The following is a 56,124-nucleotide window of genomic DNA, read 5'->3' as shown; positions in this document are numbered from 1 at the left end:
GCCAGGAACTGGGTCACCGCCTCCTCGTTGAGACTGAGCAACCGCCGCCCATAGCCGAGCAGCAGCTCGCCTTCCGGCGTGAGGCGTACCCGGCGCGCCTCGCGAACGAACAGCGACTGCCCCAGGGTCTCCTCGAGGCGCTTGATCTGCATGCTCAGCGCCGAGGGGGTGCGAAACACCTGCCGAGCGGCTCGGGTGAAACTGCCGCTCTCGGCGATCGCCACGAAGGTGCGCAGTACGTCGGTATCGAGCAACGGCAGGGGCGCTCGTCCCTCGGCCGGCATAGGGTTCATGGCCAAACCTTTCAGATAAATTTAACGATCAATGTAGTGCTTTTCGTTGGATTGATCAATTCGCCCACACCATGCTGTTTCCCAGAGAAGGCGACATCGCCTCTCGCGCCGACTCGGCGCTCCTCAACCACCGAGGGACGGGCCGATCGGCGTCACGACAGGGCCGGAGGGAAAGGGACGTAGGGAAAAGGCCAGAGGGAAAGGCAGCAAGGCCCTGAGTCACGACGCCAAGACATTGCCCCGGCCAGCCATCAGCGCAGCACGATGGCGCACGCGACGGCTCGAACGAGTCCGCTGGTGCCATTCCTGCCAAGGGAGTGAGAGATGAGTCAGTACCAACCGCTTCATCGCCTGGAAGAGACGACCGATCGGCCGGCTCCGGAGACATGGCCGCCACTGTACATGCCGGCCATGCCGCCGCTGGGCGCGATCCGCGCACTCGAAGCCTGGTGGCAGGCCCGGCGCCGGCGTCGGCACTTGCGCCAGAACCTGCACCGCCTGCTGGCCTGCGACGATGCCACCCTCGAGGATATCGGCTACCGCCGCGGGGATATCCACCGGGCGCTGCGCCTGCCGCGCACCCAGGATGCCCTGGACGCCCTGCACCGCGGCGCGGCACGCCATCATCAGGAAAAGACGCTATCCTGACCCGCGAGAGCCGGTCCCGGGTGCCGCGAGACGCCAACGCCCGGGACCGGCCGCACCGATGCCGCCGGGGCTATTCGACGCGGGCGGAGGCCTGGCGTTCGTCCGCCTCGTCTTCGCATTCGAGTCCCAGGAAGCCGCCGGACTGGCGCCGCCACAGCGCCGCATACAGGCCGTCGCGGGCCAGCAGCTCGCGGTGGCTGCCGACTTCGACGATGCGCCCCTCGTCGACCACCACCAGCCGGTCCAGCATGGCGATGGTCGACAGCCGGTGGGCGATGGCGATCACCGTCTTGCCCTCCATCAGCGCGTAGAGCTGCTCCTGGATGGCGGCCTCGACCTCGGAGTCGAGCGCCGAGGTGGCCTCATCGAGCACCAGGATCGGTGCGTTCTTGAGCAGCACCCGGGCGATGGCGATGCGCTGGCGCTGGCCGCCGGAGAGCTTCACGCCGCGCTCGCCGACGTGGGCGTCCAGGCCGCGCCGGCCCTGGGGGTCCACCAGCTCGTCGAGGAAGCTGTCGGCATGGGCCTGGCGCACCACCCGCATGATCGCCTCGTCGTCGGCGTCCGGGCTGCCATAGCGAATGTTGTCGCGCACCGAGCGGTGCAGCAGCGAAGTGTCCTGGGTGACCATGCCGATGTGGCGGCGCAGCGACTCCTGGGTGACCCCGGCGATGTCCTGGCCGTCGATGATGATGCGTCCGCCCTGCAGGTCGTAGAAACGCAGCAGCAGGTTGGCCAGCGTCGACTTGCCGGCCCCGGAGCGCCCGATCAGCCCGACCTTCTCGCCCGGGGCGATGGTCAGGTCGAAGTCGTCGAAGACCGGCCGCGCGGGCGCCGCCTGGGGCCGCTCGTAGCAAAAGCGCAATGCCTCGAAGCGGATCTCGCCGCGCGGCACCTCGAGCTCGCGGGCATCCGGGGCATCCTGCACCGCCGGCTCCCGGGCGATGGTATTGATGCCGTCCTGCACGGTGCCGATGTTCTCGAACAGGCTCGCCACCTCCCACAGGATCCAGTCGGACATGAAGCGGATGCGCATCACCAGGGCGATGGCCACCGCGATCACCCCCAGCGACACCAGCTCGAAGTACCAGGCGCCGATGGCCAGGGTCGCCACCGAGGCCAGCAGCAGCGAGTTGAGCACCGTCAGCGACACCGACAGCCAGGTGGCCAGGCGCATCTGGCGGTGCACCGTGGCCATGAAGCCCTCCATGGCGTCGCGGGCGTAGGCCTGCTCGCGGTGGCGATCGGCGAACAGCTTGATGGTCTGGATGTTGCTGTAGCTGTCGACGATGCGTCCGGTCATGCGTGCCCGGGCGTCGGCCTGGGCCATGGAGACCGCCCGCAGCCGCGGCACGAAGATCCGCATCAGCCCGACGTAGCCGACCAGCCACAGCACCAGCGGCGCCACCAGCCAGGGCTCGGCGCTGCCCAGCAGCCACATCGCGCCGACCAGGTAGACGACCACGTAGACCAGCAGGTCCATCAGCTTCATGACCGTTTCGCGGATCGCCAGCGCCGTCTGCATCACCTTCTGCGAGACCCGCCCGGCAAACTCGTCCTGGAAGAACGCCATGCTCTGGGCCAGCATCTGGCGATGCGACAGCCAGCGGCCGAGCATCGGGTAGTTGCCGAAGATGCCCTGGTGGGTCAGCAACGAACGCAGCAGCACCAGCAGCGGCAGGCCCACCAGCACCAGCGCCGCCAGCCCCGCCAGGCGCCAGCCGTGGACGGCGAAGAAGCTCTCCCGGTCGGCGACGGTCAGCCAGTCGACCAGCTGCCCCATGCTGTGGAAGAACACCAGCTCCACCGCCGAGACCATCCCCGAGACCAGCGACATGGCCACCAGCAGCCCCGCCACCGGCTGCGAGTAGAAGCGGATGAACGGCAGCAATCCACGCGGCGGCACCCCCAGCTCGCGCTCGGGATAGGGGTCGACCAGGGTCTCGAAGAAGCGGAACATCGGCTACCTCCCTTGCAGCGCGAATCGGCCAAGGCCCTCAGCATGCGCGCGCCGCCGACACCCGGCAAGGGCGCGGCGGCGCGCTTGGTCACCCGCTCATGAAGGCGGGGCGGTCACCAGGTCAGGCAGATCTTGCCGAAGTGGCGGCCGGCCTCCTGGTGGCGGAAGGCCTCGGCGATCTCCTCCAGCGCAAACTCGCGGTCGATCACCGGCCGGAGGTCGCTCGCCTCGATGGCACGGATCATCTCCATCTGATGACGCCGGCTGCCGACGATCAGCCCCTGGAGGCGCGCCTGCTTGGCCATCAGCTTGGCGGTGGGCACCTCGCCGCCGCGACCGGTCAGCACGCCGATCAGCGAGATGTGCCCGCCGATGCGAACCGCCTCGATGGACTGCGGCAGGGTGCCAGGGCCGCCCACCTCGATCACGTGGTCGACGCCGGCGCCGCCGGTCAGCTCCTTCACCTTGCGCCCCCACTCGGGCTCGTCGCGGTAGTGGATGACGTGCTCGGCGCCCAGCTCGCGTAGCGTCTCGAGCTTGGCGTCGGACGACGAGGTGGCGATCACCCGGGCGCCCATCATGCGCGCGAACTGCAGGGCGAAGATCGACACCCCGCCGGTGCCCAGCACCAGCACCGTGTCGCCGGCCTTGAGGCCGCCGTCGACCACCAGCGCCCGCCAGGCGGTCAGCCCCGCGGTGGTCAAGGTGGCCGACTGTGCGTGGGACCAGCCCTCGGGCTGGCGAGTGAACCAGTGGGCGGGGCGCACCACCCGCTCGCGGGCATAGCCATCGACGCCATCCCCCGGCACGCTGGTGAAGTCGCCGATGCGGGCCGGCCCCTCCAGCCAGCTTGGAAAGAAGGTGGAGACCACGGCATCGCCGACGGCGAAGTCATCGACGCCCTCGCCCACCGCCTCCACCACACCGGCACCGTCCGACATCGGCACGCGGCCGTCCTCGGTGGGCATCTTGCCGGCCACCACGCCGTAGTCGTGGAAGTTGAGCGAACTGGCGTGCAGGCGCACGCGGATCTCGCCGGGGCCGGGCTCGCCTGGTGCCTCGCCCTCCTGGACTTCGAGGCGATCGAGCCCGCCGGGGGCCTGGAGTGTCACGACCTTCATGCTGTCTCCTTCGCGGATATTGATAGCCGACTAACAGGATAGTCGATGGGGATCGAGCCCGACGACTTCAAGCCCGCTCGTGCAGTTGCCAGTCGTTATCGGTGAGCGGCTCGCCGCCGTTCGGAGTGACGCGTACGGTGTCGCTGATGCCGATGCCGAAGCGCCCCGGCAGCCGCGGGCACAGCGGCAGGTGGAAGACCATGTCGGTCTCGAAGGCCCGCGCCTGGCCGCGGGCGATGAAGCCGGTGCCCTCGACCCAGCTGGGCGGGAACTGGGCGCCCACCGAATAGCCGAAGACGCCGGAAAAGAACGCCCGATCGGCCACGGGCGCCAGCGCCGCCTCCCCGGCCCGGGCCGCGTCGTCGAAGGTATTGCCCGGCCGCATGGCCGCACACAGCGCCTCGAAGGTGGCCCGGCAGGCATCGCGCAGCTCGTGCATCTCGGCGCTGGCCCGGCCGGCCACCGCGGTGCTCATCATCGGGGCGGTGTAGCGCTCCCAGGACGAGCCGAACTCCAGGAACACCGGCTCGTCCTCCCCGATCACCCGCCGCTTGTGGTTGACGTGGATGGTGCCCGAGCGCGGTCCGACGGTGACGATGGGCTGCAGGCTCATGAACTCGCTGCCCGCCGCCAACATCGCCCGGGCGCCCTCGGCCGCCACCGCACCGTCGGTCACCCCGGGGGCGATCACCTCACGGGCGGCGCGTATGCCGAGCCCGGTGATGCGCGCGCTCTCGCGCAGGCAGTCGAGCTCCAGCGGGCTCTTAACCAGGCGCAGCGCATCGACCAGGGCCCCGCCATCGTCGCGGAAGCGCTCCGCTCCCAGCCGCGCCTGCAGCGGCGCCAGCACCCCGTGGCGCAGCCCGGCGCTCATCGGGTCGAGGCCGATGGTGCGGTGCGGTGCCAAGGCGTCGGCCAGCGGCTCGATCACCTCCTCAAGGTTTTCCCAGCGATAGCCGAGCACCTCGTCCACCCGGGCGGTGACCACCGCCGGGCCGGTCTCGATGGACGGCACCTGCAGCACCAAACGCCGCGCGTCGACCACCAGGCAGGCGTGCACCGAGACCTCGAAGGTGTGGTAGCCGGTGAGGTAGTAGAGGTCGGCGGGATCGGTGAGCAGCAGCGCCTCGAGGCCGGCCTTGGCCATGGCCTCGCGCAGCCGCCGGCAGCGGCCGTCGAGCTCGGCCTCGGGAACGGGAAGTTCGCTGCCGGCAAGGCGCTCGGCGAGGGCACGACGATAGGCATGATGGTCCATGTGCAGACTCCACGGGTTGGCCTGAGGCCAGTGTAGTCGGGCCCTGGGTGAGCGCCGGCGGGGAAAATCAGGGCTGTCACCGGAGCCCGCTGTCTCGTAGAATCCAGAGCCGAGAATAGTCGCAACAGGACAACACAATGGGCAGGGCCTTCCAGAACCGCAAGGAATCCATGGCCAAGACGGCCGCCGCCAAGACCAAGGTCTACAGCAAGTACGGTCGCGAGATCTACGTCTGCGCCAAGCAGGGCGGCGTCGACCCCAACGGCAACCTGTCGCTGCGCGGGCTCATCGAGCGCGCCAAGAAGGACCAGGTGCCGTCCCACGTGATCGACAAGGCGCTGGACAAGGCCAGCGGCGCCGGCGGCGAAGACTTCGAGCCGGCGCGTTACGAGGGCTTCGGCCCGGGCAACGCCATGGTCATCGTCGAGTGCCTGACCGACAACCCGAACCGCACCATCGGCGACGTGCGCACCTGCTTCAACAAGTCCAAGGGCAAGCTGGGCACGCCGGGCAGCGTCAGCCACATGTTCGACCACTGCGCCATCCTCGCCTTCGAGGGAAGCGATGAAGAAGCGGTGCTCGAGGGGCTGATGGAAGCCGACGTCGATGTTACCGACATCGAGAACGAGGACGGTCATATCACCGTCTTCGCCCCGCACACCGAGTACGCCAAGGCCAAGCAGGCGCTGATCGACGCCTTCGGCGAGCTGGACTTCGAGGTCGACGAGATCCAGTTCCTGCCCCAGGCCACCACGCCGGTGGAAGGCGACGACGTGGCACAGTTCGAGAAGCTGCTGGACATGCTCAACGACGTGGACGACGTCCAGAACGTCTACCACAGCGCCGAGCTGCCCTGAGTCCGTCGGCGCGCGACGCCGCACTCCAAGGCGCTATGGGCGAGAAAAGAAGGTGCATCGCCAATCGGCGTGAAGCCATTGCCGAGCCCGGTTTGGCATGGAGGGAACCACTGCCCAGCCCAGTACGGCATGGTGAGAGTGCTTTTCGTGGGAGCGCTGCTCCGCAGCGCAGCGGCGGCGCTAGCGGCACCGCTGCAGGATCTCCCCCGGGCGCCTATCGGCGCCTTTCGCCCAATGAATTGGACTCCCACGAAGACCTGCTCGGTGGCGCTGATCCGCTGAAGGGGCTTCAAAGGAGATTCTCTGTTGCCCGTCAAGCCTTGATGGGACCTGGAGCGCCGGACCGAGTGCCCCACAACGGTATTCACGCCAAACACAAAGAAAGCGGCCGGCTCCTCGGGGGGCCGGCCGCCTGTCGTTGAGCGTAGTGTCAGGTCAGTGCCGCCCCCTGAACGCGTAGAGAGCCGCCAGCACCTCGCCGGCGGCCTCTCGCGACCTCAGGTCAGGTGACGCACCTCGAACCGTGCCATCACCTCGCCGTCGGCATCCAAGAGTTCGAGCCGGTCGGCGCGCAGCCGATAGCCGGCCACCTGCTCTAGCATGGCCAGAAAGCGAGGCTCGAGATCGTTGCCCGGCATGCAGGCCATGCGCGTGGCCGCCACGCGGCCGATGCTCAGCGCCTCGCCCTCGCGCTGATAGCCGCCGATCAGCCGGTTGCAGCCGCCGAAGCCAGCCAGACGCTGCTGCTCGCCGTGGAAGACCAGGTGCGGCTCGCGCACACCCTCGGCCACCTCGACCGCCTCGCCGTCCAGTTCGATCAGCTTCCAGTAGCTGTCCTCCAGGGTCTCGGTGACGAACGCCGAGGTACGCTGCAGCCGATAGTTCAGCGTGGAGTCGATCTCGTGGCCCTCGAGGTCGAGCATTTCCAGGCTGCCGCCCTGAGCCTCGATCCGCCACTGGCGCGGCCCCTGGTCGCCGCCGTTCAACGTCAGGACTTCGCCGCTGGCGTCCAGCGCCCAATCGCCCTGCTCATGGAAGCGCCGACCCTCGCCGGCCCCCAGATAGGCCGTCTTCAGGGTATAGACCCCATCGGGGAACAGCGAGAGATGGTAGCGGATGCCGGCACAGTCGGCGCAGGGCAACTCGCCGCGGTAGCTGGCGGGCAGCTCGCCGAGCGCCGCTTCGGCGTCCGGCGAGCGCTCCAGGGCGGCGCAGCCCGCCAGCCACAGCGCCAACACCAGGAAATAAGAGAACTGAAAGAGTCGTTTCATGGGTCATCATCCTGTTTGATGAGTCAAAAATCATGCATTCGACCAGCGTAATCCCCTAACGTTCGCCGTCAGACCGTCAACCGCTAATGCGTCGGGCGCGGAAGGTGCGCCCCTTCAGGCGGCCGCCGTTCAGCTGCGCCAGAGCGGACTCGGCCAGCTCGCGCTCGACGGCAACGTAGGTGCTGCGGGCAAGCACCTTGATCTTGCCGATTCGCGCCCCGTCGAGGCCGCCCTCGCCGGTGAGGGCCCCGAGGATGTCGCCGGGGCGGATCTTCTGCTGCTTGCCGGCGCCGATCTGCAGGGTCTCCATCGGCGCACGCAGCGGCATCGACTCGCCCCGCAGGCGCGGCAACGCCTCGGTCTCGAGGGTCTGGCCGAGGAAGGCCTCGAGCCGTTCCAGTCGATGCGCCTCGTTCTCGCCGACCAGCGTGAAGGCCTCGCCCTGGTGGCCGGCCCGGCCGGTACGCCCGACCCGGTGCACGTGCACCTCGAGCTCCCGGGCGATACGGTAGTTGAACACCGCGTCGAGCTGGGCGATGTCCAGCCCCCGGGCCGCCACGTCGGTGGCCACCAGCACCGAGGCACTGCGGTTGGCGAACAGCACCAGCAGCCGGTCGCGGTCCTTCTGCTCCAGGTCGCCGTGCAGCGCCAGCGCACTGATGCCCGCGTCGTCCAGGGCGGCGGCGAGCTCGCGGGTCTCCTGCTTGGTGTTGCAGAACACCACGCTGGAAGTCGGGCGCCGGTGCAGCAGCAGCAGGCGCAGGGCCTCGAAGCGCGCCGCGTCGTCCGCCACCCGATAGAAATGTTCGCGGATGGTGTCCTCGTCGTGGGGCTCCTCGATCGAGATCGAGATCGGGTCGCGGGTCCGCTCCTCGGCCAGCGGGCGCACGCTGTCGTCGTAGGTGGCGCTGAACAGCCAGGTCCGGCGGCTCTCGGGGGTCGCGGCGATGATCGCCTCCAGGGTCGCCTGGAAGCCCATGTCGAGCATGCGGTCGGCCTCGTCCAGCACCAGGGTATCGAGGTCCGACAGCGCCAGGCTGCCCTTGCGCAGGTGATCCTCCACCCGGCCCGGAGTGCCGACAACGAGATGGGCGCCATGGGCCAGCGAGGCCAGCTGCGGCCCCAGGGGCGCGCCGCCGCACAGCGTCAGCACCTTGATGTTGGGCAGCCCGCGCGCCAGCCGGCGCAGCTCCTCGGCGACCTGGTCGGCGAGCTCGCGGGTCGGACACAACACCAGCCCCTGCACCCGGAAACTCGTCGGCGCGAGCCGCGACAGCAGGCCCAACCCGAAGGCCGCGGTCTTGCCCGAACCGGTCCTGGCCTGGGCGATCACGTCGCGCCCGTCGAGCATCGCCGGCAGGCTCGCGGCCTGGATCGGCGTCATCTGCCGGTAGCCCAGCGAGTCGAGGTTGGCGAGCAGCTCGGCGGAGAGAGGCAAGCGGGAGAAAGCGCTGGCAGAGGCGGCTTCAGAGGAGTGGGCATCAGTCACGGGATGGACCTGTCTTAAACGGCTTGAAAGCGGGAGAGCGACGCTACCCAGTTGCCGCCTTCGGGGCAAGTGGAAAAGTGGCCGTCCCCAAGGCAAGCGGAAGAAGCGTCGCGTGCGCCATCGCCGCCGCCTACTCCACGTGAATGGTGATGGGATCGGAGGCTACCGTCGGCTCAAAGCTCAGATGACGATAGTCCAGGAACAACAGCTGCAGGGTGTGATCGCCGGGCGGCAGTTCCAGGGTGGTCTGGGTCTGGCCGCCGCCGAAGTGGCGTGTCTGCTCGGTGGCGGGCAGCGGCGCCGATAGATCCACCTCGTCCAGGGGCGTGTCGATCAGCAGGTGATGGTGGCCGGTGTTCTCCGCCTCGGTGCCGGCCGGGGCCACCCCCATGCCTTCGAGCCCCATGCGCACGGTGACGGGCCCGCTGACGGTCGCGCCGTCCTCGGGGGTGATGAAATAGACCGAAGCCCCCTCGGGAGCCGCTACGGGTTCCATCTGGGCCTGGGCGGCGGATGCCAGCAGAGCACCGCCGAGCAGCAGCCCCGACAGACCAAACATGACGCGACGCATGATGATACCTCCTGTATCGGTGACATGATCGAAGCGCCCCGTCCGCCCGACAAGGCGACGGCGGGCACGCCACCGCCAGTGTAGCAGTGGCGCGGCGATCTCAGGGGGCCTGGCCGTCGTCCGGCGCCGCGGACTCGCGATCCAGACACGCCTCCAGCAGCTCGTGGATGGCCTCGGCTTCCAGGGTCTCGCGCTCGGCCAGCGCTTCGGCCAGGCGTTCGAGCGACTGACGATGCCGTTCGAGCAGCTCGCGGCCCCGCGCCTCGACCTCACCGAGCAGCCGCCGAATCTCCGCATCCACCAGGCTGGCGGTCTCCTCGCTATGCTCCCGGGCCTGGGCCATCTCCTTGCCGAGGAAGACGTGCTCCCGACTCTGGGCGAACACCACCGGGCCGATGCGCTCGCTCATGCCCCAGTTGGCTACCATCCGCCGCGCCAGCCGGGTGGCCTGCTCGAGATCGTCCTGGGCCCCGCTGCTGACCTCGCCGAAGACGATGGCCTCGGCCAGGCGACCGCCGTACATCACGGTGAGGCGATCGCGCAGGTAGGCCTCGCCAAAGGTGAAGCGATCCTCGGCCGGCATCTGGGCGGTCACACCCAGGGCCTGACCCCGCGGCAGCACGGTCACCTTTTCCAGCGGATCGGCATGGGGCAGCAGGTAGGCAAGCAGCGCGTGTCCCGCCTCGTGATAGGCGACCCGACGGCGCTCCTCCGCGGAGAGGGCGACGTCCTTGGCTTCGCCCAGCAGCACCCGGTCACGAGCCTCCGACACGCAGGCCCAGTCGACGATCGACTGGCCGCGCCGCCCTGCCAGCAGCGCCGCCTCGTTGGCGAGGTTGGCGAGGTCGGCGCCGGAAAAGCCGGTGGTGATGGCCGCCAGCCGCGCCAGGTCGACATCGTCGCCCAGCGGCATGTCGCGGGTATGCACCGCGAGAATCGCCTCGCGGGCCTGGCGATGGGGCAATTCCATCACGATCTTGCGATCGAAGCGTCCCGGCCGCAGCAGGGCCGGATCCAGCACGTCGGGCCGATTGGTGGCCGACAGTACCACCACCGCATGATGCGGCTCGAAGCCATCCATCTCGGAGAGGATCTGGTTCAGGGTCTGCTCGCGCTCGTCGTGCCCACCGCCCATGCCGGTGCCGCGCGCCCGGCCAATGGAATCCAGCTCGTCGATGAAGATCACCGAGGGTGCCTGGTCCTTGGCCTGCTTGAACAGGTCGCGCACCCGGGCGGCCCCCACCCCCACGAACATCTCGATGAACTCCGAGCCGCCGATATTGAAGAAGGGCACCCCGGCCTCTCCCGCTACCGCCCGGGCCAGCAGCGTCTTGCCGGTCCCCGGTGGCCCCATCATCAGGATGCCGTGCGGCACCTTGGCGCCCAGGGCCCGATAGCGATCGGGCCGCTTGAGAAACTCGACCACCTCCATGACATCACGCTTGGCATTTTCGGAGCCGGCGACATCCGCCATGCGCACACCGCTCTCCTCGGCGCGAATCTGGCGAGCCCGGGACTGGCCGAGGCCGAAGGGCCCGCCCCCCGACATCAGGCGCTGCTGCATGCGATTCCAGAACCAGAACAGGAAACCGAGCAGCAGGATCCAGGGCACCACCAGCATCAGCATGCGCTGCCACCAGGGCAGCTCCTCCGGACGGGCGACGATCGTCACCCCCTGGGCCTGCAGGCGATCGAGCAGCGCCCGCCCCTCCAGGGTCGGGCGAGTGGTCTGGAAACCCTGTCCTGCGCTCAGGCCGCGCGCGGCGCTTGCCTGGTCGGTGAAGGTGCCGGTCACCGACTGGCCGCGCAGGGTGACCGTCGCGACCCGGCCCTGGTCCACCTCGTCGAGGAATTCGGAGTAGTTGAGCTCGACGCGATCCGGCTGCTGAGATGTCTCGACCAGATTGACGATTACCAGCACCGCGATGGCCATCCACAGCAACGCCAGCCATTGCGGCGGCTTGCGCGGGCCTCGCCCGTTACCATTGGGCGGACGGTCGCTATCGGGAGCCTGGTTGCGGTCCGCTGTCGCCATACGCGCCTCGCGCAGGAAAGGCGCTTCATCTGCGCCATCGTGGCCGGGTCAGATGCCGGCCACGCTCTCCCCCAACATAGCCCATGACGCGCTCATATCCGCGATCCCGACACGCCACTGACGCGTCGCAGCGTCGCCAACAGCTGCTCAGGCGACTGAGGGTGACCCAGCAGGAACCCCTGAAGCTCGTCGCAGCCGCGTTCCGCGAGGAAGCGCCGCTGGCGTTCGGTCTCGACACCTTCGGCCAGCACCCGGAACCCCAGGTTGTGCGCCATGTTGATGATGGCCGCGAGCAGGGTCTCGTCATCGGCGTCACCGGGCACATCGGCCAGGAAGCTGCGATCGATCTTGAGCAGCTCGACCGGCAGGCGCTTGAGATACGCCAGCGACGAGTAGCCGGTCCCGAAATCGTCGATGGCCAGCCCCACCCCCATGGCACGGATCTGATGGAGCACCGGCAGCACCCGATCGATGTTGTCCATCACATGGGTCTCGGTCAGTTCCAACTCCAGCATCCGTGGTGGCAGCCCGGCCTGGCGGATCGCCGCATGAATATCCCGGATCAGGTCAGCGGCGTGCAGCTGCCGCGGCGACAGGTTGACCGACACCGGGATGGCGCACCCCGCCGCGGCCCAGGTGGCGGCCTGCCGACAGGCCTCGCCGAGCACGAAGCGACCGAGCTCGACGATCAGCCCGGAGTGCTCGGCCAGGGGAATGAAGGTGCTCGGCGGTACCAGGCCGCGCGTTGGGCTCTGCCAGCGCAGCAGCGCCTCGGCACCCACCACACGATGGCCGGAGATGTCGAAGCGGGGCTGGAAGCACACGAACAACTCGTCACCGGCGGCCAGGGCCTGGTGCAGCCCCGCCTCCATGCGCAGGCGGACCTGATGACGCTCGTCGATGGCAGGCTCGAACAGCATCGCTCGCTGTCTGCCCTGAGCCTTGGCCTCGTACATGGCCTGGTCGGCGTAGCGGATCAGCGTCTCCGCGGACGCCTCCTGCGAGGGGGCCAGGGCGATGCCCAGGCTGGCGGTGGAGAAGCAGCGAGCCACGCCCAGTTCATAGGGCTCGCTGAGTGCGTCGAGGATGCGCTGGGCAATGGCCACGGCCGGCGCCTCCTGGCCGACGCCCTGCAGCAGCACGGCGAACCCGTCACCGCCGAAGCGCGCCACGGTGTCGCGCGCCTGGGTACAGGTCCGCAGGCGATCCGCCACCTGGCGCAGCAGCTCGTCACCCAACGGATGGCCATAGCGGTCGTTGATGTCCTTGAATCGGTCCAGGTCGATGAACAGCACCGACAGCGAGGCCTCTCCCTGCAACGCCTCGTCAAGGCGCAGCATGAACAGGCTGCGGTTGGCCAACCCCGTCAGGCTGTCGTACCAGGCCAGGCGCTCCAGGCGCTGCTCGGCGACTTTCAGCGATGAGATATCGCTGAACAGCAGCATGTGCCGCGGGCATTCACCCTCCGACGGCAGCGAGGCGGCCGAGACCAGCACCGGCAGTCTCTCACCCTCCCCCGTCATGAACTCGCACTGGCCCTGCCAGCGTCGCCCGTCGACCAGGGCTCGGGCAAGCTCGGGATGATGCAGCAGGAAATCGCGTATCACGCCGGTGGCATGCGCGTCCGATCGACCGCTCATCTCTACAAAGGCCCGGTTGGTCAGCAGCGCGCGTTGGCGCGCGTCGAGCACGATGATCGCCTCGGCGGTCTCGGCGAACACCTGCTGGGCGAGCTGCAGCTGCTCCTGGGTCTGACGCAGGTCAGTGACATCGGTCGCCACCCCGCCGATCAGGTAGGCCTCCCCGCGGTCGTCGAGAATCGGAAACTTGGTGATCAGGTAATGCCGCGTACCGTCGGGGGTCGGCAGGCTGGCATGGTACTGGAGCGGGGCGCCGCCCTCGAGCAGCCGCCGATCCGTGGCCTGAGCCTGGGTCATCTGCTCCCCCTCCAGCCAATCCGCCGCGGAGGTGTCGACGAGAGATGCGGGGGTTCCATGCACTGCCCAGGCATAGCGATCGTTGACCAGCCGATAGCGCTCCTCCCGGTCCTTGACGAAGATCAGGTCCGGGGTGTGCTGGATGATGCCCTCGAGGTACTTGTCGCGCTCCCGAATGCGCTGCAGCATGGTCTCGAAGGCCCGCCCCACGCGGTTGAACTCCTGGAAGCGCCCGCCACGAAACGGCTTGGCCGTGCCGCTTTCGGGCACCGCCTCGGCGTAGCGCACCAGGTCATCCAGGGAGCGAGCGGCCAGACGCCGCAGGAGCAACATGGCCCCTACCCCGACCGCCACCACCAGCAGGGCGGCGTACACCAGGCTGCCGAGGTAGGTATCGCGCAGCGCCAGGAAATCGTCATCGGGCAATAGCAGGGCAGCCCGGTAGGTGTCGCTGTCACCGATCTGCAGGGGGTAGCCGTGCAGGATGCCCTCGGACATGAAGGTGATCGGATCGTCGCGATCGACGAGTGCCGCGGGCGTCACGGCAACCTCAGCGGAAAGACGCGCATCGACGGGCCGCCCGTCGACACCCAGGGCGACAGCCCGAGCACCGAACAGTCTCTGCAATTCATGGGGGAGCCAGAAGCCGTCGTCGAGCACCACGAAGGTATGTAAACGGCCGACCACCCGCCCCAGGGAAGGCTCGACGATCGGTAGGATCAAGCGCAGCAGGCTGTAAGGATCATCCCGCCAGCGGACATTCAGGGTGGTCCAGCGTTCCAGGGGCGCCGGCGTCCAGCTCAGCGCTTCCAAGGGCAGTGACGGGACCAGCAGACCGGCGCTGACGACACGCTGCCGCTGGTCGCCGCGTTCCACTACCAGGGCATCAATATGCGAGGCCTGGCCGTCATCCAGCAGGCCCTCGAGGAGCGCATCCACCCGCTGCGGCGAATTCTCGCTCAACGCCGAGACCAGTTCGGCCCGCTCGGCGATGCTCTGGCTGTATCGTCGTATGTCAGCAAAGCGGGTCGCCACGACCTGTTCGAGGATGCGCCGATACTGGGCATGATCCTGCTGCGTGCGTTCCAGCAGCGCCTGGCGAGACCCCAGGTAGGCGGTGGATAACAGGGTCGCGGCTACCACGGCCAGCAGCACCAGCAGCAATGCCAGCATCAGCCGCGAGAAGCGCCAGGCCCGCACGTCAGTCCGCCTCCCCATCACCGCTCAACCGAAAGGCCATGCGCTCGAGGCGTTCGATCTCCTCGGGCGGCGTATCCCGGGTGATCAAGGCGATGTCGCCAGCGAAGATGTCCGGTACTCGCATTACCTGCCCGATCAGCGCCATGTGGATCGCCTCGGCCATGGCAATGCCGTTCTCGTCGTTCATGCGCATGGCAGTAACGTCCAGCCCCCCATCTTCCAGGGCTTCGAGCTCCGACGCTCCGCCGCCCCAACCGTTGAGCAGCACGTCCATGCGATCGGTCTCGCGCAGTGCCCGCAAGGCGCCCAGTGCCACATCGGTGGAGTTGGCGAAGATCATCTTCAGATCGGGATGTTCCTGCAGGGTCTTCAACGTGGCGCGGTAAGCCTTGTCCGGATCCCCGTCGGTGTAATAGGCATCCACCTCCTCCACCTTCGGATAGCGAGCGGCCTCGTCGGCAAAGGTGCCGCCACGCATGCGGCTGATATAACCGGGCGAGAAGTACAGCATCAGGTACTTGCCCTGATGTCCGGCCTGCTCGAGCATCCAGTCGGCGATCAAACGGGTACCCTGCACATGGTCGAAACCGACATACATGAAGGGAGGGTCGGCTTCCCAGTCGGCCAGCGGGGTAGTGATGTTCTGCAGGATCAAGCGCGGACTGCCCAGCGCCAGGACCCGCTCGATCATGCGCAGATGGGGCACCGCATTCAGGGTGAACACCAGGTAGTCCGGCCGCCACTGCAGGGCCGTAGCCAGCTGCCGCGCCTGCAGGTCGACGTCCACCGACGGCCGGGACATGAACGTCTTGAGATCGTAGGGGATACGCAGTTGCTCGAGTCGCGCCTCGAAGGAGGACAAGCTGCGTCGCCAGTAGTCAGAGGACTGCAGGCTGGGGTAGATGACCGCAATGCGCAGCGTGCGCCGGGGCGATGCGGACAGCGGCATGGCCGGCGACTGAACACGGGTGGAAAAATCCGCCATCAGCGCCTGCTGCTCAGGATGCCGCGCAAGATAGTCGTCGATGGGCACATAGTGACTCGACGCCCTTGCGGCCTCCCCCGGCAGGGCGCCCATCAGGATGGCGGCCGTCAGCACGGCGCACCGTAAAATCGGTGGGCATCCAGCCATCGAATGGTCCTTCCGTCTCGGGTCTCCTCCACCACGGTTATCCCGATGGTGCCAGGCGACCACTGTACCGCATGCCTCCGACGGATGCCGATGTGCTTGTCAATGACGCCCCCCGCCCGAGTGAGTGGCTCAAGAAGTACCAGTAGTTAAGTTAAAACGAATGGAAAACGCAACGTTCGGTCGCGGCGAAACTCAGGCCAGTTCGCCCAGGCTGCCACCCGCCAGCTGTAGGGCGATACCCGCCATCATCATGCCGATGGCGCCGTCGATCAGCCGCCAGGCCCGCGGCCGCGAGAGCCACGGCGAGAGCAGTGCCCCACCCCAGGCCAGCAGACTGAACCACAGCACGGAGGCGCTGCCGGCCCCGGCCACGAAGGCCACGGCGCTGTCCTGCTGGGCCCCGACCGAGGGGATCAGCAGCAGGGTATCAAGATAGACCTGCGGATTGAGCACGGTGACCGCCAGGGTCGCCAGCAGCACCCGGGTGACGCTGCGCTCGCCGTCGGCCATTCCTGCCAGCCCCTGGCGGCCGACGCAGGCCCGGTACAGCGCCTGCACGGCCAGCCAGCCGAGGAAGGCCACGCCCAACCAGCGCAGTACATCGAGCGCCCCGGGAACCGCCAGCAGCAAGGCGCTCATGCCGAACATTCCCGCCGCCACCAGCAGCAGATCGGTACCCATGCATAGCCCGGCGGACCACCAATGATGCTGACGGCGAACGGCGAGCCCCAGCACGTAGGCGTTCTGGGCGCCGATGGCGACGATGATGCCGCCGCTTATCACCAGCCCGGTCAGATAACTCTCCAGCATCGATATGCCTCCATGAAATGAGGAGGTCAGCCTAGCGCCACGACGATATACTGAAAAATCATCTTCCTAATGCTGTATCAATTTTTCTTATGATCGATTACAAGCTGCTCGAGGCCCTCGCCACGGTCATCGAATGCAATGGTTTCGAGCGTGCCGGCGAGGCGCTCGGCCTCTCTCAATCGGCCGTCTCCCAGCGCCTCAAGACCCTGGAAGTACGGCTCGGCCAGCCGGTACTGATCCGCCATCCACACCTGGAGCCCACCCCTGCGGGACGGCGGCTGCTCAACCACTATCAGCAGGTCCAACTGCTGGAACGCGACCTGCGCAGCGCCCTGCCGACCCTGGAGACCGCCTCACCGCGACTGCGCATCGCCATCAACGCCGACAGCCTCGCCACCTGGTGGGCCGACGCCGTGGGGCACTTGTGTCGCGATGAGGGGCTGCTGCTCGACCTGGTGATCGAGGACCAGGACGTAGGACTCCGACGACTGCGCGACGGCGAGGTGGCGGCCTGCCTGTGCGCCAGCGACCAGCCCATCGCCGGGGCGCGCTGCGTCCCGCTGGGCACCATGGTCTACCATCCCTATGCCACCCCGGCCTACATTGCCCGATATTTTCCCCGGGGCCCCAGCGAGGCGGCCTTTCGCCATGCCCCAGCGATCGTCTACGGCCCCCACGACCAGCTGCAACATCGGTTCCTGGCCCAATGCGGCTACCACGGCGCCTTTCCCTACCACCTGTGCCCCTCATCGGAGGGATTCGTGCGACTCGCCGCCGCCGGCATCGGCTACGGCATGATGCCGCATCGCCAGGTGGCCGACCTGGTGGACGCTGGCCAGCTCTCCAGCCTTGCCCCGGACCGACGCCTCGAGGTGCCGCTGTACTGGCATTTCTGGCGCCACAGCGGCGCCCTGCTCGAGCGACTGACGGGCATGCTGGACGAGGTGCAACTAACCTGAGCAGACGGTGTCATCACTCAGAACCACTTGCACCCGGCTTCCCGGCCGGGCCCACTCACCCACCGACGGAGCCTGCCGCACGACCGATCATTCATTCCAAGCCGATAAGGAGGTTCGCATGAAGGTATACAAGCCCGAATGGCGCTGCATCCTGAGCGTGACCGAAGGCGCGGAATCCTCGACCCGTTGGCTGGCACGTATCGCCTGGCAATTGCGCCGGCTGGCCGACCGCCTGGATGGCGGTGGAAGAACGATCAAGCTCGACTGCCGGGTAACGCCCGAACTTCGCCGCGAGGACGTCGATGACTGCCTCGGCAAGGGGTTCATGGTGGCCCAGGGCCTGCTCACCGAACTCGCTCAGCAGGCCGCCTGTGAAGACGTCATGCGCGACGCCAAGGCGGAGCTCTTCGAGGAGGCAACCGCCAGCGAACCGAAGCGCTGAAGATAGTGCGTCAGCCCGGCCGCGCTTCCTGTGCATTACCAGCGGAAGCGCGGCTGGAATGAAGGTACAAGACCGTCACGGAATCATCATGCTGCATCGCAGCAAAGCAAGCTATACTCGAAGTGTCCCATCCCAAGGAGGACACCGAGATGCCGTATGCCACGACGATCTTCGACGCCTATGTCCTGAAATGCTGGGCGGAATTCGCCCGTCAGCAGACGCTTGCCCTGGAGGCCATCGCGGCCTACCTCGACTGACGCCCTGGCCGCAGCCCCTCGTCGCCCCCCAGTAAGCGCTTACCCACCCGCTGTCACGCCCATGCCAACCGGCCTATGCCGCAGCAGTGGCCGGGGCGAGGTCGACGGCGGTACCGCTTACCTCGATGCCCCCGGTGGCCGGAATCGCCACGTCGAGGCGGCTCGGGCGCCCCATGGCCTCGCCCTGCAGAATGGTCAGGCGAGCCGGCGCCGCGAGCAGTCCGGCATCGCGCAGATAGCCGCCCAGCGCCGCCGCCGCGGCGCCGGTGGCCGGGTCCTCCACCACGCCTCCCACCGGAAACGGATCGCGGGCGTGATAGAGCGTCGGGCTCTCCCGCCACACCAGCTGTAGCGTCGCGAGTCTTCGCTCCTGCATCAGCGCCTGAAGGGCGGGGAAATCGTAGTCGAGCCGATCGAGGCGCGACGGCTCTGCCGCCGCCAGCACCAGATGCCAGACCCCGGCATAGGCCAGCATCGGCGGCAGCGTGACATCCAGCTCCGCGGCGTCCCAGCCGAGGCAGTCGAGAACCTCGTTCACCAGGGCCGGTTCCGCGGGACGCTGCTCGGGCGTCACCGACATCAAGGCAGCGTGCCACTCACCGTCTTCTTGCGACACCGTGACCGGCACCTCGCCGACCGCCGTCTCCAGCGTGTAAGTGCCCGCACCGCCCAGGCGCCCCAGCATGACGCCGGTGGCGATGGTGGCGTGGCCGCAGAAGTCGATCTCGACCTGCGGGCTGTAGTAGCGCACGGTGCGACGCGCTCCGGTCAGCGGCGCGACGAAGGCCGTTTCGGAATAGCCGACCTCGGCGGCGATGCGCTGCATGGTGGCCGGATCGGGCAGCGACTCACCCAGCCAGACACCGGCGGGATTGCCGCCGTGTGGATCGGTCGTGAAGGCGGAAAGGCGATAGAGGGTGCCGGTCATGGAACATCATCTCCTGTGAAAGCCGTCCTCGCATTTTGCGCTCAGCTGGAGTAATAACAAGCGAGCATTTTTCCGCCATAGACTTAGCTGGAGTATGCCTTTGATGCCCGCTTCTCGACTCCCCCTTGCCACCCTGCGCGCCTTCGAAGCGGCGGCACGCCTGAGAAGCTTCAGCGCCGCGGCCATGGAGCTGCACGTCACCCCCGCCGCCGTCAGCCATCGCATCAAGGCGCTCGAGGAGGAGACCGGCGTGATGCTGTTCGAGCGCAGGGCCCGAGGCGTGATCCTCACCGAGGCCGGCGACCGCTATCGGGCGAGGATCGCCGAGGCCTTCGGCCTCATCGAGGCGGCCACCCGCGAGCTCGGCGAGCCGGGCATCGACGGCCCCTTGCGCGTCTCGGCACCCCACGCCTTCCTGCGCCACACCCTGTTACCGCGACTGGATGACCTGGCGCGGCGGCACCCGGGGCTGACCCTGGACCTGGTGGGAGACAACCGGCTCGCCAACCTCCACACCGGCGAGGCCGATATCGCCCTGCGCTTCGGTACCGGCCACTATCCCGGCCTGAGCGCCGAACCGCTGATGGACGACGCCATCACCGTGCTGGCCCCCGCAGGGGAGACGACGAACGACGACTGGCGACGCGCCGGCTTCATCGAGGACAGCAGCGCCACGGATGTCGAACCCTGGAGCGGGTGGGCGCCATGGTGGCGAGAGGCCGGCCTGCACGAACCCGGCATGCTGCGCCGCTTCACCGTCTCCGACAGCGGCCTGGCGCTCGATGCCTGCCGCCAGGGGCTGGGCCTGTGCCTGGCCCGCCTCTCGGTGGCCCGGGAAGCGCTTCGCCGCGGCGAGGTGGTGACACGGCGGCCCTGGCGGCGCACCGAGTTCAGCCACTATCTGGTCACTCTGCCCGGCAGCGTAAACGCGCCCCGCGTGCGTGCCTTCGCCGACTGGCTGCATCTCGCCCTGGAGGAACTGGCCGACGAGATCCGCACCGCGGTAGACCCGCGGTGCAAACCACCAGCCTGACAGTGCCGGGCGTCGGCCGCCCGCCCCGTTGGCCGCACCGCCACCGGCACCATCCGGTGTTTGCAACATGCCTCACTGCCTTCTCAGTCACGCCGAACGCGGCCCCAGGCTCCATCTGATCCCAAGTCGGCTGAGGCATGAGCGGGGTTCTCGGCCCAGCCACCAAGGCCGCTCATCCGGAAGGTTCGAGCGCGCGGACGACACGACAGGGATTGCCCACTGCGACGACGTCGGCGGGGACATCGCGCGTGACCACGCTACCGGCACCGATCACCGCCCGGTCGCCGATGGTCACTCCCGGCATCACCGACACGTTGCCGCCCAGCCAGACATCGTCACCGATGCCGATCGGCGCGGCATGCTCGGTCTCGCGACGCGCCCTTGCCTCCAGAGGATGGGTCGCCGTGGAAAGCAGCACATGGGGACCGAACATCACTCGCCGGCCGATGGTCACCGCACAGGGGTCGAGGATGGTGAGGTGATGATTGGCATAGAAACCGTCGCCCAGGCGGATATTGTAGCCGTAGTCGCAGTAGAAGCTCGGCTCGATATGCGCCTCGCCCTCGAAGTGGAGCAGCTCGGCGAGCACCGCCATGCGCGCCGCGGAATCTCCGGGGTCCATCAGGTTGAAGCGGTGGCAGACCGTCTTGGCGTGGCGCGACTCGGCCTGCAGGGCAGCGTCGGAAGATAGATAGGGCAATCCGGCGAGCATCTTGTCCTTCTCGGTCATGGCGGGTCCCGGCGTGAGAAACGTAACGCCCTAGCCTCTCCTCCTCGACCGTCCTCCGCAAGATCGATCGCTCCGCCCCACTATCACCCCACATGGCAAGGCACGGGCCGTGACAGCCGCTCGCATCCCGTCGACAATGCCCACCAGCCCTTTTCGCTCATCGAGGATTCGCCATCATGTCGCTTGCCGTCAGCCTCATCGCCCCCTCCTCCTTCACCGCCCCCGAGGCCGTGGCCGCCGGCATCCGCGGGCTGGAGGCGCTGGGCGTCGAGGCACGCTGCGACGCGACGCTGCAGGCCCCGGAACGCTACCTGGCCGGTAGCCGCGCGCACCGCCTGGCCCAGCTGCATGCCGCCTTCGAGGATCCCGACACCGACGCGGTGTGGGCGGTGCGCGGCGGTTACGGGGCCGCGCAACTGGTCGACGGCATCGACTGGGCACGCCTGGCACGCCGGCCCAAGCCACTGATCGGCTATTCCGACGTTACGGTGCTGCTCGACCACTGCCACCGCCACGGTCTGCCGGCCATCCACGGCCCGGTGGCCAAGGCCGCCGGCGGTCTGCACGACGGCGACGCCGAATCGCGAGAGATCGTCCGCGGCCAGCTCGAGGAGACCCTGGCGCTGATCGCCGGGCCAACGCCGCTCGACTACCCGTTGACGGCGCACGGTCCGGCCCCGGCGGCGCTCGAGGGCCCGGTGGTCGGCGGCAACCTGGCCACCATCGCCAGCCTGGTGGGCACCCCGGCGGGACTCCGCGCCCCGCCCGGCGCGCTGGTGATCCTCGAGGACGTCGGCGAACCCTACTACCGCCTGGAGCGCGCCCTGTGGCAGCTGGTGCACGGCGGCACCCTGGAGCACGCCGCCGCGGTGTGCCTGGGCACCTTCGAGGGCTGCACGCCCTACGGCGAGACGCCGTTGGAGGCAATCATCGCCGAGACCCTGGCACCGCTCGGGCTGCCATTGTTCTCCGGCCTGCCAATCGGCCACGGCCTGCACAACCGCCCCTGGCGCTACGGCGCCACCGGGCGCATCGCCGACGGACACCTGGCGATAACGGGATAGCGGGCCGCGCCAGCAGACTCTCGCCAGGTGGAGCGTATCAGCGCGGTGCCCACGGCAGCGCGCTCATGGCATAGACTGGGTAGCGGACCCGCGCCTGGGGAGCAACAAGCGTGGCAACACTCGCATGCACAGCCTGATCACGACCGCCGCACGGGCACTCGCCCAGGGCGACCCGCTCGGCGCCCTCGACCGGGTCGCCCTGTGCGACGACGCCCCAGCGCTGGCCCTGCGCGGCATCGCCATGGCGCAGCTGGGCGACTTCGCCCGCGCCCGGACGCTGCTGCAACGCGCCGCCCGAGCCTTCGGTCCCCGGGCGGAGGCGGCCCGGGCCCGCTGTGTCCTGGCCGAGGCCGAGATCGCGCTGGTCGCCCGCGAGCTCGGCTGGTCGGGCCAGGCCCTGGCCGCGGCCCGCGCCACCCTCGAGGCGCACGGCGACCGGGTGAATGCCGCCCATGCGCGCTACCTCGAGGCCCGGCGCCTGCTGCTGATCGGCCGCCTGGATGCGGCCGACGAGCGCATCGCCGGCATCTCCCCTCACGACCTGAGCCCCGCCTCCCTGGCATCCTGCGAGCTGGTGAAGGCCGGCATCGCCCTGCGCCGGCTGCAGACGGCGCCGGCCCGCGCGGCCCTCGACCGGGCGGATCGGGCCGCACGTGACGCTAGAGTCCCGGCGCTGATGATCGAGGTCGAGCTGGCCTCGAAGGCGCTAACCCGCCCCACGGCAATGTTGATCGCCGCCGGCGAGACGCGCCCGCTGCTGCTCGAGGAGGTCGAGGCACTGTTGGCCACGCCGACGCTGGTGGTGGACGCCTGCCGGCACCTGGTGCGCGCCGACCGTGCGCTGCTTCCCCTCGGCCGGCGCCCGGTGCTGTTCACCCTCGCTCGCCTGCTGGGCGAGGCCTGGCCCGACGACGTGCCACGTCAGTCGCTCATCGCTCGAGCCTTCCGGCAGCGCCATCCCGAGGCCTCCCACCGGGCGCGGCTGCGGGTCGAGATCGGCCGACTGCGCCGGGCCCTCGGCCCGCTGGCCGGCGTGGTCGCAACGCCGGGCGGCTACCGGCTGGCCCCCGCCGAGGGCCACGGCGTGGCGGTGCTGGCGCCGCTCGTGGAGGGCCGGCACGCGCGGCTGCTGGCCCTGCTTGCCGACGGCGAGGCCTGGTCAAGCTCGGCGCTCGCCCTGGCCCTCGACACCAGCCAGCGCTCGGTACAGCGGGCGCTGGACGCCCTCTCGGCGGACGGCAAGGTAGAAGCCATGGGACGCGGCCGGTCGCGCCGCTGGCTCGCCCCGCCCGTGCCGGGATTCCCGACAACCTTGTTACTCCCCGCTGCGCTGCCAAACACCTAGGCTGGAGACAGCCATCCACCACAGCGGGAGTCCATCATGAAAGGTTCCACCGCCGAGATCATCGCCGAATACGGCCCCTTCCCCGACATTACCGGCATCCACGGGGTCACCTACGACGGCCAGCGGGTATGGTTCGCCAGCGACGGGCGGCTCACCGCCCTGGACCCTGACAGCGGCGAGATTCAGCGCACACTGGAGGTCGCCGCCGACGCCGGCACGGCCTTCGACGGCCGCCATCTGTTCCAGATGGCCGGCGACCGCATCCAGCGCATCGACCCCGACAGCGGCCGGGTGCTGACCACCATCCCCGCGCCTCCAGGGGACTGCAACTCGGGCCTCGCCTGGGCGGAGGGCTCGCTGTGGGTAGGCCAGTATCGCGACCGGCGGATCCAGCAGGTCGATCCCGACACCGGCGAGCTGCTGCGCAGCATCGCCACCGACCGCTTCGTCACCGGGGTCAGTTGGGTCGACGGCGAGCTCTGGCACGGCACCTGGCAGGACGACGAGAGCGATGTGAGGCGACTCGACCCACGCACCGGCGAGGTGCTGGAACGCCTTGAGATGCCCGCGGGCACGGGCGTCTCGGGGCTCGAGTCCGACGGTGCCGGGCGCCTGTTCTGCGGCGGCGGCGATGGCGGCACGCTCCGCATCCTGCGCCGGCCCACACGCGCCCTCACCGACGACGCTAAGGCAGCAGCCGACGCCTCCTCGCCCTGAGTGGAGTGGCCCAGGCCCGCGACCCTCTCTGCCCGACCCGCCGCCGCGCCACGGCACGGGTCAGGCATGGCCCAGCACGCCGCCCGCCCAGCCATAGGCGATGCCGATCGACAGCCCGAATACCACATGGGCCACCAGCATCGACAGCGGCGCGATCAGCCCGAAGCCCAGGCCGAACAGCCCGGAGCCCGCCAGCGGAAAGACCGTGACCATCACCACCAGCCAGGCGGCCAGGCTGAATTCCAGGCCGCGTCGCATGTCGGTGCGGCCCGGCAGGTAGGGCGACAGCAGTCCGAACAGCAGCCCCCAGATCAGGGTGCCCACCACGAAGTGGATGGCCCAGGCCACCATCCGGCTGTCCGGCGTACCAAGCAGGTCGTGAGCGGCCAGGTTCATGATCTCGATGGGGTCGTACCAGGGCATGATGCCCGCCGCCAGGCGCAGCACCAGGATCATCGAGATGACGAAGGTGGCCACGAAGCCGGCCAGCATACCCCTCACCAGGCGAGCGCCCATGACGCACCTCCCGGTTGATGACGTGGGCTTTCAGTATAGGCCTGACGACGCCCGAGGGCCGGCCTCTCAGAGCGCCACCATCGCCGCCAGCACGCCGGCCAGTAGGGCGAGATAGGCCTTGGCGTGAACCCCGTCGGAGAGCCGCCCGATCCAGGGCGACGCCAGTCGAATGCCGATCCAGGAACCGGCCGCCAGCGCCGCAAAGGCACGAAGGTCCACGTAGCCGGCCTGCCAGGGCCCCAGCAGCGCAGCCTGGTCTCGCGCCAGCAGCACATAGGCGGCAGTGCCGGCCAGCGCCATCGGCAGCGACAGAGGGGTCGCCATGGCGGTGGCGCGGGTCATCGGCAGGCCGCGACGACGCATCAGCGGCACCGTCATCACGCTGCCGCCGACCCCGAGCAAGGCCGCGACCATGCCGATGCCAAGACCGAGAACGGCACTCGCGCCAGCCGACGTCACCCGTGGAGGTGCCGCCGTTCTCGCCAGGAATCCCGGGCGCAGTAGCGCGTCAACGATGGTGATCGCCAGATAGGCGACGAAGGCCCAGCGCACCCAGTCGCCGCGCATCGCCATCGCGGCTGCGGCCCCGGCGACCGCCCCCAGGGCGATGTACCCCGCCAGCGGGCGAATCCATCGCCAGTCCAGCGTGCCGGCCCGATGATGACGCCGCGTGGCCAGCCCCGCACCGACGATCATCACCCCGGTCGAGGTGGCCACGGCAATATGCATGGCGGCCTGGCCCACGAGGCTGTCCGCCCCGTGGGTGGCCAGCAGCACCGTGTGCAGCAGCGGCACCATGAAGAAGCCGCCGCCGAAGCCGAACAGCACCGTGGTGATGCCGGCCAGACCGCCGCACGCCAGCAGCAGAAGATACATGACAGCGCTCCATCGAGAGGATAAGCGCGCAGCGTACGCCGCCGCGGAGTGGCCGACATTCGACGGCTGGTCAATAATGCTCGTGCATAGGCCAATCGAGATCCCGCATGCGCAACGTTTCCCTGGAGGACGTGGACGACATCGCCCGGGAGGTGCTGGCGATCGGCACCGATTACCCACCCGGCATCCTGCTCGACACCCACCGCCATCGGCGCGCCCAGTTCCTCTATGGCATGACGGGGCTGATGGAAGTGGGCACCGAGGATGGCGCCTGGGTGGTGCCACCCTATGCCGGGGTCTGGATTCCCGCCGGCAAACCGCACCGGGTGAAGATGCTCGGGGTCAGCACTCGCAGCCTGTACATCGAACCGGCGGCCGCGCCGCGGCCCGGCGAGCTGTGCGAGGTGCTGCTCGTCACCCCACTGCTGCACCAGCTATTGCTCGCCTCGGCCGAGATTCCCGCCTGCTACGACGAGGCGGGCCGCGACGGCACCCTGCTGCGGCTGACGCTTCACGAACTGCGCCAGTGCGCGCCGCTGCCGCTCTACGCCCCGCTGCCCCGCGACCCAGCGCTGGCGCGACTGTGCACCGCCTTCCTGCAATGCCCGGACCTGCGCACCTCACCTGCTCAGTGGGCCCGGCGCTTGAATCGCAGCCATCGCACCTTTACCCGCTTCTTCAAGCGGCAGACCGGCCTGTCGTTCAGCGCCTGGCGCCAGCAGGCCTGCCTGCTGGCCGCCCTGCCGCAGCTCTCGGCCGGGGTGTCGGTGACCCGCGTCGCCCTGTCGCTGGGTTACGCCAGCCCCAGCGCCTTCGCCACCATGTTTCGCAGGACGCTGGGCGAATCGCCCTCAAGCTTTGCCGACCGCACCGGGGCCGCCGGCGACCAAGGCTCCCTCAGCGGGCCGCCAGCGGATAGGTGAACAGGGTGAAATGGACGAGGTTCACCCCCCAGTGAACCAGCACCGCCCAGGCCAGCCGGCCGGTCCAGCGATATACCAGGCCGTAGAGCAGACCGGCGCCGGCGGCGACCGCCACGAAACCAGCCCCGCCGGGAAAGTGGGCCAGGCCGAACAGCGCGGCAGCGGCCGTCAGGCCGAGCGCCCCGCCGAGGCGCGCGACCAGCCAGCGCTGCAGCACGCCGCGAAACAGCAGCTCCTCGGCCACACAGGTATTGAGCAGGTTGGCCACCGCAAAGGCCGCGAACCAGGGCGTGAGCCCCGGCTGCCAGGCCACCAGCTCGAGCGCCACGGCCAGCCCCATCAGCGACAGTACCCCGGCGACGGCCAGCAGCGGCATCGTCCACCATGGCCGCGGCGCCCCCGCCGGTAGCGCACTCTGGCCGAACAGCGGCAGCCAGCCGAGCAGCGACCAGGCCACCAGCACCTTGTCAGGATGAAATACCAGGTCGAAGGGCACGCTGCCCGGCTTGAGCGCCGATTCCTCGACCAGCGCCACTCCCAGGTCACCGGGCCAGGCGTGAACGACCAGCACGGCGCTCGCCGCCAGCCAGGCCGCAACACGTCCCCAATCCCGCCAAGGCGACAGGCGCCGCTCGCGCATCCAGGCGCTCAGCGCCACATAGCCGAGCGCCGCCCCCACGAACCCTCCACTGGCGTGGCCCATCGCCCCGGCGGCCAGCAGCCACGCCACCGCACCGCCGTAGCGCAGCCGCGGATCGGCGCTCAGGCCGCACAGGATCAGACCGAGGGAGTAGAGCATCGCGAAGGGCAGCATGGGGCATCCTTGCCGAACGGGAAGAGACGCCGTTCAGACTATCAGGGCCCACCGCCGACGCCGACCGACGGGACGGCAGCGCATCAATAGAGGCATCGCGGATCGGTATGAGGCCGTATCGCGTCATGGTGAGCCGCGTGCGGCATGAGTCATCGACGCCCAGGACATCCCCGTAATGCCCAACGGCACCGCTGAGCGATTCTTGGCGTCGGCCTCTCATGAGCATGGAGTGGGAGACTGCCCGCAGGGTGCGATGATCGAGAAATAGAACGAAAGTCTTTGACCCCCGCGCCCTAGCGTGTCACCGTAGCGCCAGTTGGTTAGCAAGCAGCATGGTTCCAGCAGCATTCGAATCTTTTCGATCGCCTGTAATTGTATTTCTTGTTGTACCCGCTACTCGTCTGGGTGACACCAGAAATTTTTGCAAGGCGCTAAGCGCAAAGGATTTTCACATGGCTACTGGTACCGTCAAGTGGTTCAACGATTCCAAAGGTTTCGGCTTCATTTCTCCTGCCGATGGCGGCGATGATCTGTTCGCCCACTTCTCCGAAATTCAGTCTGAAGGCTTCAAGTCCCTCCAGGATGGTCAAAACGTCTCCTTCGACGTGACCCAGGGCAAGAAGGGCCTCCAGGCCTCTAACATCAAGGCTCTCGACTGATCTAACCGATCACGAGAACTTGCGAACCTCTCCGGTTCGCTGATCAGGGCCCGCTTTGCGGGCCCTGATTCGTTGTGTCTCCTGTTTGTGTTGCGTATGCCCCTGCGGGCACGACTCCGGGGCTCCGAGCGGGGCGAGTGGCGTTCGGGAAATGGTCGCCCAGGTATGACGGACCCAATGGACGACCGCCGGCCCGCTCAGGCGCGGGATCCCTCGGCAGAAGCGTCTTCATCGACCCCCTCGGCGATGCGCTCGCCTTCGCTGCGCCCGATCACGGCGCTGCCGACCAGGTCGCCGGTGACGTTGAGCGCCGTACAGCCCATGCCCACCAGGGCGTCGATGGCGGTGAGCAGCGCCACGGCCTCAATGGGCAGGCCGACCTGGGAGAACACCGTGGCGATCATCACGATGCCGGCGCCGGGCACCCCGGCGGTACCCACCGAGATCAGGGTGCCGACCACCACGATCTGCGCCATGCTGGCCAGGTCCAGCGGTGCACCCGCCACGTTGGCGGCGAACACCGCCGAGATGGCGATGCGGATCGCCGCGCCGTCCATGTTCAGGGTCGCGCCCAGCGGCAGGCTGAAGCCGTAGAGGCCGCGGGGCAGGCCCAGGCGGCGGGCGGCGTCCAGGGTTAGCGGCAGGGTGCCGGAGCTGCTCTGGGTGGCGAAGGCGGTGGCCATGGGCGTACGTGCCTCGCGGAAGAAAGCCCGCGCCGGCACGCCGAAGCCCTTGAGCAGGCCCAGATAGACCAGCATCTGCACGCCCAGCGCCACGTAGAGCACCACCACCATGTCGCCGAGCGACAGCAGGGTATTGAGACCCTGCTCGGCCACGGTGCCGGCGACGATGGCGAACACGCCCACCGGCACCACGTGCAGGATGCCGCCCATCACCTTGAGGGTCACGGCGTTGAGCGCCTCGATCAGCCCGGCCAGGCGCTCGCCCAGCTCGCCGTGGGTCTCGGAGCGACGCAGCTGGGCCACGGCGAGGCCGAACACCAGGGCGGTGAAGATGATGCCGAGCAGATCCTGGCCGGCGAAGGCCTCGACGATGTTGGTCGGCACGATGCCGAGCACCACCGAGAGGATGCCCGGGTTCTCGGGCACCGACACCGAAGCCGCGCCCTCGAGCGACATGCCCTCCCCCGGCGACAGCAGGCTCGCCACTGCCAGGCCGACGACGATCGCCAGCGCCGAGGTCACCAAGTAGTAGAGGAACACCTTGCGTCCGATGCGCCCCAGGCTGCCGGCCCGGCCCTGGTTGATGCCGGCCATCAGGGTGAACAGCACGATGGGCAGGATGATGAACTTCAACAGCCGCATCAGCAGCTCGCCCAGTGGCGCCAGCGCCTCGCCGACGGCCGGGCCGCCAACCAGGCCGACCGCGGCGCCCAGCACCAGGGCAACGGCGACCCGCAGGATCAGCGAAGCATCGCGATAGCCGCGCCACAGGGATGTCAGGGGAGTGGACATGATGACCTCTTGAAAACGATAAGCGCCGCGGACACTAGGCCCGCGGCGCTCGATGTGCAAAGACCGGAGAGTTAGGTACTTATAACGTCCTGGGTCCTGTGCTCGAAGTCGCTGGCATCGTGGCGCTCGTGCAGCTGCGTCTCCGGCTCGCCGAAGGTGCGATTAACCATGCGGCCGCGCTGCACCGCCGGGCGTGCATCGATCTCCTTGGCCCAGCGCAGCACGTGCTCGTACTCGTGCACGCTCAGGAACTCGGCGGCATCGTAGAGCCGGCCCAGCACCAGCTGGCCATACCAGGGCCAGGCGGCCATGTCGGCGATGGTGTAGTCGTCGCCGGCCAGGTAACGCGTCTCGGCCAGGCGGCGATTCAGCACGTCCAACTGGCGCTTGGTCTCCATGGCGTAGCGGTCGATCGGGTACTCCAGCTTCTCCGGGGCGTAGGCGTAGAAGTGGCCGAAGCCGCCGCCGACGAAGGGCGCGCTGCCCATCTGCCAGAACAGCCAGTTCATGGTCTCGGTGCGTCCCTTGAGGTCGCCCGGCAGGAACTCGCCGAAGCGCTCGGCCAGGTAGAGCAGGATCGAGCCGGACTCGAAGACCCGGATCGGCTCGTCGGGGCCATGGTCGACCAGCGCCGGAATCTTGGAGTTGGGGTTGGCCTCCACGAAGCCGCTGCCGAACTGGTCGCCATCGCCGATGCGGATCAGCCAGGCGTCATACTCGGCATCCTGGTAGCCCAGCTCGAGCAGCTCCTCGAACAGCACCGTGACTTTCACGCCATTCGGCGTGCCCATGGAGTAGAGCTGGAACGGATGCTTGCCGACCGGCAGTGCCTTGTCGTGGGTCGGCCCAGCGATGGGGCGATTGACGCTGGCGAAGGTGCCGCCGCTGGCTTTCTCCCAGCTCCAGACCTTCGGTGGGGTGTAGTCGTTGCCTTGGCTCATGCGAACTCCTCGAGGGCGATGGGCGTTGCTCACTTGGTCATGTGGGGGCACGTTAGCGAGCTATCAACCTGCAACAGACCTTAGCCGATCGGGCCCTTCCCTGCGAGGAAACGGACAGCCATCGAGGCGATAGCCAGGTCCTATCGTCTCGCCAGAGACATCCCGAAGCTTCGCCGACGTCACCCGGCCTCGCCGCGTCAGCGGGCCGCTCGCTGCCAGGCGCGGCGCGCCTCGCGGCCGAGGCCCCGGGGCAGCACGAGGCGCGTGGCACCGAGGTAGCCGAGAAACGCCCGGGCGGCCGGCTCCAGCGCCTCAGCCAGGCCCTCGGACAGCCGGGCCGGCGTGATGTCGGACTCCCAGTGCCAGGAGAGGATCGTCAGGGTGCCCTGCTGGCACCTGGCATCGAAGCGGGCCACGAAACGTTCGCCCCACAGCACCGGCACCACGTAGTAGCCCCAGCGGCGCTGGGCCTCGGGCTTGTAGACCTCCCAGACGTAGTCGAAGGCGAACAGCCGGGCGACGCCGCCGCGGTCCCACATCAGCGGGTCCAGCGGAGCGAGAAAGCGCACCTCCCGCGACGGCGACGCCAGCGGCTTGGCGGCGTCCTCCAGCGCCGCGAGGGCCTCGGGCGTCGTCCAGTAGGTCGTGCCGTCGACGTCGAGTTCGATCAGGGCGCCACTGGCGATGGCCCGGGCGGCGATGCGATCGCGCTCCGCGCGCGGGCATGGCAGCGACCAGACGGCTCCGTCGGCCGCAGGACGCAGCAGCCCGGCGGCCTGCACGCGCCGCACCACCAGCCTCTGCAGGGCCTCGTCGTCGCTGGCCTCCTCCATGCTCGCCCCCTGGGGCAGCACCCGCTCGGGCAGGTCGTAGGCATGGCGGCCGCCGACGCGATGGTGAGTCATCAGGTGGCCCGAATCCCACAGCGCCTTGAGCAGGTGCCGCGAGCGCTTGGGACCATACCAGCTGCCGCGCAGGGCGGGATCGGCTCGCTGGTCGCCGAGCTCGAGGCTGGTCGAGGGGCCATGGCGCTCGACCTGCTCGACCAGGGCACGGGCCTCCGGGGCCTCGACGTCCACGCCCCGGTGCTGCCAGCGCCGGGCGAACCAGCGATGGAACGGCGCTTGGGCCCACCACTCCGCGGGCTGGATCAGGCTCGCCTGCTTGTCCCAGCCGTCGACCAGCCACCGCTGCTCGTAGGCCGCCTGCTGCCAGTCGCCCTGGCGATAGCCGGGCACCCGAGCCTGCAGCACCAGGTCGGGGTTGGTGCCGACCGGCGCCAGGGGGTCGAACTGGATGGTGCCCAGGCGGCGAATGACGCTCGCCAGCGGCGCCGGGCGGAAGTGATAGTGCACCAGCAGCCGGCGGGCGTCGGCAGGTGTCAGCGTAAGTCGTTGGGGAGCGGTCATCGGCGGTCCATGTCCCGACATCGTTTCGAACGTTCGCCCATCCTAGGCGAAAGCGTGGTGTTTGGCCCGACACGCCCCTGCCGGGCCGGCATCCACCCTGTTCAGGGCGCTTGTGTCGTGTCTCGGTTGTTATAGCCTACTGGAACCCAACGATAGCCTTGCTCCAAGGCCTGAATATGGCCTACGCCAGGGAAAGGAAGGTGCGGAGCAGCGACCAAGTCGTGCTGTTGTGCCAAGCTCGAAAACTGCGTCGCGCGAGCCTCGGCCGCCATCTCGGGATCGACGTCATAGACGATCGTGATCGATGGGTCCGGGAACTGGACCGGCGCCACGTGGACCATGTCACCGATGAACGTCAGCGTTTGCCCCCGGCTCTCCAACGTATAGAAGGCGCTCCCCGGCGTGTGGCCAGGGTGAAGGCTTGCCGTCAGCCCAGGCAGCACCTCGGTCTCCTGCCCGAAGGTATCGACCCTTCCGGCGTCGACATAGGGTTTCAGCGTTGTGATGGCCTCATCGAAGTACTTGATGTCATAGCCTGAACGCGCCGCATTCTCGCGATCCAGGAAAAATTCGACGTCCGGTTCCCCGACATGAACAGTGGCATTAGGAAAGACGATTTGGCCATGCCTGGTGAGTCCACCGGAATGATCAGCGTGGACATGAGTGATCAAGATATCGGTTATCTTCTCAGGTTGGAAACCTGCCGCACGAAGGCTGTCGAGCAACTTGCCACCGTAGCCAGGCCCGAAGAGATCGCCGGATCCCGTGTCGACAAGAACGAGCCGGTCCGCCAACTCAAACAGGAATACATTGATCGACACCTCGACCGGATTGGTACGATAGGCTTGCGCGAGCAGGGCATCAGTCTTTTCGTTCGTCGTTCCACGCAAGAGCTCATGCAGGTCCTGAGGCACGGTACCATCCGTGAGAGACATGACCCTCACGTCTCCCACTTTCAAGGCATAGAAATCCGCTCCCTGATGGACGATACCGGGAGGATCGAACGCCATTGATGGCGACGCGACAAGCGCGGAACTTACACTGATCGTACCCAGCATAACGGCGGAAATGGCGATGGAGCGTGCAGACATGAATATTCCTCTCGTGTTCTTCCGAATGTCGCACTCAATATATTGACGGGAGCGCCTTTTTAGAAAGCAACGCGAGTTATAGCTTCCATCACTACCATTGATAGCATCCACATTGACGTCCCAGGACCCGGAACCCACCATGCCCGATCGCTTGAACAACATTGACATCGGCCTGCTCACTGCCTTTGAAGCTCTGCTACTGACGCGCAATGTAAGTCGTGCTGCCGAACGGCTGGGAATCACGCAGCCGGCCCTCTCGAGTCGCCTTACGCGGCTGCGGGCATTATTCGGCGACCAGCTCTTCGTCCCCGTTGCCGGACGTGGAATGACGCCGACTCCGCGTGCCGAAGAGCTAGGTGCCATGCTACCCAGCCTGCTCGACCATCTTCGTGATTTCGTGGGGCCGCCCCCCTCTTTCGATCCCATCGCAAGCGACCGCGTCTTCGTCGTGGCAGCCCATGACAATCCCGCCGCCATACTGGGACCCGACCTCGTGCCTGCCTTGAAAAAAGTGGCGCCTAATATCCGGGTCGCATTCGTGTTGCCCGATGCCGATAGCTTGGCGCCGTCACTCGAGCATGGCGAGATCGATATGTTCGTGGGCGTACCCAGAACGGAAGATGAGGGGCTCATCGGCCGCATGCTTCTCTCGGATAGTTTCCTGACGGCTCAACGACGAGGGCACCCACGAGGATCCCACGCGATCACGATGGAAGAGTTCTGTGCCGCCGATCATCTTTTGATCTCTGCCGAGGGCGGAGAATTCAAGGGCCAAGTGGACCGCGTTCTCGACGAACTCGGCCATGAGCGTCGGGTCAACGTCTCGATACAGAGCTACGCGCTAGCACCCACCATTCTCGCGAACAGTGACAACCTCTGTACCTTGCCCAGCCGTTTTCTCCGGCGCTTTGATGCCATGCTGGACCTGTTCCCTCCTCCCCTCGATGTGGGACGCTTCCAGCTACAAGCCATGTGGCATCCACGCATGAAGGATGACCCTGCTCATCGATGGTTTCGCAAGCAGGTTTTCGCGACGGCCCAGGCACAGTGAATCGAGAGGAAACGTGGGCTTTGGCGCGACACACGACCAGAACGGCCGGCCCCATGGCCCTCGGGCATCAGGGCGTGTCGACGCAGGCCTGAAAGGCGGCGCTCGCATGCACGAAAAGCGCGTTTCGCTACCGATTCGCGGGCGGCTGCTCATATCCGCCGAGCCATATCGGATATGCCGGTCGCTGCGCTCCTCCGTCGCCGGCACCATTCCTCTGCGTTCATGCGATACAGGCGCACCGGACGATTATGGTATTCCAGCAGGCGGAAATCGCCGAAGCCGACCTTTTCCGCGACGCGAATGGATGCCTGATGGTCGGGTTCGATAAGCGCCACCACCGAGGAAAAGTGACCCTCGAGCAGGGTGTCATCCAGCACGGCTCGAGCGGCCTCCACTGCCAGCCCGCGATGCCAGAAGGGCCTGGCCAGCCGATAGCCCAGGGTGGCCTCGGTGTCGCCATCGACGCGATCCAGCCCCACCCCGCAGAATCCAGCGAGCTCCCCGGAGGCCTTGTCGACCACCGCCAGCGGTGCGGTGCCATGGCGGCGGTAACACGCCTGGCAGGTCTCGATGAACGCCCTCACTGCCTCGCGGTCGAGTACACCCCGAATGGAGTGCTGCATCACCGCCGGATCGCCGAGGATCTCGGACAGTGCATCGACATCATCCAGTGACAATGGCCGCAATCGCAGCCGCGCCGTCTCGGCGCTCAGCGTTGGGGTCGCCCCTTGTGTCTGCATGTGACCTCCTTGCCTATGCGGCGAACGTCAGGATAACGCCCACCATGTTGGATACCCGCCTGAACCTTGAGCCGAACATTCACGCCAACACGAATAACGATCTGCAACGTCAACAGGATGAGGAGCGGTCGTCGCGATAGCCCTCTCCGCTGAATTCGATCAGGCAGAACCCATGGCCGAAGGGGTCGGAGAACGTGATACACCTCGAGCCTCGCCAGTGGACGCATTCGCTCTCCTGGACCGCGCCACAGCCAAGCACCCGTGCGGTGGCCTGGTCGATCTCGTCCACCACGACATCGAAGTGCACAGGCGTCCAGTGCCTCGCGTAATCCCGGTGCTGCCCGCTGCCCTTCGCGCAGGGTGAGCCACTGTCGTGCCTGAGCAGGTAGATCCTCGTGTCTGCCCCCGTCAGTTCGGCGACATCGTCATCGAGCTCGCGATTGAGCACCAAACCGAAAGCAGTGCAGTAAAAGGCAATGGCCGGTGCCAGTTCGGGCACGTCGATGTTGATCAATATCTTCATCGCGCTGGTCTCCGCTTCGCCTCATCGACGTCTAGCGCTGAAGATAGCCACCGCCCTTGGAACCTGCCCCTTAGTCCTCTGTGTGAGGCACGGACCGACCGCCCTCGGTCCTGAGGAATCAGGGCGTGTCGACGCAGGCCTGAAAGGCGGCAGTCGCATGCATGACGGACGAATTCAGGTATCGAATGCCGTTGGCGAGAAAGCCCGGTTCGCCGTTGTGTTCGGGAAATGCCAGGGGTAGCTCGGTGCAACCGAGGCACACGGCCAGGCCAGCGAGCTCCCGTTCGGGGACGGCGGCCCTGACGACCCGCTCGATAGCCTCGCCGGCACCCTCGACTTCGTTGCGATACAGCTTGCCGATGATGCCGGCGACGTCATCCTTGAGCGCCTGGCCCGTGGGAGACACGGCATCGACCCCGAACGGCGCCATCCCCGCGCGAAAGGCGGGAGAGGTCATCGTTGGCAGGGTGCCAAGAACAAGCAGCTTCTCGATACCCTGGGCGACGCACTGCCTGCCGATGGCCTCATAGACGCTGAGCACCGGCACCTCGATGCCGTGGGATATTTCCTTCAGCCGCGCATGGGGCGTCACGCTCGCGATGACAATCAGCTCTGCGCCGCTCGCCTCCAGGCGCCGCAGCGCACGATGAAAATACGCATCCCAGACATCCCAAGAGCCGGGCTCCGACGATCCCCGGTTGTTGATGGTGAAGTTCATGTCGAGGGATTCGATGACGATTTCCGGCATCGGCGTCGGGCCGGAGAACTCACGGCCGCGGTGATACGCCAGGCTCGCCTCGCAGACCAAGCGATAATATTCGATGGTGGACGGCCAGCCGACGCCGCCCAGGATTCCCATCTTTTTCACGGGCAACTCCTTTTGTCCTCATGCGTTCAAGGCGTTCGCTCACCGTTGCCATGGATGGCAGAACGCTCTCGCTATTCCACCTGTCAGCGTCGCGCCTCCGTCGCCATGCGGTATGCCAGGCCACCCAGCACGCCCGCCATCAGCCAGCGCTGGATCGCTAACCACACCGGGCGCCCGGCGAGACAACCGGCGATGGCACCGGCCATGACTACGATCAGGGCATTCACGCCGAGGCTGACGATGATCTGAAGGCTCCCGAGCGCCAAGGACTGCGCCAGCACGCTACCGTGCTGCGGCTCGATGAACTGCGGCAGCAGGGAGAGATACATGACGGCGATCTTGGGATTCAGCAGGTTGGTGACAAACCCCATCAGGAACAGCCGTGAGCGACTGTCTTTGGGCAATTCCCTGACCTGGAAGGGCGACCTTCCCCCAGGCTTGATGGTCTGCCATGCCAGCCACAGCAGATACAGGGCGCCCCCGATCCGCAGGGCATCGTAGGCATAGGGAACCGCCAGCACGATCGCCGTGATGCCGAAAGCGGCGCAGAGCATGTAGAAGACGAAGCCTATCGCCACGCCGCAAAGCGAGATCAACCCCGCCATCCGGCCCTGACAGATCGAGCGTGATATCAGATAGATCATGTTGGGGCCGGGCGTCAGCACCATCCCCAGCGCCACGAGGGAAAAACCGATCAGACTCGTCCCGTCCGGCATGCCCGCCTCCTGCATCAAGGATCACTCGGTCCTGTTATACACGATCGGGAACGTGGTGGCCCACGAGGTCGGGCATGCCGCTACGACAGGGCCTTGTGGCGTTATTTCCCCGCCAGCCACTCCGCGACCTGCCTGGTGTAGTAGCTGACGATCAGGTCGGCCCCGGCGCGCTTGAAGCCTACCAGGGTCTCGAAGACCACCTCGCGCTCGTCCAGCGCGCCGGCCATGGCGGCGTACTTGATGCCCGCGTATTCGCCGCCGACCTGATAGGAGGCCAGCGGCAGGTCGCTGCGCCGGCGCAGGTTGGCCAGCACGTCGAGGTAGGGCGTGCCCGGCTTGACCATCAGGATGTCGGCGCCCTCTTCCTCGTCCAGCAGGCATTCGACCAGCGCCTGGCGGCCGTTGGCGATGTCCATCTGGTAGCCCTTGCGGTCGCCCTCGAGCTCGCTGTCCACCGCGGTGCGGAAGGGGCCGTAGAACGACGAGGAGAACTTCGCCGAGTGCGCGAGGATGCCCACCTGCTCGAAGCCGGCGGCGTCCAGGCCCTCGCGGATGGCGCGCACCTGGCCGTCCATCATCGCCGAGGGCGCGAGCATGTCGGCGCCGGCCTCGGCCGCGGTGATGCACTGCTTCACCAGGTTCTCTACCGTGGCGTCGTTGCAGACGTGGCCGTCCTCGACCACGCCGCAGTGGCCGTGGCTGGTGTATTCGCAGAAGCAGATATCCGGGATGACGACCATTTCCGGGCAGGCCCGCTTGATGGTGCGGATCATGCGCGCCAGCAGGCCCTCGCCGTTCCAGGTGTCGCTGCCCAGCGCGTCCTTGTGGCGCGAGATGCCGAACGGCATCACGTAGCGCACGCCCAGCTCGGCGAGCTCGCGGATCTCCTGCTCGACCATGGCCTCCGGGTAGCGGACGATGCCCGGCATGGCGGACACGTCCTTGGGCTCATCGATGCCTTCCTCGATGAAGATCGGGTGAATCAGGTCGTTCAGGGAGACGTCATGCTCCCGGACCAGGTCACGAATGGCCGGCGACTGGCGCAGCCGACGGGGACGACGCAGGGGCTTGTTCGTTGCGGGTTGGCGCATCTTCGATGTCCGCTTGGCGGCCCCGCCAGGGGAGACACGACGAGGGCCGGAGATGAGTGGGTGCCGCATACGCTAGCATGAAAATCCATTAGCGCCCTATCAACTGCGACCCTTCGACTCACCCCCGGGCGCCTAGCGGCGCCTTTCGCCCAATGAATTGAGCTCCCACGAAGGTCAAGGACAACCCCCTCATTCGCGCACCAGCCGTGTCAGCCGCACGTCCACGGTGAGGACGAGCGAGGTCAGCGCCGCGGCCTTCTCGCGGCCTTCGGCGCTGGCGCGGTGCAGGTGCGGCGTCATCGCCAGCAGGTCGGCGATGGGCTCGGCGCCCTCGAGCTCGATGGCATAGCGCAGCGTCTCGCCAGAGTGCCGTGTGAAGCCTTCCGGCGCGGCCTCGTCGTCTTCGCGGGGCGGCTTCACGCTCGGATAGATGATCTCGCGAAGCTCGCGCAGGTGATCCGGCCCGGCCTCGACCATCAGCAGCTCGCCGCCCGGCTTCAGCACGCGGGCGAACTCCGGGTAGACGGGGAAGCCGAACAGGCACAGCACGCGGTCCAGGCTTTCCGCCTGCACCGGCAGGTGGGCGTTGGTGCCTACCACCCAGGTGGTGGCCTTCTCGTGCTTGGCGGCGGCCAGCACCGCCCATTTGGAGATATCCACGCCCAGCAGCGACAGCGTGGCCGCCTCGGCCTGCGCTTCCGCCATTCTGGAAAGCTCGCGTAGATAAAAGCCCTCGCCGCAGCCGGCATCCAGGCAGCTAAGCGTGCCGCCGGCGGAAGCCCCTTCCAGCACAGTGCGGCTCACCGCCTCGGCGATGGGCCGATAGTGGCCGGCCTCGAGAAAGCGCCGCCGCGCCGCCACCATCGCCTTGCTGTCGCCGGGATCGCGGGAGCGCTTGTTCTGCACCGGCAGCAGGTGCACGTAGCCCTGGCGGGCGATATCGAAGCTGTGCCCGGCCGGGCAGCGCCAGGCGCCGTCGCGACGCTGAAGCGGGTCGCCGTCCAGCGGGCAGGCCAGCGCCTCGAATGATGTGGTGCTCATGGGGCGGCCATCCCCTTCCGTTCCTGCATTCGTTCCGCGATTCATGACGCTCTCATGCCGCTGCTGTGTTCACGGTCGCGCCATCGAGCCATGCCCGATGGCGCGCTATGGAGCGACATTATACGCGGGCGGCCGTCATCGTCCCGAGGACATGGCTGCGTGAGAGGCTCGGCCACCGACTCATCGACAGTGCTGCATTCGGAAACGGCATCCGCTCTTATAAGAAAGCCCGCCTGATAGACGGGCTCAAAAGTTACATTAAAGAATGTAAAAGCAACATCACTCACATTAGATGGAAAACATTCCAAACGTATCATTCATGTCAACCAACCTGTATTCTCCAATATTAAATTGTCATAATAAACAACAAGCGCATTATATTCTTAAAAACATGACACCATGTTTAACTGACGCCTGGATAGTGCGACAGAGGGCTAGTTAACCGGCTCAGCGGAGGGGAACGACCAACTGCCATCCAGAACCTCCGGGCGTGGACGATACAAGCGAACCATGTAATTCCAGCCTTCTGTCACGGGCAGACAGTTTGGCGTCTCCGCCGTGCAACTGCCAAACTGTATCGTAATGGATCCGTCCTCGCCTTTGTCACCCGTGATGCTATTGACCGAGTAGGCGTTGAGATCATTGGGGGCAAAGTATCCCTCGGCGGTGTAAGCGGTGACAGACCAGAACCCATCAACCGGCACATCTTTTACCCTGAGCTGATACGGGACCGTACCATCGTTATTCTGCGGAAACACATTCAGGTAGATCGCATCCTTATCGGGATTCAACCCCCAGCCTGAGGCCGCTGCAGCAATGCGACGAACTGGATCCACTGCATCCTTGTCTGACCCGGCCGCGTAGCGCAGATCCGGGATAGTGTTGGATAGGGCAATCAACGCATCACGAACTTTCCCCTGGCTGACCGGATCCCACTCAGGGATCTCGAACACGCCAGGACCGCCCGGTTGAGTAACGCCAATGGCATCTTGCAGTGCATTTGCCGCTCTCATGTCCTCTGGATCATTGGGATCAGCCAAGATGCGCACGGCCACCATGACATAACGAGTGCCTACTTCTTCTTTTGTGAGCGTATGGGTGCCGGCGCCATAGAACACCTGCGGGTTATAGTGGTCTTGATTGATAAGCAGCACCGATAGGAATCGATCCCCCGGATCAGGCAAGTCTAACGTAACCGGACCAGCATCCAAATCAAACACACCTGAAGAATAGATCGTGTCGCGATTGAGCCGAACGATTAGCTGCTTATCCACAGGGGCGGGGGATCGAGTGTGCTTGATCTGACCAAACGCTCCATCCTCGACCTGCCCGGCCATATAGATATCGGATTCAGCACGGATAAAATTATCGGGCGTGACGATAACTTTACCGTCGGAGTTTTTCATCCAGCGTTCCGGACTCCCCAAATCAGGCACAGTCGAAGGCGTCGCTGCCACCGTCTGATAAGAGACACCGCCCATCAAAACAGCTAGCAAAGCGCAGATATATATCTTGAAAAAAATTTGCTTTTTCATCATATTACACCTCAATCTAGATAAACTACTGGGGTGGTAAGGATGTCGTTGTACGGACTAAATCCGGAGTTTTCCAACTACCATCAAGCGCTTCTGGCTGTGGCCAGTACTCACGCAAGACCATAAAGAATGGGCCCGCAGGTGCAGGCAACCAGTTAGCCTCCCTCTCCGTACCTGGCGAGTCGTTCTGGATATACAGTGTGATACCACCGTCTGACCCTTTGACAAGGTCAGGCACCATAGAGGAATTAATCAAATAACGGTTGATCGGATTTTCCGTCAAGAGGCTGGCCGGCAGCTCGTACATAGTCAGCGACCAAAACGAATTCACCGGAGGCAACTTGTCAGCTTCAAAGTGAAGCGTATAACGATTGGATGAACCATCCAGCGGCTTGCCCTCAGAGTCGGTAAAGTAAGCTGGGTAGTTCGCCTCCTCCTTGGAATTACCATATATTCCGAGCACCGCTGACGACATGCGGAGAAGATAGTCATTGCCGAGGAATTCGCGCGACCCAAATCCATCGGCACTACTAATCTTACCAGTATCGATCACCTCGGCCTTGTACCTCGCAAAAGTCTCCCATGCATCGGACATTCCTTCCCTGACCGCCTGGCGCTCAGCGGGTGATAGTGCAGCAAAGTCTAACGACTTGCCTGCGCCGATGCCAACCTTGGCGAAGCGATCCAGCAATTCCCTCTCACTGGGGTGAGGAGGGGCAAACTGCAAGAGAAATCCAAGAACGTCGAAAAACTCTGGTGAGGTTTTTTGCTCCTCAACTGACAGAGGCTGGACAAATTCCACAGTCGGCACCACAGGCGGCTCCTCTCCCTTGAAATGTGAAAGGGGTTGAACAGTGTATTGTGCCTGAACTTCCTGAACTTCCATCAGATCGTCGTTATTGAATAACTGGGTACGAAAAAGAATGAACGCCAGTTCCGTTTCCGAGTGGATCACCGAAGTAATCCCTTCGGGCACGACACCCTGCCAACGGGGACCGGCGAGCAGGTAGTTGCCCGCATTGGTGCCGGTCGAACGACTGCCGACATAAGCAAAATTGTGGGTATACATGTCAATAAACTGTAGTGAGTAATAGCGATCTTTAATCTCTGGCACACTGATCACCAGCGGTTCGGCACGCAGGTCAGCGCCAAGAAAGCTATACGGCGTGTCGGAATTGGGGGTCTGGATTGCTTTATCCTGTGGCGTAAACACGCGAGACATGTTATGGATCTCGTTCCACGCCCCCTTGTATTCCGGATTATCCTGATCGACGAAGTACGAATATTGAATCCGGTAGCTATCCACCATCGGAAAACCATATATATAAGCTTCCTTTATGATCTCACGCAGCTCATCCGGCGATGTCCTGACGGTCATTGTCTGGGACTCCGCACCCTCGGCCAAAGCAGTGGTGTGACAGGTTGATAGCGTCAATATCAACATGGCAAAAAGAAGCAAATCCACGAAGCTTTCTAGTGTTTTCTTTATCAAACCTCCCCCCTCCCTCAAGCAACAAAACTAGAATCTATAGCCAACGCCAAACAAAACGCCCGCCATTTCAAAATCAAACTCTCCACCATCATCTTTTCGGTCAATATAAAGGTGTCGATAACCTCCACGCAGCCGCCAGCTTTCAGCGAGTTGATAAGCAACCAATGCAACTCCTTGCCAAGTAGAATCAGAAGCATTGGTAGCGCCGAAGCCACCGGCATCTACAGTCAAGGAAGCACTCCATTTTTCACTTAACTGACCTGAGAGACGAGCCGCCAATACCGGATCGACCCAATCATCACTTATATTCTCGCTATCCGAAGGCAACTTACCCGAATTTAAAGTTATTTCAACATCAGAATCCACGGCCCGCGCTCCAGCGCCGAGATCAATACCAAAGTTTGAGCGATGATAGACCTGATAAAGTGCATAACCGCTAAAAACAGCCAAAGTAGTCTCGGACTCAATGCTGCTATAGAGCGCCCCGAAAGGGGTGTCTTCTTCAGCTTCCAAATTCAAATAAAAAACGTCACCCACGAAGCTCCATTTATCTCGCCGGGCAACACCAGTCAACATTACTCCAACATCCAACTGGTCCAAAGCGTCACTGACACTCAACACACTATCCACTGTTCCAGCTTCAGTTGTGATGCCAGTGGTTGACTCGGGGAGCCATATATATGAAGAAACTTCAAAATCCCATGAGGCTGGCTGTGCCAAGGCGGGAAAAGGACAAACCAGACAGAGAAATAAAAGAAAAGCAGAAACTATTTTGCTGAGACTACAGCCAAAAAACCATTGGCAGAAAAATGAAAGAAAACGCTTTCCCTTACATAGGCATAGCATAAACCCAACCCCCCGCGCAATATTTTTAGCGAAATATTTATAGCATATTTTATTCACAAGTCGATCATAAAGAACGATAAAAAAGTAGACCACACCTCTGTGTAGATCAAGTATTACCTGACGCCGCCTCCTTCCGGACTGAGAGCCTCAGCGGCGATTAGGTGCTGTACGAAAAATCAGCTCGTATGCAGCAGCTTATGCAAGCGTGAAAACTGCAGGACAGCCTGTCATCGCGCGTACTGTCTCGTCGTAGCTCCTTGAACCAGCTAAAGGTGCTTTTTACCGCATTGTGCTCCCGATACTTGGGCTATCGAACTCACGGGGGAATGCAGGACGAGGGGCTCGGTGAATCTTGCGCTGACCGATGATTGGCTTCATCCGATGCCGGTCGCAGTAATGGCGTATTTCATCGCTGTCGTAGTCCTTGTCTGCCACGACGTAATTGCAACGCTTCCGGGACCGACCTACACGCCCCGGCAGACGAATCGCTTCCACCGAGGTAATGAAGTAGCGAGTGTCGGCTTCCTGGCCCGGGGAGAGTGTGAAGGTCTGTGGCCATCCATTTCGGTCGCAGACCAGGTGGAGCTTTGTGGTCAAGCCGCTCCGGCTGCGACTCAGTGCATGATCTACCGCTTCGTCTACTACCCTATTCTGCCGCCTCCCGATGCGACACGGGTGGCGCGAACGGATGTGGAATCGATCATCCAGGTGTCCAGATCCATCAGGCCATCCTCTCGCAGTTTGAGCTGGAGGCATGCCAGCGCTGCATCGAAAATGCCATCATCGCACCACTGATGGAATCGGACATAAACCGTGGTCCTGGGACCATAGCGTTCCGGCAAGCCGCGCCATTTGGCCCCGAGCACAGCCCCAGAAGATGCCATTCAATACTCGGCAGTCATCTCACCGTGGCCGGCCCACCTCCTTGGGTGGTGAGACGATGTCATTGATCATCGACCAGCTAACTGTGCTCGGAAAGTCCGTCGCACACTGCCATGCCTCACCTATGCTGCTGTGGCATAGAAAGAATTAGCAGAAACTACTTGCCGCACAAACCTAAATTGGCGGCAGGGACGACTTCACAAAGCAGCACTGCCGCGACATCACAACGGGCAGGACAGCGCCTCTAGCTTGGTGGCACACCAAAAAACACCATTACACGCGGGCGGCCAGCCTCCCGACGGCAGCGATGGTCTCGTCGCGCTGCGTCTTGGTGGCGCTGGGCATCTTGGTATAGGCGACGGCGATTACCGCGCCGCGATCGCCCGGCCAGCCGATGCCAATGTCGCTGGCGTTGCCCACGCCGTTGGTGCCGGTCTTCTCGCCGACCAGCCACGACGATGGCATGCCGGCGCGCAACCGAGCGTCGCCGACCTTGCCCTCGATCATCCAGGACGCGAGCTGGTGCCGCGACGACGGCGTCAGGGCATCGCCCAGCAGTAGGGTGCGCAGGGTCGCCATCATCGCCAGCGGGGTGGTGGTATCGCGCTCGTCGCCCTCGTGATCGTGGGTGTTCAGGCCGGGCTCAATGCGGTCCAGCCGGGTGGTCTCGTCGCCGATGGAACGCAGATAGGCGGTAACCGCCTCGGGCCCGCCAACGCTCTCGATCAGCGCATTCGCCGCCGCGTTGTCGCTCCAGGCCACCGCCGCCTGGCACAGCTCGGCGACGGTCAGGCCGGGCTCGCCCAGGCGCTTCTCGGTGATCGGCGTCCAGCCAACGAGATCGCCCTCCTCGATCACGATACGGCGGTCCAGCGTCTCGCTTCCCTCGTCCACCTGGGCCAGCACCGTCGCGGCAATGAAGAACTTGCCGGTGCTGTTGAACAGGAACCGCTCGTCGCCGCGATGGCTCGCCACCGCGCCGGTGGCGACGTTCATCAGCGCCACGCCCACGCGGTCGTCCTCCGCGCGCTCCAGTTCCGCCAGCCGCTGGTCGAGATCGGAGGTGGCGGCGGAGGTGGTTGAGGTGGACGTGGCGGCGAACGCCGGCTGGCCCGCGGCGAGCATGGCACCGGCGGCGGTCATGGTCCCGAGGACCTGGCGGCGTGAGAGGGTCGGCATGGTGGGGCTCCTGAGCAAGATCAGCAGAATCGGATTGAGCAGAGTAGCCGGACGATCAGGCGCGAGGCAAACAAGAATCCACCGTCACCCGGCCCCGTCGCGCACCGTCTCAGGGCAGCTTCGCGATCGCCTTGATCTCGAACGCGAAGCCGGACAGCCAGGTCACGCCGACGCCGGTCAGCGCCGGATGGGGAGCATCACCCCAGTACTCCGGCACGACGCTCCAGATCGTTTCGAGATTGGTTTCCGGGTCGATGACGAAGACGGTAACGTCGATCACGTGGTCGAAGGTGCATCCCGCCTCGGCCAGGATGGCATTGAGATTGTCGAAGGCCGCCCTGACCTGAGTTCGCAGGTCGGGTTCGGGCGAGCCGTCGGCTCGGCTGCCCACCTGCCCCGAGACGAACAGAAACCCATTGGCGCGAACGGCCGGCGAATAACGGTTCTTGTCATAGAGCGCCCGGCGCTCGGGGGGAAAGACGACATCACGCTTTGACATGGATAACTCCTGAATTCATCTGACGGCCAGCGATCACGCCGGCGGCGACATCCTGACCATGGCGCCGAAGGAAGCGTGTGGCGCCCTCCCATTCTCGACATCACGACGCTAGGCTTTCCGATCTGCCATCATTGCCGCACCCACCGCGACAGGGACCGGCCACATTGAACCAACTTCTCGCCATGCGGGCCTTCGTGCGCGTCGTCGAAACGGGCTCCTTCAGCCAGGCCGCGAATCACCTGGCGATGCCGCGCTCGACGGCGAGCAAGCTGGTCTCCGACCTGGAGCGCCATCTCGGCCTCAAGCTGCTCAATCGCACCACCCGCGCGGTCGCCGCGACGGCGGACGGGCTGGCCTACTACCCGCACGCCGCACGGCTGATCCGCGAACTGGATGCGCTGGATGGCGACATGCGGGGCAGCCAGGGCAAGCCCAGCGGCCAGCTGCGCATCGATGCCCCTTCCACCTTCGCGACCAGCCTGTTGATACCGGCCCTGCCCGCCTTCCAGCGCGAGTACCCCGACATCAGCGTAGCGCTGGGCATCAGCGACCGGGCGGTGAACATCGTCGGCGAAGGCGTGGACTGCGTGATTCGCGCCGGCCGGCTCGACGAGATGTCGATGGTCGGGCGCCATCTCCTCGAGCTGGAGTACGTGACCTGCGCGGCGCCGGGCTACCTGGAACGGCGGGGAACGCCGACGCATCCCAGCGCGCTCGCCACCGACCACACGCGGCTCGGCTACTTCATCGCCGCCACGGGCAGGCCGATCCCGCTGGAGTTCGCGCGGGGAGACGAGCGCTTCACGATGAGCGAGAGCGATTACGCCGCCAACGACGGCAACGGTCTGATGGCGATGCTGCTCGCCGGGCTCGGCGTCGGGCAGCACTTCCGGCGCTGCGTGCAGCCGCACCTCGATGCCGGCGAGCTGGTGCCGGTACTGGCGGAATGGCAACGTTCGCGCATGCCGTTCCACCTCCTCTACCCACCCAACCGCCACCAGACCGCCCGGCTGAGGGTGTTCATCGAGTGGCTGCTGGCGACCTTCGGTGAGGCGCCGCCCGCCGGGTGAATCTGCCGTGCGGAGCCGGGGGTCACGAAAAACTCGGGCTTGCTCATCGGTTCGGCCTCTTGCGTCGTTGATGGCCACCGATGCTAGAGGACCGCCACCGCGGGCAGAAGACGCGAAACCTGCCACGACTGTCCATAGGGATGGACAATCTCTTCCCCCCGGCGTGAGGCGTTGCCCGTAAAGTGAGTGACTCGAGACGCGAAGCCAGACTGGCGTTGATCACCTCGAGAATTCGCGGAGTCAGCGCATCGCCTGGCTGTCATGGATGGCGTCCTTCAGCGCTTCATCGGCAAGGGCATAACCACTAACCACTGCTGGAGTAGACCCGCTGCATTCGCTCCAGGCCAGTCAGCGGACGTCCCCGCTTGCCCTGCGCATTCGGGAAATAGGCTGGCGACATCTCATTGAAACGACGGACTTCTACAGATTCGAGCAGTGCTACTGTAAGCGAGTCAGCCTGAGCAAGTCCTTCCGGACAACCACTCATCTAGAACCGGCTCCAGCTGCGGTGACAAGGCCGCGTCGCCAAACAGATGGAGTTTGGCCAGAAACAGAAGGCCGGGGCTCTGGGTGTTGAAGTAATGGCTTTTGAGCAGCGAATGGGTCGCATCGGGGAGCACCTCGGTGCGAATATTGGCGTGGTTCGGAGCCAGTGACGCCAGCCTGTCCCGGGTGTCGGCTATATCCACGTTCAGGTCGTCCTCGCCCAGTAGCATCAATAGAGGTTTACGCAGCTTCCGGTAGTCCTCCATCGCGTCGGCCCGGAAGTTTTTCAGCACAAAGCCGAAACGGTCGCGGGACATGCCTTCTTCGTTATCCCCCAGCCAGGCCAGATAAGCCTCATAGGACGGTAACGTGGCCAAAAATGCCATATCGGAAACATACTGCGCCCTGGCTTCCTCGATCTCAGATTCGCTGGCGCCCTGTGCCTGCATGCGGGCCAGCGTCAGGTACCAGCCCTGCTCTATCCAATTGATGGCAAAGCCCACGCCGATCGCAAAATCCACGGAGGGGCTCTGGCTCGCCACCGCGGGCACCACCCAGCCGGCCTGACTAAAGCCCAACAGGCCGATTGACACCGGTTGCGGCTCGAACCGCTGTTTAACATAGTCGATTGCTGCCAACACTTCGCGCTGACGATCTTCCATGCTCTGGTGCAGCCAGTTGCCGGTGGAATCACCAATTCCCGGTTTGTCCCAGGAAAGCACGGCGTAGCCCCGGGCCCGCAATAGTTCCCAGATCAGCGGATAGTAGCCAAAGGCTTCCCGGTCCAGCGGCCCGTCACCGTGTACGGTCAGTATCACACCGCAGTGCTCTACACTCGCCAGGGAGGGTAGGTAGGCCCCCGCGAGCCGTTTTCCAGCACTGTGAAAGGCGACCTCCTCAGCACCCCGGCTGCAGGCGCAAAGCAGCACCAGCAGTGCCATCGCGACGATGCGCGGCTTCATTTCTCGCTCCCCGTACCGGCGCCATCGTCGGCCGTCACCGACTGCGAGCGCAAACGCAACTCGAAACTACCGCTGACGGTAGACTGGTGCAGCATCGAATAATGCGCACGCCCGCTCTCTCCCATGTCCAGGCAGAATCTGAGGCTATTCAGCTCATCAGAGTCCAGGCGATAGCAGCTACCTGCATGATCGAGATCCTCAATGGCAGCCACGTTCGCGCGCCAGACTCGTTGCCGGGCCACATCGAGGATATTGACCTGATCCGGCAAGGTTTCGCTGGCCAGTTGCCAATAGTCAGGCAAAAAATGCAGGGTCGTATCGTAATCGCTGTCCGGAATACGGATATTACCCGTGGCGTTGTCGCCATCGCCCAGCAGGATGCTGGAATAAGACAACACCTGCCCCACCAGCGGAACGGCGTCCGCAACAGCCGCGAAGGCAAAGCCGACAAACTGCGCCTCTTCCTTCTCGGACAAGCTTTCCACGGGCGAGCTGATGGCCCAGAGTTCACCGCTGACCGATTCGATGCGCGACCAGTAGGCGGCTTCTCCCCGGTGCTGCTTGGTATCCGCCAGCTGTAGACGACCCGAAAGATCGTAGCGCTCGCTGCGCACAATGCTCACTTCGACACCCTCAACTAAACCGGGCTCCCTGTACACCACCGATTCCCGCACCTCGCTTCCGCTATCCCATTTGTCGACCTGCCGGGACACCGTGCCGACGATGTCGCCATCGAGATAGAAATCGTATTCATAGCGCCACTGCGCTGCCGACGCTGCCGCTGCCGCTGCGAATACAGCAAGCGGCACGAGCAGAAGTGGAACGATCAGCGAAGGCCCCATACCGACCTTCGAGCGCTTTCTGTTCTTGTCACTGCACATGCCTTGCATTCCTTGCTGGTGTTTCGCCACTACGGCCCACTTCGGTCAATCTACAATTGTGCGGGCACCGTATCAAGCATATACTTGATAAAAATACTTGTCAGGTTCTCCCATGAACAATCAGGCAAAATCTTCCCGAGCAAACGAGCCCGCTCGCAGCGCTTTTGTCGATCTTCAATCAATACGCACTTGCTACGATCAGTTTGGTCGCGATACCGACCCGGCAGTGCTTCTGGTACATGGCCTCGGCGCCCAGCGTATCGCCTGGCCGGACGGTTTCTGCGCGCAACTCGCGGGCCTGGGCTACCGGGTAATCCGTTTTGACAATCGCGACATTGGCCAGGCGAGCCACCTGGACCACCTCGGTCGGCCCAACCTGCTGTGGATCCTGCTAGCCAGAAAAATGGGGTTGCGGTGCCGCGCGCCCTACAGCCTGCGCGACATGGCGCAGGATGGCCTCGACCTACTGGACACCCTGGGCATTGATAGCTGTTTCCTGATGGGGGCCTCCATGGGAGGCATGATTGCTCAGCATTTAGCCGACCTTGCCCCAGGGCGTATTTCCAAGCTGGTTTCCATCATGTCCAGCTCCGGTCGGCGCGGCCTTCCCGGGCCCGAGAAAGCCGTGCGCAGACTGCTGCTGTCCGCTCCCACAGCGCCAGATAAAGCAGCGAGAATGGCTCACGACTTCGCATTCTGGAATCTGATCGCCAGCAAGCGACACCCACCCAACCCGAATGAGCTTCGCGATTTTATAGCGACCAGTGTCGAGCGCGACCATCCCAACAATCACGGTTTTGAACGGCAGTTCTGCGCCATTCTCGCGGACGGCTCCCGGAGCAAAATGCTCGCCGACCTACGGCTGCCCTGCCTGATCATACACGGTGACGAAGACCCCCTCGTACCGCCGGCCTGCGGCCGGGACACGGCCAACAGCATTCCCGGCTCGCGGTATTTACTGGTCACAGGCATGGGGCATGACCTTCCCAAAGCGCTACACCGGAACCTTGTGACTCACATACACGCTTTTTTCGAACAAGCCTAGGCCGCTCAGTTGGGGACTTCGGCGAACAGGCCTTCCAGCCACTCGAACAGCATGGCGAGCCCGGTCACAAAACACGGGGGCGCAGCATAATAACGAAGGTCATGATTCATCCGGAAATATAAGCGCTGTTGCAGCGCTTGAGCGTTCCCTGCTTACAACCTGACGGGCAGCATCCACGACAGCAAGAATATGCACTGGCGCGTTTCGCGCATACAGCCCAAAAACAGTTGGCGGATATGAATGAGGCTGTCCCCATCAATGAACGCAAGCGACGCAACCGCCAGCATGATAGTGGAATGCTCCACGCCTACAGGGGACGATAGGTCTGTCGCGTATGCCTTAGCACACACTCGACATAATTGCTTTTATCAAAGCCCTTCTCGATATGCATGTGCTCGGCCAGCCGCAGGAAGAAGTCATCGGGATCGACGCAAGCTTCGGGGGCCATGACACCACGCCGTTGAATCTTTCCGCCCAGCATCATCCCCAAAATGATTGCCGTGGGTATGCAGGTTGCATGGGCCATATCGTCAACCCGGTGCCTGCCCCGCAAGTGTACCCCTACCAGGCTCGCCTTACCGTACCTCCCCGCCCCCCTGGCGACCGCGCCGAGTGATGGTAGAAAACTGCGGATGGTATCCTTCGCGCCGTGGGCGAGATACTGGGCAATATCCCAAAGCCCTTGTCCGTTATCCGACAACATCCGCGTCAGTTCGACACTCGCATCGTAGATCGATTTTTGATCTCCCTTCACTACCATTGCCGCCGCTTTTTTCAGGGCATAGACAACGTATCCCGGCATATTCATCAGGTTATAGGATTGTTTGATATCGGGGTAAGTCCGCGGGAGCGTGATGGGTTCCGGGTGGCCGAGGATATGGCAGCGATCTGCTGCCCTTCCTGGAAATTCCAGCTTAATCGCTTGCAAGGGCTCTATCTCGCAGACGTCGCCATTCCGGTACACCTTGACTCGACCCGATATCTGCTGGGCCCAGTGCAGCGTTGCCGCGGCCGGCCCGGCAGCGCTAGTCCCGAGCTCAGCCCCTTCATCGTCGCCCAGGGGGCCGCCTGTCCCCCAGAAAGTGTAGATCTCGGTCGCCTTGGGCAATAACTTCATGGCCTTGGCCGCCAACAGGTTGGAAGTCCCCGGGCTCGCCCCGGCACCGATAATCGCGGTGATACCCGCCGCCCTGGCGCGATCATCCAGGGCCAGCGTATCCAGTGTCGGCTCCGGGTCGTCACAGATGTCGATATAGTGCACGCCGGCGTTAATCGCGGCGGACAGCACACGGGGGCCAAATAGATAGTAGGGACCCACCGTTGACACCACGATGTCGCAAGCTTGCAAGGCCGAGGCCAGCGATTGATCGCTGCGCACATCAACCTCCATGGCCCTGGCCTTCGAACCCAACGAATCCGCGAATCGGGTCGCCTTGCTGCCATCGATATCAGCAATCACCACCTCCGATACCGTCGGGTTGCCGATGATTTCCCGCACCGCAACCCTGCCCATGTCACCGCAACCGCCTAAAGCCAGAATTTTCATGGATAGCCTGTCCTCACGTTGGAGTGGCACGCATATTAGGGCCGCCAGGACACTTTATCAAGCTTTTACTTGATAAAGCAAAAGTGCGGCGACTATCCTAGCGCACAGTCCAAAGAGGAACGACCAGCATGACACGACCATCCCAGTACTTTGACGTACTCATTGTGGGTGCCGGCATCTCCGGCATCGGTGCCGCTTGTCACCTGCGGCGTCAGTGTCCAAACATGACCTTCGCCATTCTGGAAATGCGCGACGACCTCGGCGGAACCTGGGACCTCTTCCGCTATCCTGGTATCCGCTCGGACTCCGACATGTACACGCTCGGCTATTCGTTCAGGCCCTGGCCCAAGCCAAAGGCGATCGCCGATGGCGGGGATATCAAGCGATACATTCGCGATACCGCCAGAGAAGCGGGTGTGGAACAGCATATTCGCTATCGGCACAAGGTGCTGTCGGCCAACTGGAGCAGCGAGCAGTGCCTGTGGCAGGTGAGCGTCGAAACCGATGGCAACAAAACCACGACCCTCGAGGCACGATTCCTCTTCTCGTGTTCGGGTTACTACGACTACGACAGTGGCTACAAACCGGATTTTGGCAACGAAGCGGATTTTTCCGGCCCGGTAATTCATCCACAGGACTGGAACCCTGCACTGGACTATCGCGATAAACGCATCGTGGTTATCGGTTCCGGGGCCACGGCCATTACCCTGGTACCCGCTTTGGCCAAGGAAGCAAAGAATGTGGTCATGCTGCAGCGATCACCGGGTTACGTGGCAACTACCGCCTCAAGGGACCCTTGGGTGACACCGCTATCAAGAGTTCTGCCGGAATCGCTGGTATATCGCATACTGCGGTGGAAGCATATATCGCTGTCGATCCTCCTCTACCAACTGGCCAAAGCTTTTCCCAAGCAGGCCGCGACAACATTGATCAATGGTGTGCGCGATGCCCTCTCAGGGCACTGCGATGTCGACCGGCATTTCAGGCCTCGCTACAAGCCCTGGGACCAACGGGTCTGCGTGGTGCCTGAGGGCGACTTTTTCCAGGCGATCAGGGAGCAAAGGGCATCGGTGGTAACCGGCCATATCGAGCACTTCACCAGCAATGGCATCCTACTGAAATCCGGCGAAAGCCTGGATGCCGATATCATCGTGGCCGCCACCGGTCTTAAATTGAAGGCTCTGGGTGGCGTAGCCCTGCAGGTAGACGGGCAAGACATTGCCGTGCCGGACTGCACGACCTACAAGGGCATGATGCTCTCCGGCATCCCAAATTTTTTCCTGTTCATGGGCTACAGCAATGCCAGTTGGACCCTAAAAACCGATCTTACCGCGCGTTACGCCTGCCGATTGATCAACCGCCTGCACAGAAAGGGTTATGATTACGCAGCACCCAAACAACCGGAACCGGCTGTTATCGAGCAGGATATTATGCCGCTGTCTTCGGGATACATTCTCCGGGGCAAGCACCTGCTGCCCCGGCAGGGCAATATGCGCCCGTGGAAGATTTACCAGAACTACTTACTGGATCGGCTCAGCCTCGAACTGTCCCCGGTCATCAGTGATGAATTGACTCTGGGGCAATGCCCACAGAAACCGAGTAACAGCTCATACAATATACGCTAGGCGACATCTCCCCTGGGGTGAAACCTAACTCAGCAGCGAGTTGATCTACTCCTCCATTGGAGGAGTCCTGGGAAATCGAGGCGACCATTGAGGAGCGAGTAATCGACAACATTCGATGACTGGGTGAAATCACTGACGAATGAGAGCGACCATCATCTCCGCGCAGTGCTCGGCAATGGCCGGGTATTCTGTCTCGCCCATATCTGCCGCGATGCTGATCGCGCCCCAAATACTGACCAACATAAAAGCGGACGGTATCGGCAGATGGGACTCTTCCTTCTCGGGCCTATGTGCAAGAATATCCTCGGCATAGGCGGTGATGGATCGCTCGACAATGTCGTTATCCAGGGCCAGGAGATTCTTTCGAGTTTTAATCGCGCGTTCCAATTCCACTGCGGCGCGGGGCGGGAAGCCATCGATGCGCAACAGGTCCAGCACATAGTTTTTATAGGCCGTCTTTAGCTTGTCCGCCTTATGGCGGCTCTCGCGGTGCTTCTCAGCCACGGCGCTTAGTCGGTCGAACCACCGCGTATACAGGGCGTGCAGTATCGAATCCTTGTTAGGGAAATAGTGGTACAGGGTCGAGATGTTAATACCACAGTCAGCCGCGATGCGATTGGTGTTCAGCGCCTCAACCCCTTCCTTGGCTATGACGTCCAGGGAAATTTCCAGAATCCGGTTGAAGGTATTCAGCGCCCGCCCCTTCTCCGGTTGGTAATAATCGATTGTCTCTGATTGTCGCGAGGTTCTGCCCACGATGTATCTCCCTGCGATGCCGTGCCACGGCTGTCAACCGGCGCGATTGTAGCACAAGACTCCATACCTACTCTCCATACCTACTAGGCTTGTACGACAAGCCGGCACGCAGGCAACGATCCATGCAAGCCGCGCATGCCATGGCGCGAAAGCTACTGGCCTGCTTGTCATAGCGAGTAGCGATTCACCGCGATTCCTTGAGCCATCCGAAGGCATGCTCTACCGCATTGCGCCTTTGATGCTAGCGTGAGGCGATGCCCGCGAAGTGAGCGACTCGCAGGCACAAAAAACCCGCCGATCGGCGGGTTCTGGAGATAACCAAGGACTGCCTCTCATTTCACACGATGCGCAGAGGAAAAGGTTGGCCGTTGGTCAACGCCGCGGCCGATGGTGACATCGGCGGTATCGCCCCCTCGACAGCCGCCGGGCACCCTGGCGAAGCCCACGCCACGCACCGCCAAACAGCTTGGCAAACAGATCGGCCCGCAGTCGGGCATTGCGCTGCTCCACCGCCCGCATCTTCGGATCTGGATTGTGGAAGGCCATCGTCTCCTCCGCCGTCGAAAGCACACTAACTGCGTAGCTTAGCAGGCACACCGCCCATGCTTTTCATGGTTGCCCGAAAGCCAGCCATCGGCCGGTAATCGTCAGGACCTGCCCCTCGTTCCACATGACAAAGCTGTCATCCGGCCGTCAGCGGTTTGACGAGGCCATGGTGTCACGCTGCCGTACATCGCCGCGTCAACGTCCACCGCCAGTGGAGGCATCACATGCTGATCAACATCGCCAAGCCCAGCGATCTGCGCGAATCCGATGTGACACCGGAATCCGTCTACCTCTCGCGCCGCCGCTTCATGGGTGGCATGGCCGGCCTGGGGGCGGGGCTCGCCCTGTCCGGCCGGGCCCGAGCCAGCGCCGACTATTCGGACGTCCCCGACGGCGACGCCCCCGCCTGGCTCAAGGCAAAGCTCGATGCCTCCCGCCGGCGCGCCATCGTGCCGGCCGACCCCGAGAAAGACGCGATTGCCCCGTTCGACGACGCCAGCGGCTACAACAACTTCTACGAGTTCGGCACCGGCAAGTCCGACCCGGCCCGACTCGCCGGCGACTTCGAGACCCAGCCGTGGAGCGTGGTGATCGACGGCGAGGTGAATAACGGCGGCCGCTTCGATCTGGAGGACCTCGCCCGCCCCTCCCAATTCGAGGAGCGCATCTATCGCCTGCGCTGCGTCGAGGCATGGTCGATGGTGATTCCCTGGCTGGGCATCTCCCTGGCAGACGTCATCAAGCGCGCCGAGCCCACCGGCAAGGCCCGCTACGTGCGCTTCGAGACCCTGGTCGACCCCGAGCAGATGCCCGGGCAGCGCTCCTCGTTCTCGCTGATCGACTGGCCCTACGTGGAGGGGCTGCGCCTGGACGAGGCCATGCACCCGCTGACGCTGCTGGCCCTGGGCATGTACGGCCGCGAGCTGCCCAACCAGAACGGCGCGCCGCTGCGGCTGGTAGTGCCGTGGAAGTACGGCTTCAAGAGCATCAAGTCGATCGTGCGCATCTCGCTGGTGGAGGAGCAGCCGGTCAACTCCTGGCAGCGGATCGCCCCGGAGGAGTACGGCTTCTACGCCAACGTCAATCCGCGGGTCGACCACCCCCGCTGGAGCCAGGCCACCGAACGGCGCCTGCCCAACAGCCTGTTCAGCCCCAACACCATCGATACGCGGATGTTCAACGGCTACGCCGACGAGGTGGCCGAGCTGTACGCGGGCATGGATCTGCGGGAGCACTACTGATGACGGCACAGGGCAAATGGCGACTCTGGCGCGGCGGCGTGTTCCTGGCCGCCCTCGCGCCTCTGCTGCTGTGGGGCTGGCAGGTCGCCAACAACGCCGCCGGCCCCGAGCCGGGCCGCTACCTGCTGCTGAATCTCGGCCTCGGCGGGCTGTGGATGCTGCTGCTCACCCTGAGCCTGACGCCGCTGACCAAACTCACCCGCTGGAAGGGCTTCGCGCTGATCCGCCGGCAGCTCGGCCTCTGGACGCTGGCCTACGCCAGCCTGCACCTGCTCAGCTATGCCCTGTTCATCCTTGGGCTCGACTGGGCGATGCTCGGCAGCGAGCTGGTCAAGCGCCCCTACATCATCGTCGGTATGCTCGCCCTGATCGGCCTGGCGGCCCTGGGCGCGACCTCGAACCGCTGGGCGATGCGCAAGCTCGGCAAGCGCTGGAAGTCGCTGCACAAGCTGGCCTATCCCATCCTGGGGCTGATCCTCCTGCACTTCTTCTGGGGGGTACGCGCCGACCTCGGGGAATGGACCCTGTACGCCACCGTATCCGTCCTGATCATGGCGACCCGCCTGCCGCCGGTGGCGCGGCGCCTGCCCAGGTTTCGCCAGCGATTCGCCAACAGCTTGAGTTGTGACGGTATTTACCTGACAGTTGGCCACTGAAAGCGAAGTGGCCATAGCGCTCCCCGTGGGTTATAGGACGAGTGTCTGACGCTCGGCTGTAACACCATGAGGAAACGACTATGACCACC

General features: G+C 64.9%; 51 protein-coding genes and 2 pseudogenes (1 of these 53 only partly in view). 16 read left to right on the top strand and 37 right to left on the bottom strand.

Annotated features, from left to right (window positions below):
- Positions 1-293, bottom strand: the start of a protein-coding gene (locus ACGTN6_RS14805; protein WP_379685113.1) for a LysR family transcriptional regulator. 601 nt of this gene lie to the left of the window's left edge; 293 of the gene's 894 nt are visible here — the first part of the coding sequence; its start codon is at positions 291-293; its stop codon lies beyond the left edge, outside the window.
- A 324-nt stretch (positions 294-617) separates the two neighbouring features.
- On the opposite strand from ACGTN6_RS14805, the gene ACGTN6_RS14800 reads away from it, so the two are divergent.
- Entirely contained in the window at positions 618-941 is a 324-nt protein-coding gene (locus ACGTN6_RS14800; RefSeq protein WP_394592873.1) for a hypothetical protein, read from the top strand.
- A 70-nt stretch (positions 942-1,011) separates the two neighbouring features.
- On the opposite strand, the gene ACGTN6_RS14795 is transcribed toward ACGTN6_RS14800, so the two are convergent.
- From ACGTN6_RS14795 to ACGTN6_RS14785, 3 genes are all read right to left on the bottom strand, one after another.
- Positions 1,012-2,901 carry an ABC transporter ATP-binding protein gene (locus ACGTN6_RS14795; protein ID WP_394592870.1) on the bottom strand — a complete coding sequence of 630 codons (1,890 nt, stop codon included), beginning with the start codon at positions 2,899-2,901 and terminating at the stop codon, positions 1,012-1,014.
- A gap of 113 nt (positions 2,902-3,014) precedes the next feature.
- Entirely contained in the window at positions 3,015-4,022 is a 1,008-nt protein-coding gene (locus ACGTN6_RS14790) for a zinc-dependent alcohol dehydrogenase family protein (RefSeq protein ID WP_394592868.1), read from the bottom strand.
- A 67-nt stretch (positions 4,023-4,089) separates the two neighbouring features.
- Positions 4,090-5,277 carry a M24 family metallopeptidase gene (locus ACGTN6_RS14785; RefSeq protein ID WP_394592865.1) on the bottom strand — a complete coding sequence of 396 codons (1,188 nt, stop codon included), beginning with the start codon at positions 5,275-5,277 and terminating at the stop codon, positions 4,090-4,092.
- Positions 5,278-5,414: 137 nt separating this feature from the next.
- Here ACGTN6_RS14785 and ACGTN6_RS14780 point away from each other — a divergent pair, with 137 nt between their 5' ends.
- Positions 5,415-6,134, top strand: a complete 720-nt coding sequence (locus ACGTN6_RS14780; protein ID WP_394592863.1) for a YebC/PmpR family DNA-binding transcriptional regulator — start codon at positions 5,415-5,417, stop codon at positions 6,132-6,134.
- A gap of 497 nt (positions 6,135-6,631) precedes the next feature.
- Here ACGTN6_RS14780 and ACGTN6_RS14775 read toward each other — a convergent pair whose 3' ends face one another.
- The 7 genes from ACGTN6_RS14775 to ACGTN6_RS14745 all read right to left on the bottom strand — a co-directional run bounded on the left by ACGTN6_RS14775 (position 6,632) and on the right by ACGTN6_RS14745 (position 16,579).
- The gene (locus tag ACGTN6_RS14775) at positions 6,632-7,405 is read right to left on the bottom strand and encodes an META domain-containing protein (RefSeq protein WP_394592861.1); all 774 of its coding nucleotides are present in this window, start codon (positions 7,403-7,405) and stop codon (positions 6,632-6,634) included.
- Between the two features lie 76 nt (positions 7,406-7,481).
- Positions 7,482-8,894: an ATP-dependent RNA helicase DbpA gene (gene dbpA, locus ACGTN6_RS14770; protein WP_394592858.1), complete on the bottom strand. Its 1,413-nt coding sequence runs from the start codon at positions 8,892-8,894 to the stop codon at positions 7,482-7,484.
- A 130-nt stretch (positions 8,895-9,024) separates the two neighbouring features.
- Complete coding sequence (locus ACGTN6_RS14765; RefSeq protein ID WP_394592856.1) at positions 9,025-9,465, bottom strand: DUF4399 domain-containing protein; 441 nt, start codon at positions 9,463-9,465, stop codon at positions 9,025-9,027.
- A 100-nt stretch (positions 9,466-9,565) separates the two neighbouring features.
- Positions 9,566-11,500 carry an ATP-dependent zinc metalloprotease FtsH gene (gene ftsH / locus ACGTN6_RS14760; protein WP_394592853.1) on the bottom strand — a complete coding sequence of 645 codons (1,935 nt, stop codon included), beginning with the start codon at positions 11,498-11,500 and terminating at the stop codon, positions 9,566-9,568.
- 92 nt (positions 11,501-11,592) lie between these two features.
- Positions 11,593-14,637, bottom strand: coding sequence for an EAL domain-containing protein (locus ACGTN6_RS14755; protein ID WP_394592851.1), 3,045 nt, complete (start codon positions 14,635-14,637; stop codon positions 11,593-11,595).
- A 1-nt stretch (position 14,638) separates the two neighbouring features.
- A complete protein-coding gene (locus ACGTN6_RS14750; RefSeq protein ID WP_394592849.1) occupies positions 14,639-15,736 on the bottom strand; it encodes a substrate-binding domain-containing protein in 1,098 nt (365 codons plus the stop codon).
- Between the two features lie 225 nt (positions 15,737-15,961).
- The gene (locus tag ACGTN6_RS14745) at positions 15,962-16,579 is read right to left on the bottom strand and encodes a LysE/ArgO family amino acid transporter (protein ID WP_394592847.1); all 618 of its coding nucleotides are present in this window, start codon (positions 16,577-16,579) and stop codon (positions 15,962-15,964) included.
- Positions 16,580-16,668: 89 nt separating this feature from the next.
- On the opposite strand from ACGTN6_RS14745, the gene ACGTN6_RS14740 reads away from it, so the two are divergent.
- Both ACGTN6_RS14740 and ACGTN6_RS14735 read left to right on the top strand, forming a co-directional pair.
- Positions 16,669-17,538: a LysR family transcriptional regulator ArgP gene (locus ACGTN6_RS14740; protein ID WP_394592845.1), complete on the top strand. Its 870-nt coding sequence runs from the start codon at positions 16,669-16,671 to the stop codon at positions 17,536-17,538.
- A 118-nt stretch (positions 17,539-17,656) separates the two neighbouring features.
- Positions 17,657-17,980: a hypothetical protein gene (locus tag ACGTN6_RS14735; protein WP_394592843.1), complete on the top strand. Its 324-nt coding sequence runs from the start codon at positions 17,657-17,659 to the stop codon at positions 17,978-17,980.
- A 330-nt stretch (positions 17,981-18,310) separates the two neighbouring features.
- Here the strand turns inward: ACGTN6_RS14735 and ACGTN6_RS14730 are convergent, their stop codons facing one another.
- On the bottom strand, positions 18,311-19,165 hold the full coding sequence (locus tag ACGTN6_RS14730) for a PhzF family phenazine biosynthesis protein (protein WP_394592841.1): 855 nt from the start codon (positions 19,163-19,165) through the stop codon (positions 18,311-18,313).
- Between the two features lie 103 nt (positions 19,166-19,268).
- Here ACGTN6_RS14730 and ACGTN6_RS14725 point away from each other — a divergent pair, with 103 nt between their 5' ends.
- The gene (locus ACGTN6_RS14725; RefSeq protein ID WP_394592838.1) at positions 19,269-20,198 is read left to right on the top strand and encodes a LysR substrate-binding domain-containing protein; all 930 of its coding nucleotides are present in this window, start codon (positions 19,269-19,271) and stop codon (positions 20,196-20,198) included.
- 172 nt (positions 20,199-20,370) lie between these two features.
- Here ACGTN6_RS14725 and ACGTN6_RS14720 read toward each other — a convergent pair whose 3' ends face one another.
- Positions 20,371-20,928 carry a sugar O-acetyltransferase gene (locus ACGTN6_RS14720; protein WP_394592835.1) on the bottom strand — a complete coding sequence of 186 codons (558 nt, stop codon included), beginning with the start codon at positions 20,926-20,928 and terminating at the stop codon, positions 20,371-20,373.
- A gap of 176 nt (positions 20,929-21,104) precedes the next feature.
- Here ACGTN6_RS14720 and ACGTN6_RS14715 point away from each other — a divergent pair, with 176 nt between their 5' ends.
- The 3 genes from ACGTN6_RS14715 (at position 21,105) to ACGTN6_RS14705 (ending at position 24,054) form a co-directional block, all read left to right on the top strand.
- Positions 21,105-21,992, top strand: coding sequence for a S66 peptidase family protein (locus ACGTN6_RS14715; protein ID WP_394592833.1), 888 nt, complete (start codon positions 21,105-21,107; stop codon positions 21,990-21,992).
- Positions 21,993-22,116: 124 nt separating this feature from the next.
- A complete protein-coding gene (locus ACGTN6_RS14710) occupies positions 22,117-23,337 on the top strand; it encodes a helix-turn-helix domain-containing protein (RefSeq protein WP_394592830.1) in 1,221 nt (406 codons plus the stop codon).
- A 36-nt stretch (positions 23,338-23,373) separates the two neighbouring features.
- Positions 23,374-24,054: a Vgb family protein gene (locus ACGTN6_RS14705; protein WP_394592827.1), complete on the top strand. Its 681-nt coding sequence runs from the start codon at positions 23,374-23,376 to the stop codon at positions 24,052-24,054.
- Positions 24,055-24,114: 60 nt separating this feature from the next.
- Here ACGTN6_RS14705 and ACGTN6_RS14700 read toward each other — a convergent pair whose 3' ends face one another.
- Both ACGTN6_RS14700 and ACGTN6_RS14695 read right to left on the bottom strand, forming a co-directional pair.
- Positions 24,115-24,570: a DUF6789 family protein gene (locus tag ACGTN6_RS14700; RefSeq protein WP_394592824.1), complete on the bottom strand. Its 456-nt coding sequence runs from the start codon at positions 24,568-24,570 to the stop codon at positions 24,115-24,117.
- Positions 24,571-24,636: 66 nt separating this feature from the next.
- Complete coding sequence (locus ACGTN6_RS14695) at positions 24,637-25,446, bottom strand: sulfite exporter TauE/SafE family protein (RefSeq protein ID WP_394592822.1); 810 nt, start codon at positions 25,444-25,446, stop codon at positions 24,637-24,639.
- A 107-nt stretch (positions 25,447-25,553) separates the two neighbouring features.
- Here ACGTN6_RS14695 and ACGTN6_RS14690 point away from each other — a divergent pair, with 107 nt between their 5' ends.
- Positions 25,554-26,369, top strand: coding sequence for an AraC family transcriptional regulator (locus ACGTN6_RS14690; protein WP_394592819.1), 816 nt, complete (start codon positions 25,554-25,556; stop codon positions 26,367-26,369).
- Here ACGTN6_RS14690 and ACGTN6_RS14685 read toward each other — a convergent pair.
- The gene (locus ACGTN6_RS14685; protein ID WP_394592816.1) at positions 26,344-27,183 is read right to left on the bottom strand and encodes a CPBP family intramembrane glutamic endopeptidase; all 840 of its coding nucleotides are present in this window, start codon (positions 27,181-27,183) and stop codon (positions 26,344-26,346) included. The two genes, ACGTN6_RS14690 and ACGTN6_RS14685, sit on opposite strands and share 26 nt — an antisense overlap.
- Before the next feature lie 452 nt (positions 27,184-27,635).
- On the opposite strand from ACGTN6_RS14685, the gene ACGTN6_RS14680 reads away from it, so the two are divergent.
- Positions 27,636-27,842: a cold-shock protein gene (locus tag ACGTN6_RS14680; RefSeq protein ID WP_394592813.1), complete on the top strand. Its 207-nt coding sequence runs from the start codon at positions 27,636-27,638 to the stop codon at positions 27,840-27,842.
- Between the two features lie 197 nt (positions 27,843-28,039).
- Here ACGTN6_RS14680 and ACGTN6_RS14675 read toward each other — a convergent pair whose 3' ends face one another.
- The 4 genes from ACGTN6_RS14675 to ACGTN6_RS14660 form a co-directional block, all read right to left on the bottom strand.
- The gene (locus tag ACGTN6_RS14675; protein ID WP_394592811.1) at positions 28,040-29,317 is read right to left on the bottom strand and encodes a dicarboxylate/amino acid:cation symporter; all 1,278 of its coding nucleotides are present in this window, start codon (positions 29,315-29,317) and stop codon (positions 28,040-28,042) included.
- A gap of 71 nt (positions 29,318-29,388) precedes the next feature.
- Positions 29,389-30,258, bottom strand: a complete 870-nt coding sequence (yghU, locus tag ACGTN6_RS14670; RefSeq protein WP_394592809.1) for a glutathione-dependent disulfide-bond oxidoreductase — start codon at positions 30,256-30,258, stop codon at positions 29,389-29,391.
- 197 nt (positions 30,259-30,455) lie between these two features.
- Entirely contained in the window at positions 30,456-31,667 is a 1,212-nt protein-coding gene (locus ACGTN6_RS14665) for a DNA glycosylase AlkZ-like family protein (protein ID WP_394592806.1), read from the bottom strand.
- 101 nt (positions 31,668-31,768) lie between these two features.
- Positions 31,769-32,758 (bottom strand): MBL fold metallo-hydrolase, encoded by a 990-nt coding sequence (locus ACGTN6_RS14660; protein WP_394592805.1) that lies wholly within the window; start codon positions 32,756-32,758, stop codon positions 31,769-31,771.
- Positions 32,759-32,897: 139 nt separating this feature from the next.
- Here ACGTN6_RS14660 and ACGTN6_RS14655 point away from each other — a divergent pair, with 139 nt between their 5' ends.
- Entirely contained in the window at positions 32,898-33,809 is a 912-nt protein-coding gene (locus ACGTN6_RS14655) for a LysR family transcriptional regulator (RefSeq protein WP_394592802.1), read from the top strand.
- Positions 33,810-33,958: 149 nt separating this feature from the next.
- Here the strand turns inward: ACGTN6_RS14655 and ACGTN6_RS14650 are convergent, their stop codons facing one another.
- From ACGTN6_RS14650 to ACGTN6_RS14595, 12 genes and pseudogenes are all read right to left on the bottom strand, one after another.
- The gene (locus ACGTN6_RS14650; protein ID WP_394592800.1) at positions 33,959-34,549 is read right to left on the bottom strand and encodes a GNAT family N-acetyltransferase; all 591 of its coding nucleotides are present in this window, start codon (positions 34,547-34,549) and stop codon (positions 33,959-33,961) included.
- Positions 34,550-34,658: 109 nt separating this feature from the next.
- Entirely contained in the window at positions 34,659-35,072 is a 414-nt protein-coding gene (locus tag ACGTN6_RS14645) for a VOC family protein (RefSeq protein WP_394592798.1), read from the bottom strand.
- 118 nt (positions 35,073-35,190) lie between these two features.
- The gene (locus tag ACGTN6_RS14640) at positions 35,191-35,931 is read right to left on the bottom strand and encodes an aspartate/glutamate racemase family protein (protein ID WP_394592987.1); all 741 of its coding nucleotides are present in this window, start codon (positions 35,929-35,931) and stop codon (positions 35,191-35,193) included.
- A gap of 92 nt (positions 35,932-36,023) precedes the next feature.
- Positions 36,024-36,671 carry a LysE family translocator gene (locus ACGTN6_RS14635; RefSeq protein WP_394592984.1) on the bottom strand — a complete coding sequence of 216 codons (648 nt, stop codon included), beginning with the start codon at positions 36,669-36,671 and terminating at the stop codon, positions 36,024-36,026.
- Positions 36,672-36,757: 86 nt separating this feature from the next.
- Positions 36,758-37,747, bottom strand: a complete 990-nt coding sequence (gene hemB / locus ACGTN6_RS14630) for a porphobilinogen synthase (protein ID WP_394592795.1) — start codon at positions 37,745-37,747, stop codon at positions 36,758-36,760.
- Between the two features lie 189 nt (positions 37,748-37,936).
- A complete protein-coding gene (locus ACGTN6_RS14625) occupies positions 37,937-38,788 on the bottom strand; it encodes a putative RNA methyltransferase (protein WP_394592793.1) in 852 nt (283 codons plus the stop codon).
- A gap of 434 nt (positions 38,789-39,222) precedes the next feature.
- Positions 39,223-40,323, bottom strand: a complete 1,101-nt coding sequence (locus ACGTN6_RS14620; protein ID WP_394592791.1) for a DUF1214 domain-containing protein — start codon at positions 40,321-40,323, stop codon at positions 39,223-39,225.
- A 25-nt stretch (positions 40,324-40,348) separates the two neighbouring features.
- Positions 40,349-41,788: a DUF1254 domain-containing protein gene (locus ACGTN6_RS14615; RefSeq protein WP_394592789.1), complete on the bottom strand. Its 1,440-nt coding sequence runs from the start codon at positions 41,786-41,788 to the stop codon at positions 40,349-40,351.
- A gap of 54 nt (positions 41,789-41,842) precedes the next feature.
- Positions 41,843-42,718, bottom strand: coding sequence for an outer membrane protein (locus ACGTN6_RS14610; protein ID WP_394592787.1), 876 nt, complete (start codon positions 42,716-42,718; stop codon positions 41,843-41,845).
- A 100-nt stretch (positions 42,719-42,818) separates the two neighbouring features.
- Positions 42,819-43,615: pseudogene (locus tag ACGTN6_RS14605) on the bottom strand (IS5 family transposase).
- Between the two features lie 201 nt (positions 43,616-43,816).
- The gene (gene bla, locus ACGTN6_RS14600; protein WP_394592785.1) at positions 43,817-44,722 is read right to left on the bottom strand and encodes a class A beta-lactamase; all 906 of its coding nucleotides are present in this window, start codon (positions 44,720-44,722) and stop codon (positions 43,817-43,819) included.
- A 109-nt stretch (positions 44,723-44,831) separates the two neighbouring features.
- The gene (locus tag ACGTN6_RS14595) at positions 44,832-45,221 is read right to left on the bottom strand and encodes a RidA family protein (protein ID WP_394592783.1); all 390 of its coding nucleotides are present in this window, start codon (positions 45,219-45,221) and stop codon (positions 44,832-44,834) included.
- Positions 45,222-45,385: 164 nt separating this feature from the next.
- On the opposite strand from ACGTN6_RS14595, the gene ACGTN6_RS14590 reads away from it, so the two are divergent.
- Positions 45,386-46,291 carry a LysR family transcriptional regulator gene (locus ACGTN6_RS14590; protein ID WP_394592782.1) on the top strand — a complete coding sequence of 302 codons (906 nt, stop codon included), beginning with the start codon at positions 45,386-45,388 and terminating at the stop codon, positions 46,289-46,291.
- A gap of 243 nt (positions 46,292-46,534) precedes the next feature.
- Here the strand turns inward: ACGTN6_RS14590 and ACGTN6_RS14585 are convergent.
- From ACGTN6_RS14585 to ACGTN6_RS14575, 3 genes and pseudogenes are all read right to left on the bottom strand, one after another.
- Positions 46,535-46,691: pseudogene (locus tag ACGTN6_RS14585) on the bottom strand (IS5/IS1182 family transposase); the annotation flags it as partial.
- A gap of 52 nt (positions 46,692-46,743) precedes the next feature.
- The gene (locus tag ACGTN6_RS14580) at positions 46,744-47,739 is read right to left on the bottom strand and encodes an alpha/beta hydrolase family protein (protein WP_394592780.1); all 996 of its coding nucleotides are present in this window, start codon (positions 47,737-47,739) and stop codon (positions 46,744-46,746) included.
- Positions 47,736-48,620: a hypothetical protein gene (locus ACGTN6_RS14575; RefSeq protein WP_394592777.1), complete on the bottom strand. Its 885-nt coding sequence runs from the start codon at positions 48,618-48,620 to the stop codon at positions 47,736-47,738. Before ACGTN6_RS14575 ends, ACGTN6_RS14580 begins: the two co-directional genes overlap by 4 nt.
- A 112-nt stretch (positions 48,621-48,732) precedes the next feature.
- Between ACGTN6_RS14575 and ACGTN6_RS14570 the strand changes: the two genes are divergently transcribed.
- Positions 48,733-49,665, top strand: a complete 933-nt coding sequence (locus ACGTN6_RS14570; protein ID WP_394592775.1) for an alpha/beta fold hydrolase — start codon at positions 48,733-48,735, stop codon at positions 49,663-49,665.
- 307 nt (positions 49,666-49,972) lie between these two features.
- Here ACGTN6_RS14570 and ACGTN6_RS14565 read toward each other — a convergent pair whose 3' ends face one another.
- Complete coding sequence (locus ACGTN6_RS14565; RefSeq protein WP_394592773.1) at positions 49,973-51,211, bottom strand: saccharopine dehydrogenase family protein; 1,239 nt, start codon at positions 51,209-51,211, stop codon at positions 49,973-49,975.
- A gap of 128 nt (positions 51,212-51,339) precedes the next feature.
- On the opposite strand from ACGTN6_RS14565, the gene ACGTN6_RS14560 reads away from it, so the two are divergent.
- Positions 51,340-52,836, top strand: coding sequence for a flavin-containing monooxygenase (locus ACGTN6_RS14560; RefSeq protein WP_394592771.1), 1,497 nt, complete (start codon positions 51,340-51,342; stop codon positions 52,834-52,836).
- Between the two features lie 129 nt (positions 52,837-52,965).
- Here ACGTN6_RS14560 and ACGTN6_RS14555 read toward each other — a convergent pair whose 3' ends face one another.
- Complete coding sequence (locus ACGTN6_RS14555; RefSeq protein WP_394592769.1) at positions 52,966-53,592, bottom strand: TetR/AcrR family transcriptional regulator; 627 nt, start codon at positions 53,590-53,592, stop codon at positions 52,966-52,968.
- A gap of 770 nt (positions 53,593-54,362) precedes the next feature.
- Between ACGTN6_RS14555 and msrP the strand changes: the two genes are divergently transcribed.
- Together msrP and msrQ are read left to right on the top strand one after the other, a co-directional pair.
- Positions 54,363-55,379: a protein-methionine-sulfoxide reductase catalytic subunit MsrP gene (gene msrP, locus ACGTN6_RS14550; RefSeq protein ID WP_394592767.1), complete on the top strand. Its 1,017-nt coding sequence runs from the start codon at positions 54,363-54,365 to the stop codon at positions 55,377-55,379.
- Positions 55,379-56,035, top strand: coding sequence for a protein-methionine-sulfoxide reductase heme-binding subunit MsrQ (gene msrQ, locus ACGTN6_RS14545; protein WP_394592764.1), 657 nt, complete (start codon positions 55,379-55,381; stop codon positions 56,033-56,035). The genes msrP and msrQ overlap by 1 nt, the downstream gene beginning before the upstream one ends.
- Positions 56,036-56,124: the final 89 nt, after the last annotated feature.

The sequence above is a fragment of the Halomonas sp. B23F22_20 genome, assembly GCF_043496985.1.
Lineage (GTDB): Bacteria > Pseudomonadota > Gammaproteobacteria > Pseudomonadales > Halomonadaceae > Halomonas.
Note: the sequence above shows the minus strand (reverse complement) of the source record. Positions and strands in the feature narration are given on the sequence as shown.

What these genes read in the sequence shown, in the direction of transcription:
- ACGTN6_RS14800 (WP_394592873.1), top strand. Translation starts at nt 618, where the DNA reads ATGAGTCAGTACCAACCGCTTCATCGCCTGGAAGAGACGACCGATCGG.
- ACGTN6_RS14795 (WP_394592870.1), bottom strand. Translation starts at nt 2,901, where the DNA reads ATGTTCCGCTTCTTCGAGACCCTGGTCGACCCCTATCCCGAGCGCGAG.
- ACGTN6_RS14790 (WP_394592868.1), bottom strand. Translation starts at nt 4,022, where the DNA reads ATGAAGGTCGTGACACTCCAGGCCCCCGGCGGGCTCGATCGCCTCGAA.
- ACGTN6_RS14785 (WP_394592865.1), bottom strand. Translation starts at nt 5,277, where the DNA reads ATGGACCATCATGCCTATCGTCGTGCCCTCGCCGAGCGCCTTGCCGGC.
- ACGTN6_RS14780 (WP_394592863.1), top strand. Translation starts at nt 5,415, where the DNA reads ATGGGCAGGGCCTTCCAGAACCGCAAGGAATCCATGGCCAAGACGGCC.
- ACGTN6_RS14775 (WP_394592861.1), bottom strand. Translation starts at nt 7,405, where the DNA reads ATGAAACGACTCTTTCAGTTCTCTTATTTCCTGGTGTTGGCGCTGTGG.
- ACGTN6_RS14765 (WP_394592856.1), bottom strand. Translation starts at nt 9,465, where the DNA reads ATGCGTCGCGTCATGTTTGGTCTGTCGGGGCTGCTGCTCGGCGGTGCT.
- ftsH (WP_394592853.1), bottom strand. Translation starts at nt 11,500, where the DNA reads ATGGCGACAGCGGACCGCAACCAGGCTCCCGATAGCGACCGTCCGCCC.
- ACGTN6_RS14745 (WP_394592847.1), bottom strand. Translation starts at nt 16,579, where the DNA reads ATGCTGGAGAGTTATCTGACCGGGCTGGTGATAAGCGGCGGCATCATC.
- ACGTN6_RS14740 (WP_394592845.1), top strand. Translation starts at nt 16,669, where the DNA reads ATGATCGATTACAAGCTGCTCGAGGCCCTCGCCACGGTCATCGAATGC.
- ACGTN6_RS14735 (WP_394592843.1), top strand. Translation starts at nt 17,657, where the DNA reads ATGAAGGTATACAAGCCCGAATGGCGCTGCATCCTGAGCGTGACCGAA.
- ACGTN6_RS14730 (WP_394592841.1), bottom strand. Translation starts at nt 19,165, where the DNA reads ATGACCGGCACCCTCTATCGCCTTTCCGCCTTCACGACCGATCCACAC.
- ACGTN6_RS14725 (WP_394592838.1), top strand. Translation starts at nt 19,269, where the DNA reads ATGCCCGCTTCTCGACTCCCCCTTGCCACCCTGCGCGCCTTCGAAGCG.
- ACGTN6_RS14720 (WP_394592835.1), bottom strand. Translation starts at nt 20,928, where the DNA reads ATGACCGAGAAGGACAAGATGCTCGCCGGATTGCCCTATCTATCTTCC.
- ACGTN6_RS14715 (WP_394592833.1), top strand. Translation starts at nt 21,105, where the DNA reads ATGTCGCTTGCCGTCAGCCTCATCGCCCCCTCCTCCTTCACCGCCCCC.
- ACGTN6_RS14710 (WP_394592830.1), top strand. Translation starts at nt 22,117, where the DNA reads ATGCACAGCCTGATCACGACCGCCGCACGGGCACTCGCCCAGGGCGAC.
- ACGTN6_RS14705 (WP_394592827.1), top strand. Translation starts at nt 23,374, where the DNA reads ATGAAAGGTTCCACCGCCGAGATCATCGCCGAATACGGCCCCTTCCCC.
- ACGTN6_RS14700 (WP_394592824.1), bottom strand. Translation starts at nt 24,570, where the DNA reads ATGGGCGCTCGCCTGGTGAGGGGTATGCTGGCCGGCTTCGTGGCCACC.
- ACGTN6_RS14695 (WP_394592822.1), bottom strand. Translation starts at nt 25,446, where the DNA reads ATGTATCTTCTGCTGCTGGCGTGCGGCGGTCTGGCCGGCATCACCACG.
- ACGTN6_RS14690 (WP_394592819.1), top strand. Translation starts at nt 25,554, where the DNA reads ATGCGCAACGTTTCCCTGGAGGACGTGGACGACATCGCCCGGGAGGTG.
- ACGTN6_RS14685 (WP_394592816.1), bottom strand. Translation starts at nt 27,183, where the DNA reads ATGCTGCCCTTCGCGATGCTCTACTCCCTCGGTCTGATCCTGTGCGGC.
- ACGTN6_RS14680 (WP_394592813.1), top strand. Translation starts at nt 27,636, where the DNA reads ATGGCTACTGGTACCGTCAAGTGGTTCAACGATTCCAAAGGTTTCGGC.
- ACGTN6_RS14675 (WP_394592811.1), bottom strand. Translation starts at nt 29,317, where the DNA reads ATGTCCACTCCCCTGACATCCCTGTGGCGCGGCTATCGCGATGCTTCG.
- yghU (WP_394592809.1), bottom strand. Translation starts at nt 30,258, where the DNA reads ATGAGCCAAGGCAACGACTACACCCCACCGAAGGTCTGGAGCTGGGAG.
- ACGTN6_RS14665 (WP_394592806.1), bottom strand. Translation starts at nt 31,667, where the DNA reads ATGACCGCTCCCCAACGACTTACGCTGACACCTGCCGACGCCCGCCGG.
- ACGTN6_RS14660 (WP_394592805.1), bottom strand. Translation starts at nt 32,758, where the DNA reads ATGTCTGCACGCTCCATCGCCATTTCCGCCGTTATGCTGGGTACGATC.
- ACGTN6_RS14655 (WP_394592802.1), top strand. Translation starts at nt 32,898, where the DNA reads ATGCCCGATCGCTTGAACAACATTGACATCGGCCTGCTCACTGCCTTT.
- ACGTN6_RS14650 (WP_394592800.1), bottom strand. Translation starts at nt 34,549, where the DNA reads ATGCAGACACAAGGGGCGACCCCAACGCTGAGCGCCGAGACGGCGCGG.
- ACGTN6_RS14645 (WP_394592798.1), bottom strand. Translation starts at nt 35,072, where the DNA reads ATGAAGATATTGATCAACATCGACGTGCCCGAACTGGCACCGGCCATT.
- ACGTN6_RS14640 (WP_394592987.1), bottom strand. Translation starts at nt 35,931, where the DNA reads ATGGGAATCCTGGGCGGCGTCGGCTGGCCGTCCACCATCGAATATTAT.
- ACGTN6_RS14635 (WP_394592984.1), bottom strand. Translation starts at nt 36,671, where the DNA reads ATGCAGGAGGCGGGCATGCCGGACGGGACGAGTCTGATCGGTTTTTCC.
- hemB (WP_394592795.1), bottom strand. Translation starts at nt 37,747, where the DNA reads ATGCGCCAACCCGCAACGAACAAGCCCCTGCGTCGTCCCCGTCGGCTG.
- ACGTN6_RS14625 (WP_394592793.1), bottom strand. Translation starts at nt 38,788, where the DNA reads ATGAGCACCACATCATTCGAGGCGCTGGCCTGCCCGCTGGACGGCGAC.
- ACGTN6_RS14620 (WP_394592791.1), bottom strand. Translation starts at nt 40,323, where the DNA reads ATGAAAAAGCAAATTTTTTTCAAGATATATATCTGCGCTTTGCTAGCT.
- bla (WP_394592785.1), bottom strand. Translation starts at nt 44,722, where the DNA reads ATGCCGACCCTCTCACGCCGCCAGGTCCTCGGGACCATGACCGCCGCC.
- ACGTN6_RS14595 (WP_394592783.1), bottom strand. Translation starts at nt 45,221, where the DNA reads ATGTCAAAGCGTGATGTCGTCTTTCCCCCCGAGCGCCGGGCGCTCTAT.
- ACGTN6_RS14580 (WP_394592780.1), bottom strand. Translation starts at nt 47,739, where the DNA reads ATGAAGCCGCGCATCGTCGCGATGGCACTGCTGGTGCTGCTTTGCGCC.
- ACGTN6_RS14575 (WP_394592777.1), bottom strand. Translation starts at nt 48,620, where the DNA reads ATGTGCAGTGACAAGAACAGAAAGCGCTCGAAGGTCGGTATGGGGCCT.
- ACGTN6_RS14570 (WP_394592775.1), top strand. Translation starts at nt 48,733, where the DNA reads ATGAACAATCAGGCAAAATCTTCCCGAGCAAACGAGCCCGCTCGCAGC.
- ACGTN6_RS14565 (WP_394592773.1), bottom strand. Translation starts at nt 51,211, where the DNA reads ATGAAAATTCTGGCTTTAGGCGGTTGCGGTGACATGGGCAGGGTTGCG.
- ACGTN6_RS14560 (WP_394592771.1), top strand. Translation starts at nt 51,340, where the DNA reads ATGACACGACCATCCCAGTACTTTGACGTACTCATTGTGGGTGCCGGC.
- msrP (WP_394592767.1), top strand. Translation starts at nt 54,363, where the DNA reads ATGCTGATCAACATCGCCAAGCCCAGCGATCTGCGCGAATCCGATGTG.
- msrQ (WP_394592764.1), top strand. Translation starts at nt 55,379, where the DNA reads ATGACGGCACAGGGCAAATGGCGACTCTGGCGCGGCGGCGTGTTCCTG.